This window comes from Microvirga antarctica (assembly GCF_017921815.1).
In the GTDB taxonomy this organism is placed as follows: domain Bacteria; phylum Pseudomonadota; class Alphaproteobacteria; order Rhizobiales; family Beijerinckiaceae; genus Microvirga; species Microvirga antarctica.
In genome coordinates, this window is the sequence record NZ_JAGEMM010000006.1 from 113651 (window position 1) to 169832 (window position 56182).

Here is a 56182-nt window from a genome sequence, read left to right on the forward strand (position 1 = left end):
ACGGTCATCGAGCTGTCCGTGATGAAGGCCGAGAAAGATGGCAAGACCACGGTCACCTGGACGCCGAATTTCCGCATCGTCGACAGCGCGACCGTGAAGGCTGATCCCGAGATCGAGGCGGTGATCAAGGGTTACGAGGACAAGCTGTCGAAGGAACTCGACATCGAAATCGGCATGACCGAGACGCCGCTCGACAGCCGGAGAGCGACGGTCCGCGGCGGCGAGGCTGCCATCGGCAACCTCGTGGCCGACGCCTTGCGGGCATCCGTCGGCGCCGATGTGGCGATCACGAACGGGGGCGGCCTGCGCGCCGACAAGCAATATCAGGCCGGCCAAAAACTGACGCGCCGCGACATTCTGGCCGAGATGCCGTTCGGCAATACCACCGTTCTGATGGAGCTCCCCGGCGACAAGCTGAAGGCCGCTCTCGAAAACGGCGTCAGTCAGGTGCGTGAAATGGGCGGCCGCTTCCCGCAGGTCTCTGGCCTGGTTGTGGAGGTCGACCTCAAGGAGCCGGTCGGCAGCCGAGTGAAGTCGGTGACGGTCAATGGCGCACCCCTCGACCCGGCCAAGACCTACAAGCTTGCCACCAATGACTTCATGGCGCGCGGCGGTGACGGCTACCGCGCCTTCATCGACGGCAAGCAGCTCGTCGATGTCGCAGCAAGCCAGCTCATGGCCACGCAGGTCATCGACTACGTGTCGAAGGCCGGCAAGATCGCCCCCAAGGTCGAGGGACGGGTCGTCCTGCGCTGAAGCATCTATCGAGACGCGAACCGTGCGCCGGGCGCCCGAAAAGCGCGCCGGCGTATGAGCACAGGCTCGAAAAGGCCTTTGTGAAACGGCGCGAGCGCCGTATCCATGACCTCTGCCGCGCCGGCGCATTCCCGTCTTCTGTGAAACCAAAGCGATTCGATCTTTGAAGGACTCTTCGTCGCCGAAAAAATCCGGCTTCTTCCGTGAGGCGCGACGTCGCGCCATGACGCGCGGCCGGATCGCATTCGCGATGGGCCTGTTCGGCGTCACCTTCATCGTCGCGACCTTCGGCTACATCGCCCTGGAACAGCGCAGTCGCCTGATGCAGCGCAATGACGAGGAAATCGTCAGCAACGCCTATTTCATGGCCGATCACGCAGCGCGGTTGTTCGAGGTGACAGACCTGACACTTCGTCAGGCGACGGCCTTCATCGAGGGCCAGAGTTGGGCGGCCATCGAGCCGTCGCGGGCGTATTGGGAGCAGCTCAATGCCATCAAGTCGGCGCTTCCCTATGTCGACGACATCTGGCTCAACGATTCCACCGGCAAGCTGCGCCTGACCTCCGCGTTGTTTCCGACGCCGGACTCGAGCGTTGCTGACCGCGATGCTTTTCGCGAGCAGGCGGCGTCCGACAAGGGCCTCTATGTGGGCGAGCCGATCATTGGCCGGATCACCAGCGCGCCCACTTTTCTCGTGAGCCGCCGCCTCGAATCGCCGACCGGCCAGTTCCGTGGAATCGTCTCGGTCACCATGGCCCTCTCGTACTTCAATGATTACTGGGGCAACCTGCGCCTGCCGAAGCGAAGCCGCATCGCCCTGATGCGAGCAAGCGACGGCAAGATCATCGCGCAGTATCCGTCGCCAACGGACGGCGTGAGCTTAGTCGCGAGCGACGGGGCAGCTTTTCGCGCGGCCGTGGCCACCAACGGACGGGTTGGATCGTTCGCCTACGATGCCGCCGACGATCCGCGACTGGCCGCCTATCACCAGGTGGGCGACATGCCGCTCTATGTCGGCATCAGCGTCCCGCAGGATACCTACTGGACCGCCTGGATCACCCAGACGCGTCTGTACGGCGCGTTCGCGCTGATCGCGTTCCTGGCGCTGGCCGCCTTGACAGCGCTCGCCGGGCGACAGTTTCGGGAACAGGCTGCCGATGCGGCGCTCCTGTCCGAGGAGGTCGCGCTGCGCACCGGCGAGTTGCAGGCCGAGACGGCCGCCCTGGAGGTTCTCAACCGCACCGGCACGACGCTCGCCAGCGAACTCGAGATCGACCACATCATGCACAACGTCATCGACGCCGGCGTCGAGCTGACAGACGCGGAGGCGGGTGCGTTCTACGATCGCTATCCCGCAGGCGGAGTGTCCGGGCGCGAGGGCGCCTTCAAGCTCTGCGCTGTCGCGGGCGCGGGCGAGCAGGTCTTCGCGAATGCCCCGACGCTGCAGGATGCGCAGGCCCTGTCCCCCACATTGGCGTTGGGCAAAATCGTGCGAGCCGACGACATCATGGCGGATGGCGGAGACGATCGCGAATCCCTCTTCCGCGCCATCTCCAGCGGTCCGATCGTCATGCGCAGCGCCATGGCGGTGCCGGTGGTCTCGCGAACGGGCGACATCAACGGCGTCCTCATGTTTGCCCATCGCAACACCCAGGTTTTCACCGAGCGCAGCGAGCGGTTGATGCAGGGGCTGGCTGCGCAGGCCGCGATCGCGATTGAGAATGGCCGACTCTATCAGGCGGCCCAATATGAGATCGAAGAACGCAAGCAGTCGCAGGCGCAGCAATCGCTCCTGATCCGCGAGCTTCACCATCGGGTCAAGAACACCCTGGCAACCGTCCAGGCCGTCGTGGGCGCAACCGCGCGGTCGACCACGAACATCGACGATTTCTACCAGGCCTTTGTGGCGCGCATCATCTCGCTGGCCAATACCCACTCGCTCCTGACCGAGGCTGTCTGGCAGACCGCATCCCTGCGCGAGATTCTCGAGAAGGAACTCACACCCTATTACGATCCCGCAGGCGAGCGAATCCGGATCGACGGGCCCCTCGTGGAACTGCCGTCCGAGGCCGCCGTCCCCATCGGCATGGCGATCCACGAGCTCACAACCAACGCCACGAAATACGGGGCGCTGTCCGTCGAGGGCGGCCGGGTCGCCGTCTCGTGGAGTTCGGAGCCCGAGGGTGACGGCATCCGCCTGAACCTCATCTGGACCGAGCGAAACGGCCCGGTCGTTTCGCCCCCCACCCGGCAGGGTTTCGGGTCGAGGCTGCTCCACCGGGTGCTGACGACTCAACTCAGCGCCGCCGTCGACATGGATTTCGATCCGGAAGGGCTGCGCGTGTCCCTCGACATGGTGCTGAAGCAGGGCGCTTTCCTGAACCCGGTCGCCTGAAAGCGGCGCACCAGCGCGCCGCGACACGGCATCCCTTTGCTCCGCGCCCGCGATCCCCTATCTAGTCGCGCATCAAGCGCGGCTTTTGACCGCGAGCGCGCCGAGGGGCCACCGGGATGAACGAGATCGTCAAGCTGAGCGAGATGCGCCAGGGCTTCTGTCCGGTGGATCACCCGACCGTCAAAATGGGCCGGGTCGGTGTGCTGCTGGTCAATCTCGGGACGCCGGAGGGCACCGATTACTGGTCGATGCGGCGCTATCTGAAGGAGTTTCTGTCCGACAAGCGGGTGATCGAAACCTCCCGCCTGCTGTGGTGGCCGATCCTCAACCTCATCATCCTGACCAAGCGGCCGGGTCCCAAGGGGCGCGACTATGCGTCGATCTGGAACAACGAGCGCGATGAGGGACCCCTCAAGACCATCACCCGGGCGCAGGCCGAGGATCTGGCTGTCCACCTCAAGGCGGTGGCAGGCGACAAGGTCACGGTGGATTGGGCGATGCGCTACGGCAAGCCAGAAATGCGCGAACGCATCCATGCCCTGCTCGAACAGGGCTGCGACCGTATCCTGCTGGTGCCGCTCTATCCGCAATATGCCGCCGCCACCTCTGCGACTGTGTGCGATCAGGCGTTCCGCGCCCTGATGGATATGCGCTGGCAGCCGGCCATCCGCGTGTCGCCGCCCTATCACGACGATCCGGTCTATATCGACGCGCTGGTGACCTCCATGAAGCGTGACCTTGCCAAGTTGCCCTTCGAGCCGGAGGTCGTTCTGGTGTCGTTCCACGGGGTGCCGAAGGAGTATCTGCTCAAGGGCGACCCCTATCATTGCCAGTGCGTCAAGACCTGGCGCCTGATGCGCGAGGCCTTCGGCCTGCCGCCGGACAAATTCCGGATGAGCTTCCAGTCCCGGTTCGGCGGTGACGAGTGGCTGCAGCCCTACACCGACAAGACCGTCGAGGCGCTTGCCGAAAGCGGCATCAAGCGCATGGCCATCGTGGCGCCCGGCTTCTCGGCCGATTGCCTTGAAACGCTGGAAGAACTCGACGTGGAGAACCGCGAGATCTTCATGCATCACGGCGGCGAGCAATTCGCCTACCTGCCCTGCCTCAACGACAGCGAGGAGGGCATGCGTGTGATCCGGCACATCGCCGAGCGCGAATTGCAGGGCTGGATCTAGGGGACGTTTCCGGCCGTCCCGCGTTGCTCTAGTGTCGGAACCTCCGGCGACCAGGAGGCCGCATGCCGACGTTGATGGGTTTCGATATTTTCGTGATCGCGTTCGTGGTGGTGATCATTCTCACCATCGCCATGGGCGTCAGAACCGTGCCACAGGGCTTTGCCTATACGGTGGAGCGTTTCGGGCGCTATTCCCGCACGCTCGGCCCCGGACTCGGGCTCATCGTTCCTTACGTGGAAAAGATCGGCAAGCGCGTCAACGTGATGGAGCAGGTGCTCGACGTGCCGAGCCAGGAGGCGTTCACCAAGGACAATGCCGGCGTCACCATCGATGCGGCGGCGTTCTACCAGATCCTCGACGCGTCGCGCGCCTCCTACGAGGTCTCCGATCTCAACCAGGCGCTCCTGGTGCTCACCATGACCAACATCCGCACCGTTGTCGGGTCCATGGATCTCGACCAGCTGCTGTCCCATCGCGACGAGATCAACGAGCGGCTGCTGCGGGTTCTCGACGCGGCAGCCTCCCCGTGGGGCGCCAAGGTCACGCGCGTCGAGATCAAGGACATCCTGCCGCCGGCGGACCTCGCGGGCGCCATGGCGCGCCAGATGAAGGCCGAGCGGGAGAAACGTGCCGCCGTGCTCGAGGCGGAAGGCTTGCGGCAGGCCGCGATTCTGCGCGCCGAGGGTGACAAGCAATCGCAGATCCTCTCGGCGGAAGGCCGCAAGGAAGCCGCGTTCCGGGATGCGGAGGCGCGCGAGCGGCAGGCCGAGGCGGAGGCGCGGGCGACCGCTTTGGTGAGCGAGGCCATCACCAGCGGCGACCTGTCGGCCGCGAACTTCCTCGTGGCGGAAAAATACATCGATGCCCTGCGGGCCATGGCGACCGCGCCCAATCAGAAGGTCATCATCGTGCCGATCGAGGCGGCGAGCCTCGCCGGTTCTCTGGGCGGCATTGCCGAATTGACCAAGGCCGTGTTCGGCGAGGGCGGCGCCAGCTCTCGCCCCGCCCGCACGGTGCCGCCGATTGCGGGCGACAAGGGCCGTCCATGATCGCCGCGGCGGTTGTCAGCCTCGGACCCTGGGCGTGGGTGATCCTGGGAATCGTCCTGATCGGCGTCGAGGTCATGGCCCCCGGGGTGTTCTTCATCTGGCTGGGCCTCGCCGCCATCGCCACCGGCCTGCTGGCGGCGGCCATCGGCCTGTCGTGGCAGATCGCGGCCCTGACCTTCGCGGTTTTGGCCTTACTGGCGGTCATCCTCGGTCGGTGGCTGATGCGCGCGAGCGCTCCGCACGACACGCAGGCCGCCACCCTCAACCGGCGCGGCGAGGGGCTGGTCGGCCGCGAATTTGTCCTGGAGACGCCGATCGAGGGAGGATCCGGACGGATCAGGGTCGATGACAGCTCCTGGCGCGTCACCGGTCGCGACCGGTCGGCCGGGCAGCGGGTCCGCGTGGTGCGAGTCGAGGGGACGACGCTGGTGGTGGACGACGTCTGAGGGCCGGCCTCTAGGCGGCGCCGACGCGCAGCAGGTCGAGATAGTGGACGAGGCCGACGGGCCTGTCGTTCTCGACCACGATCAGGGCTGTGATCTTCGAGGTTTCCTGAATTTCGAGCGCGGACGCCAACAGGTCGTCCGGCGCGATGGTGCGCGGGGTCCGGGTCATGATCGCCTCGACCTGCAGGGTGCCGAGATCGGGCCGCAGGTTGCGGCGCAGGTCGCCGTCGGTGACGATTCCGGCGAGTGTCCCGTCGCCATGGACCACGATCACCGATCCAAAACCCTTGCGGCCGATTTCCTCGATGGCGTCGCTCATCAGCGCCTCGATGGCCACAACCGGGAGGCGGTCGCCCCGGTGCATGACGTCGCGCACGAGCTTCAGGCGGGCGCCGAGCTTGCCGCCCGGGTGGAAGACGCGGAAATGCTCGGCGGTGAAGCCGCGCATCTCCAGCAGCGCCACGGCCAGCGCGTCGCCAAGCGCGAGCTGCATGGTCGTGGAGGTGGTGGGCGCCAGCCCATTGGGGCAGGCCTCCTCGGCACGGGGGAGGGCGAGGCAGACGGTGGCCGCGTGACCGAGCGTTGAGGAGGCCTTCGACGTCATGGCGATCAACGGCACCCGAAACCGCTTGGAATAGCCGATGAGATCGGCAAGTTCGCTCGTCTCGCCAGACCACGAGAGGGCGATGATCACATCCTGCGGCTGGATCATGCCGAGATCGCCGTGACTGGCCTCAGCGGGGTGGACATAGTGCGCCGGCGTCCCGGTGGACGCGAGGGTTGCGGCGATCTTGCGCGCCACATGCCCGGACTTTCCCATGCCGCTGACGATCACCCGGCCGGACGCCCCGGCGATGATCCCGACCGCCGCGGTAAAATGCGGTCCCAGCCCGTCGCCGATGGCGTCCATCAGAGCGCTCAGCCCGTCCCGCTCGGTGGCAAGCGTGCGCAATGCCGAAGCCACGGCCTGGTCGGAGGACGACGGAAGGGGTTCTGATTGTGCCATGGCGGCCCCTGTACCACGGACCGGCCGGTCGGCGGAACCCTCTTGGCAGGACAGGCTAGGCCTGCTTCAGGAAAGCCTCGAGTTCCTTCCGGAAAGCCGGGCCGAGATCCTCGCGCTCCAGTGCGTAGGCGACATTCGCCATCAGGAAGCCGATCTTCGAGCCGGTGTCGTAGGTGCGACCGTCATATTTCATGCCGAAGAACGGCTGGTCCTTCATCAGGCGGATCATCGAATCGGTGAGCTGGATCTCATTGCCGGCGCCACGGGCCTGGTTCGACAGCAGGTCGAAAACCTGCGGCTGCAGGATGTAGCGACCGGAAATGATGTAGTTCGACGGAGCGGTGCCCTGCGGCGGCTTTTCGACCATGCCGGTGATTTCGAACGTCTGGCCGAATTCCTTCCCGACCGACACGATGCCGTATTGGTGGGTCTGGTCGGCCGGCACTTCCTCGACGGCGATGATGTTGCCGCCGTGGTTGTCATAGGCCGCGATCATCTGCTCCATGGAGCCCCGGCTCAGCATGTCGGGCAGGATCACGGCGAACGGCTCGTCGCCGACGAGTTCGCGGGCGCACCACACCGCGTGGCCGAGGCCCAGGGGTTCCTGCTGGCGGGTAAAGCTCGTTTCGCCGGCTCTCGGCTGATCCTTGGCCAAGGCCTCGAGTTCCTTGGTCTTGCCGCGCTCGGCCAGGGTCCGGTTCAACTCGTAGGCGACATCGAAATGGTCTTCGATCACCGCCTTGTTGCGGCCGGTGACGAAGATGAACTGCTCGATCCCGGCAGCCCGCGCCTCGTCCACCACATGCTGCACGACGGGCCGGTCCACCACGCACATCATTTCCTTCGGCACGGCCTTCGTGGCCGGCAGGAATCGTGTGCCGAGACCGGCGACGGGGAGGACGGCTTTGCGGATACGCTTCATTGATCGGGCCATGCTGGAAGAGATTGACGGAAGGACACGGAAGGATGGCAGGGGCAGGCTGTCAAGTTTCTGACAGTCGGAAAGATCCCACACCCTACAGTTTTGAGGGCGTGACGGCCAACTTTGGCGGGCCGAAGCTTAATCTTGCCTGAAGCCTTGGGCCGGCGGGTCTGGTACAGCGTTCCCAAAACCGAGGAGACGCACGATGCCCGTCCTGGTCACCGGCGGCGCCGGCTATATCGGCAGCCACATCGTTCTGGAACTCACCGATTCCGGCGAAAGCGTCGTGGTGCTCGACGATCTGTCGACCGGCTATCCCCAGACCTTTCCGTCCGGGGCGGTGACCTTCGTGCGCGGCGATGTGGGGGATGCGGCCCTGCTCGACAGCCTGTTCGCCCGGCATGGGATCGACGGCATCATCCACTGTGCCGCCAAGGCGGTGGTGCCGGAATCGCTTGTCGACCCACTGGCCTATTATCTCACCAACACGGCCAAGACCCGAACGCTCGTGGCCGCGGCACTGGCAGCCGGCGTCGAAAACCTCGTGTTCTCGTCCACCGCCGCGGTCTACGGCCATGGGGACGGGGACCTCCTGGCGGAGGATCTGCCGGTATTTCCGATCAATCCTTACGGGCGTTCGAAAGTCGCGACCGAGTGGATGCTGGAGGACGTCAGCCGCGCCCACGGGCTGCACATCGCCATCCTGCGCTACTTCAACGTGGCGGGGGCGGACCCGCTGGGACGCGCCGGCCAGTCGTCCCCGCAGGCGACCCATCTCATCAAGGCGGCGGTCCAGGCGGTTCTGGGCCTGCGGCCGGGCCTCGACCTCTACGGCACCGATTACGAAACGCCGGATGGCACCTGCATCCGCGACTATGTCCAGGTGACGGATGTGGCGCGCGCCCATCGCGTTGCGCTCGACCACCTGCGGGGCGGTGGGGACAATCTGACGATCAATTGCGGCTACGGCCACGGCACCTCCGTCCGCGAGGTCATTGCGGTCGTCAAGCAGGTATCGGGCGTCGATTTCCCTGTTCGGATTCGCGAGCGGCGTGGGGGCGACCCGGCCCGTCTCGTCGCCAGGGTCGACCGGCTTCGGACCCTCGGCTGGACGCCAGACCACGACGATCTCGCCGGCATGGTGTCGCAGGCCTTGGCATGGGAGCGGATTCTGGAAGAGCGGAAGGTCGCATAGGCCGGCGCTTTCAACAGATGTTAACCTCCCTGATGTCGCTATGGCGGGACACAGAAGCCTGCCGCGAGGGGAACGACATTCATGAGCCAGCTGATTCGATGGGCCTGCCGGTTCTGCGGGATCGCCTTTCTCGCCCTGAGCCTGTCAGCCGGCGCCGCCGTTCCGTCCGCGCGGGCGCAGGATGCGGATTTCCAGCAATTCGTCCAGGGCCTGTGGCCGGCCGCGAAAGCCCGGGGCGTGTCGCGGGCCACCTTCGACGACGCCTTCCGGGGCGTGACGCCGGACGCCAGGATCATCGCGCTCACGCGCAAGCAGTCCGAATTCGTCCGGCCGATCTGGGACTATATCAACGGCGCCATCTCGGCCGACCGGCTCGAGCGCGGCCGCAAGATGGCCAGCGAATGGTCGCAGACCCTGGCCGCCGTCGAGCGCACCTATGGGGTGCCCAAGGAAGTCGTCCTCGGCGTCTGGGGCATGGAGACCAATTTCGGCAGCTTCACCGGGTCGATCTATGTGGTGAGGGCGCTCTCGACCCTGGCGTTTACGGGTTACCGGGGCGAGTTCTTCAAGGACGAGTTGCTGACCGCCCTGCAGATCCTTCAGGACGATCACATCGACCGCAACAAGATGCTGGGGTCCTGGGCCGGTGCCATGGGCCAGACCCAGTTCATGCCGTCGAGCTTCATGAAATTCGCCGTCGACGGCAACCGGGATGGTGTTCGCGACATCTGGGGCTCGGTTCCGGACGCGCTCGCCTCGACCGCGAATTATCTCCGCAAGAATGGCTGGAAGCCCGGGCTGCCGTGGGGCTTCGAGGTCAAGCTGCCGCAGGGCTTCGACTACCGGCATGTGCGCCAGGGGCTCTCCGCATGGGCCGCAATGGGCGTCAGGCGTATCGACGGCAAGGCGATTCCGCGCGCAGGCGACGCCTCGCTCTTCCTGCCCGGCGGGGCGCGTGGCCCCGCGTTCCTGGTCACGGACAATTACGACGCCATCAAAAGCTACAACGCGTCTGACGCTTATGCCATGGGCGTCGCCCATCTGGGCGATCGCCTGTCCGGTGGCCCGGCGATCGCTGGCGCCTGGCCGCGCGACGAGCCTGCTCTCAGCAAGGAGCAGCGCGAGGAGCTTCAGAAGCGCCTCGCGGTCCTCGGCCTCTATAGCGGCGACGCCGACGGCAAACTGGGGTCCAAGACCCGCGATGCTTTGCGGAACTTCCAGATGCGGCGGGGTTTGATTCCCGATGGCTACGCGGATGTGGCGGCCCTGCGGGAATTGCGCGCAGCCCGCTGACGGAGGCCCGTTTCGGTCGTATAACACCCGCGGAAGGAACAGGCGCCGATGCGGTTGATGTCGATCTTGCGGATAGGGCTTCTGGTGTGCCCGCTTCTCCTGAGCGGCGCCCCCGTGGCGCAGGCACAATACGGCTACGCGCCGCCGCCGCCCTATCCGCAGCAGCAGCCGCAGCGACGCAGCACACGCGGCTATCCGCCCGGCTACTATCCGGGAATGCTCGTCCAGCCGGCTCCGCAGCCGGGGTTCAGTCTCCGGCGGCTGTTCGGCGTTCAGGACCAGCCGCAGGCGCTGGTGCCGGCTCGTCCGGTGGTTCGCCCGCGCCGCCCGCCGCCTCAGCGCGCGACCATCGTCCGGCAGGAAAAGCCGAAGGCCGATCCGACCACGCAGGTGCTTGTCTTCGGCGACGCGATGGCGGAATTTGCCGGCCAAGGTCTGGCCGATCTCTTCGCCGAAACCGAGGACGTGGCGGTCATTCGCCGCGCGAAGGAGGATGCAGGCCTCGTTGCCATGGACAGTGGCGAGTGGGGCAAGGCGATCGACAGCGCGCTGGGCTCTTCCAAAAAGACAAACGTCGCGGTTGTCATGCTCGGCACGCAGGACCGCCAGACTTTGAAGCGCGACAATGACAGCCTCGAGGCCTTCTCGGACCCCTGGCGCATCGCCTATCGGGGCCGTGTGGATGCGGTCATGCGCGCGTTTCGCGAGCGCAACCTCCCGGTCGTCTGGATCGGCCTGCCGCCGGCCAAAAATCCAAAAGTGTCCGAGGATTATCTCAGCCTCAACGAGATCTACCGGGAAAGCGTCGAGCGCAACGGCGGGACTTATGTGGATGTCTGGGCGGGATTTGCCGACGATGAGAACCGCTATGCCGTCACCGGCCCCGATGTGGACGGGCAACCCGCCAAACTGCGAACCAATGACGGCGCATTCTTCACCAAGGCCGGCTCGCGCAAGATTGCGCATTTCGCCGATACCGATATCAAGCGCCTGATCGAAACGGGACAACCGGCGCCCGCCGTCGTGTCCGTGCCGCCCGCCGATGCGGCGCCGGGTGAGCCCGGCTCGCTGGAGGCGGCCTTGCCCGTGTTGCCCGATGAAGTGGCGCCGGTTTCGCTGCCGACCAAGCCGTTGATCGGACCTGTTCTGCCGCTCAACCAGGCGGTGGTGACGCCTGGTGGCTCGCTGGTGGCAAGTCCGCCCAAGCTGTCCGGCGATCAGGCCTATGCGGTGCGTCGCGCGCTGCGTGATGGGATCGCGCCGGTGGCGCGGCCGGGACGGGCGGATGATTTCCGCTGGCCGCCATCGGAATGATCCCAGGCTAGCGCGGCAGGTCCGTCTCACCCATCAGGAACTTGTCGATGGCATGGGCCGCCTGGCGTCCTTCGCGAATGGCCCAGACCACGAGGGACTGGCCCCGCCGCATGTCGCCGGCGACGAAAATCTTGTCGCCCGACGCCCGGTAATCCACGTCGTTGGCCATCACGTTGCCGCGACGATCGAGCGCCACGTCCGATTCCTCGACGAGTTTCGTGCGCGACGTGCCGGCAAAGCCGATCGCCAGAAAGACGAGGTCGGCCTTGAGGATGAATTCGCTGCCGGGGATGGGCTGGCGCGTCTCGTCGACGCGGGCGCACTTGACCCCCGTCACACGGCCCTTCTTGCCCTCGATGCCGAGTGTTGCGGCCTGAAACTCGCGGTCGGCGCCTTCGGCCTGGCTCGAGGAGGTGCGCATCTTGGTCGGCCAGTAAGGCCAGACCGTGAGCTTGTCCTCGCGCTCAGGCGGACGCGGGCGAATGTCGAGCTGGGTGACAGACAGCGCGCCCTGGCGAAACGAGGTGCCGACACAATCGGACGCGGTGTCGCCGCCGCCGATCACCACCACGTGCTTGCCAGACGCGAGGATCGGAACCTCCGCGACAGTTTCGTGATTCACCCGCTTGTTCGATTGCGTGAGGAACGGCATGGCGAAATGCACGCCTGCGAGATCCTGGCCCGGCAGCTTGGGATCGCGCGGATCTTCTGCACCGGCCGCAAAGAGGACCGAGTCGAATTCGTTGTGGAGCGACGCGACGGTCTTGGTGACCCCCACCTCGACATTGCAATGGAACACGACGCCTTCGGCCTCCATCTGCTTCACGCGACGGTCGATGTGATGCTTCTCCATCTTGAAGTCGGGAATGCCGTAACGCAGCAACCCGCCGGGCTTTCCCTCCCGCTCGAAGACATGCACCTCGTGCCCGGCGCGGCCGAGCTGCTGGGCCGCCGCGAGACCTGCGGGACCCGAGCCGATGATCGCGATGCGCTTGCCGGTGGTGATCGACGAGGGCTCGGGCTTGATCCAGCCCATGTCCCACGCCTTGTCGGCAATGGCCTGCTCGATGGTCTTGATGGCGACGGGCTGGTTCTCGAGGTTGAGCGTGCAGGCTTCCTCACACGGGGCAGGGCAGATGCGGCCGGTGAATTCGGGAAAGTTGTTCGTCGAGTGCAGGTTGCGCGCCGCATCCTCCCAGTCGTTCTGGAACACGAGATCGTTCCAGTCCGGAATCTGGTTGTGCACCGGGCAGCCGGTCGGCCCGTGACAGAACGGGATGCCGCAATCCATGCAGCGCGCCGCCTGCTTCTTCAGGTCGCTCTCGTCGAGCGGCAGGGTGAATTCGCGGAAGTGACGAATGCGCTCGCCGGCGAGCTGATACTTCTGCTCCTGCCGGTCGTATTCGAGAAAGCCTGTGACCTTGCCCATGGATCCTGCCCCTTTAGCCCTTATTCCGCCGCCTGCTGATGACGCAGCCGATCCATTTCTTGAAGTGCCTTGCGATACTCGACCGGCATCACCTTCACGAACTTCGTCCGATAGGTCGCCCAATCCTCGAGGATCTGCTTGGCGCGGTCGGAACCCGTATAGGTGGCATGGTTGGTGATGAGCTGCATGAGCCGCTCCTCGTCCGAGCCCGACATGTTGGCCAGAATGTCGATGCGGCCCTTGGTTTCCAGATCGCCGCCATGATGATGGATGCGGCGCATCAGCTCTTCTTCCTCTTCCACCGGCTCGAGATCGACCATGGAGAGGTTGCAGCGCTTGGCGAAATCGCCGTCCTCATCCAGCACGTAGGCGATGCCGCCCGACATGCCCGCCGCGAAGTTGCGGCCGGTCTGGCCGAGCACGACCACGAGACCGCCGGTCATGTATTCGCAGCCGTGATCGCCCGTGCCCTCGACCACCGCGATGGCGCCCGAATTGCGCACAGCGAAGCGTTCGCCCGCAATGCCGCGGAAATAGGCCTCGCCCGCAATGGCGCCGTACATGACCGTGTTGCCGACGACGATGGAATGCTCCGCCACCGCCTGTGAGCGGTTGGACGGGCTGATGATCAGCTTTCCGCCCGACAGCCCCTTGCCCACATAGTCGTTCGCCTCGCCCTCGAGAGATAGCGTGACGCCGGCCGCAAGCCACGCGCCGAAGCTCTGGCCGGCCGTGCCGGTGAGGTTCACCGTGATGGTGTCGTCCGGCAGCCCCTCATGGCCATAGCGCTTGGCGACCTCGCCTGAGAGCATCGCGCCGACGGTGCGATCAGCGTTGCGCACGCTCGCCTCGATCACGACCGGTTCGCCGGTTTCCAGCGCGTGGGCGGCCTTTGCGATCAACTGACGATCGAGCACATTCGCGATCGGGTGAACCTGATGCTCGCTATGGCGGATCGCCACGTGAGGCGCTGCCTCCGCACGGTGGAAGATGCGCGAGAAGTCGAGACCTTTCGCCTTCCAGTGATGGATCGCCTCGTTCTTGTCGAGCAGGTCCGATTGTCCGATCATCTCGTCGAGCGTCGCAAAGCCCATGGATGCCATGAGTTCGCGCACTTCCTCGGCGACGAAGAAGAAGTAGTTGACGATGTGCTCCGGCAGGCCCTTGAAGCGCTTGCGCAGCACCGGGTCCTGGGTGGCGACGCCGACCGGGCAGGTGTTGAGATGGCATTTGCGCATCATGATGCAGCCGGCAGCGATCAGCGGCGCGGTCGAGAAGCCGAACTCGTCCGCCCCGAGCAAGGCTGCAATCACCACGTCACGACCGGTGCGCAGGCCGCCATCGGCCTGAATGGCCACGCGTCCGCGCAGGCGGTTCAGCACGAGGGTCTGCTGGGTCTCCGCGAGGCCGAGTTCCCACGGCGAGCCCGCATGTTTCAGGGACGTGAGCGGCGAGGCGCCAGTGCCGCCCTCGAAACCCGAAATCGTGATGTGATCGGCCCGCGCTTTTGCAACGCCTGCCGCCACCGTGCCGACGCCCACTTCCGAGACGAGCTTCACCGAGACGGCTGCTTCCGGATTGACGTTCTTCAGATCGAAGATGAGCTGTGCCAGGTCCTCGATGGAATAGATGTCGTGGTGCGGCGGCGGCGAGATGAGGCCGACGCCCGGTGTCGAATGGCGCACGCGGGCGATCTTGGCATCGACCTTGTGGCCCGGCAGCTGGCCGCCCTCGCCAGGCTTTGCCCCTTGCGCGACCTTGATCTGCATCATGTCCGCATTGACGAGGTATTCGGTGGTCACGCCGAAGCGGCCGGACGCCACCTGCTTGATGGCCGAGCGCTTGGAGCGGCCATCGCTCAAGGGACGGAAGCGGTCGGGCTCCTCGCCACCCTCGCCGGTGTTGGATTTGCCGCCGATGGAGTTCATCGCCAGCGCCAGCGTCTCGTGCGCTTCCCGCGAGATCGAACCGAACGACATCGCCCCGGTGGCGAAGCGCTTGACGATGTCCTTGGCGGGCTCGACCGCCTCGAGTGACAGGGGCGCGCGGCCGGAATCCTCCGCCAGCTTGATCCGGAACATGCCGCGGATGGTCTTGAGGTGGTTCTCCTGCTCGTTCACCAGCCGGGCAAATTCCCGGTAATGATCCTGCGCATTGAGGCGCACGGCGTGCTGGAGCGTCGCCACCGTATCGGGGTTCCAGGCATGCTCCTCGCCGCGCAGGCGATAGGCGTATTCGCCGCCCACATCGAGGGAATGGCGATAGATCGGCGCATCGCCGAACGCATCGCGGTGACGCTGCACGTTCTCGATGGCGACCTCTTCCATGCCGATGCCCTCGATCATCGTCGCGGTGCCGAAGAAGTCGCGGTTGACGAAGTCCGAGCGCAGGCCGACGGCATCGAAGATCTGCGCGCCGCAATAGGATTGGTAGGTGGAGATGCCCATCTTCGACATCACCTTGAGCAGACCCTTGTCGATCGCCTTGATGTAGCGCGACACGATCTCGCCCTCATCGACCTCGCTCGGCATCTCGTCCTTCATGGCGAGCAGGGACTCGAACGCCAGATAGGGGTTGATGGCCTCGGCGCCGTAGCCGGCAAGGCACGCGAAATGATGGATCTCGCGCGGCTCGCCCGATTCCACCACGAGGCCCACCGAGGTGCGCAGGCCCTTGCGGATCAGGTAATTGTGCACCGCTGCCGTCGCGAGAAGCGCCGGGATCGGAATGCGATCCGGGCCCACCATGCGGTCCGACAGGATGATGATGTTGTAGCCGCCGCGCACGGCCGCCTCGGCGCGGTCGCACAGGCGGTCGAGCGCGCCGTCGAGCGCCGCAGCACCCAGTTCCGACGGGTAGGTGATGTCGAGGGTCTTGGTGTCGAAGCGGTCCTCGAAATGGCCGATGCAGCGGATCTTTTCCAGGTCTTGGTTGGTCAGGATCGGCTGGCGCACCTCAAGCCGCTTGCGGCGCGACGTGCCTTCGAGATCGAGGATGTTGGGACGCGGTCCGATGAACGACACGAGGCTCATGACGAGCTCTTCGCGTATCGGGTCGATCGGCGGGTTGGTGACCTGCGCGAAGTTCTGCTTGAAATAGGTGTAGAGCAGCTTCGACTTGTCGGACAGGGCCGAGATCGGCGTGTCCGACCCCATCGATCCGACAGCCTCCTGGCCGGTCACCGCCATGGGCTGCATGAGGATCTTCAGGTCTTCCTGCGTGTAGCCGAAGGCCTGCTGCCGATCGAGCAGGGACACGTCGGTGCGCGATTCGCGCGCCTGCACCGGCTTGAGGTCTTCCAGCACGATCTGCGTGCGCGCCAGCCACTCCTTGTAGGGATTGGCGTTCGACAATTGCTGCTTGATCTCGTCGTCCGAGACGATGCGTCCCTCTTCGAGGTCGATGAGCAGCATCTTGCCAGGCTGCAGGCGCCACTTCTCGACGATCGACTCCTCGGGAATCGGCAGCACGCCCATCTCGGAGGCGAGCACCACGAGGCCGTCATCGGTCACGAGATAGCGCGCCGGCCTCAGGCCGTTGCGATCCAGCGTCGCGCCGATCTGCTTGCCGTCGGTAAAGCACACGGCGGCCGGGCCGTCCCACGGCTCCATCAAGGCGGCATGGTACTCGTAGAACGCGCGCCGATCCTCCTGCATCGATGGGTTGCCGGCCCACGCTTCCGGGATGAGCATCATCATCGCGTGGGTCAGCGAGTAGCCGCCGCGCACGAGGAATTCGAGCGCGTTGTCGAAACACGCGGTGTCGGACTGGCCCTCGTAGGAAACCGGCCAGATCTTCGAGATGTCGTTCGCGAAGAGATCCGAATCCACCGAGGCCTGCCGGGCCGCCATCCAGTTTACGTTGCCGCGCAGGGTGTTGATCTCGCCGTTATGGGCGACCATGCGGTAGGGGTGGGCGAGCTGCCAGGTGGGGAAAGTGTTGGTGGCGAAGCGCTGGTGGACGAGCGCCAGGGCGCTCTCGAACCGCGGGTCCTGCAGATCGAGATAGTATCTGCCGAGTTGGTGGACCAGCACCATGCCCTTGTAGACGATGGTGCGGGAGGACAGGCAGACCGGGTAATAACCCGACGTGCGCTGGTCCTTCATATCGTAGACAGCGTTGGAAATGACCTTGCGGGCGAGGAAGAGCTTGCGCTCGAAGGCATCCTCATCGTCGGTGGCCTTGCCCTTGCCGACGAAGATCTGTCGGTGCAGCGGCTCGCTCGCCTTGATGCTGTCGCCGAGATCGCTCGGGTCGACCGGCACGTCGCGCCAGCCGAGGAACTGCAGGCCCTCATCGGCGATCGCCTTGGTGACGATCTCCTCGACGAGCGCCACGCCTTCGGGATCGCGCGGCATGAAGAGATGGCCGACCCCGTATTCGCCCGCATCCGGCAGCCAGATGCCGAGCTTGGCGCATTCGGCGGCGAAGAATGTGTGCGGGATCTGCACCAGAATGCCGCAGCCGTCGCCGCTCTTCGGATCGGCCCCGACCGCGCCGCGATGGTCCATATTCTCAAGGATGGCGAGACCCTGCTCGACGATAGTGTGCGACTTCAGGTTCTTCATGTGGGCAATGAAGCCGACACCGCAGGAATCCTTCTCCTGCGCCGGATCGTAGAGACCCTGTTTTTGCGGGAAGCCCGGATCGCGGCCATAGGCCGTCGGATTGGCCTTGTCCGCATTCCGCGAGGGGGCTGCGCCGTCCAGGGTCATCATCGCGATCTCGGTCATTCCAGGTCCTCGGGTCATTCCAGGTCCTCGCATCCGCCCAGGACACGCCAGGCGTGTCGTCAGGCGGCCGTCGGGTCCGGCGGGTGATCGGATCGCTCCGGTCCCGCCGCTTCGTCGCAGGGTGAGGGTCGGGTCCTGTCAGGTGGCGCCCGCTCCTCGCGGGCTCACCGGGCTGATGTCAGCCGAGATTCGCCCGTTCCGCCCACGTTTTGCGGGCGGCGTTCGTGGTGTCTCGTTTCGTTCGCGTGTGGCGAAGCATCAACAAAATCCCAAAGGACGAAAAGCGCAAGCGCTCTAGATGGGACAGTATCGCTGTCCTAATCCCCGGCAAATTGGCAGACTTCCCCGAAGGGCACAAGAGGGTTTAGAAATGTTTTAGACAAAAATTTCGCCTGTGGCTTCCGGATTGCAACAAAGGCATGATTTTGCGAGTCCCGGCGAAACAGTCCACCAATAGGTCAATGTCCTTGACATGACGCCGCCGGTCGGCAGGCTGCCGCGCCGAAGGAGACGATTCATGAATTTCGCCAGCGACAACATCGTGGGCGCCAGCAACGCCGTCATGCAGGCTCTGGTGCGGGCCAATGCGGGCGCGATGCCGGCCTATGGACAGGACGCGCTGACCGCTGCGGTCAAACGCCGCTTTGCCGAGATCTTCGAGCATGACGTCGCGGTCTTCCTCGTGGCCACCGGCACGGCCGCCAATGCGCTGGCGCTGGCCTCGGCGGTGCCGCCGTGGGGGTTGTGCCTGTGCCACGAGGAAGCCCACGTCATCGACGACGAATGCGGCGCCCCGGAATTCTTCATGCACGGCGCCAAGCTCAAGGGCCTTCCCGGCGCCGGCGGCAAGCTCACGGCGGAGAGCGTCTCGGCCTGCCTCGACAGCCTGCCGTCCGCCGTCAAGCAGATGCCCCCGAAAGCCCTGTCCATCTCGCAGGTCACGGAATGCGGGATGATCTACACGCCCGCGGAAATCGGCGCACTCGGCAAGCTCTGCCACGACCGCAGCCTGTTCCTTCACATGGACGGCGCGCGTTTTGCCAACGCGCTCGTGTCGCTCGGCTGCACGCCGGCGGAGATGACCTGGAAGCAGGGGGTCGACATCCTGTCGTTCGGCGCCACCAAGAACGGCTGCCTGATGGCCGAGGCCGTCGTGGTGTTCAACCCGCTTCTCGCGGAGGCCTTGGATTACCGCACCAAACGCGCCGGACAGGTGATCTCCAAAGGCCGCCTGATCGCGGCGCAATTGGAGGGATATTTCGCCGAGGATCATTGGCTGGCCAACGCGGCGCATGCCAACCGCATGGCACGGCTTCTGGCGGATGGTCTCGTCGCGGTGCCGGGAACGCGGCTGGCATGGCCGACCGAAGCCAATGAGGTGTTTCCGATCGTGCCGAAGGCCGTGCATCGGGCCTTGCAGGCAGCAGGCGCGCATTACCACAGCTGGACGCAGGTGAGCCTGCCGGCCGGCCAGAATGTCGGTCCGGACGAGGAGTTGATCCGGCTGGTGGTCTCGTTCGCCACGGCCGAGGACGAGATCCAGAACCTGCTCTCGGTCGCCCGCGCGGCTCAGGCCCGTCTCGCCGCCGAATAACAAAAAGGCGTCCCGGTTTGACCGGGACGCCTCCTGTCGATGGAAACGAACAGCCGTTAGGCGGCTTTCTGGGTCTCGATAGCGGTGGCGGATGCGCCGGTCGCGATCGGAATCCGCTTCGGCTTCTTGGCCTCGGGGATCTCCCGCACGAGGTCGAGATGGAGCAGGCCGTTCTCGAGGCTGGCACCCGTCACCTGGACGCCATCGGCGATCTGGAAGCGCCGCTCGAAGCTGCGCGCGGCGATCCCCTGGTGGAGAATCTCGGCCTTGCGGGCTTCCAGCACTTTCTTGTCGCCGCGGACCGTCAGGGTGTTTTCCTTCACCTCGATGGCGAGGTCCTGGTCGGTGAAGCCGGCAACCGCGACGGTAATGCGATAGGCATTCTCACCGGTGCGTTCGATGTTGTAGGGCGGATAGGTCGGTGCCGCATCGACGCCCGCCGACTGGTCGAGGAGCGCGAAAAGGCGGTCGAACCCGACCGTGTTGCGGTAAAGGGGAGCAAGATCAAACTGTCGCATGGCATATCCTCCATTAGAAGCAACATGCAGAAAACGGGCCACCACCATGGGCTGGACCGCGGGATGTGCCGCCTTCTGGCCGGCACGGGAATGATCTGGGAATGGCCCCGACGGGTGTCAAGAGGCGGATAGGCAAACCGCCGAATCCTCCTATAAAGGCCAAGGTTTCCCCACGAGGATGCGCCTGCCGTGTTGCAGCTACTGGCTACTCAAGACAACCCGGTCCCCGGCCATCCCCATCTGGTGCCGGTGACGACCACCGATGGCGTGGCCCTGCGGGCCGCCTACTGGATGCCGCAGGGCGATACGGTGAAAGGCACCGTTTGCGTTCTTCAGGGGCGGGCGGAGTTCATCGAGAAATATTACGAGGTGATCGGCGAGTTGCTGGAGCGCGGCTTTGCCGTCGCGGCCTTCGACTGGCGCGGACAGGGTCTGTCCGGCCGCCAGGTCAAGAATGCCCGTAAAGGGCATGTGCGACGTTTCTCGGACTTCCGCCGCGATATCGAGGCGATCCGCGACCAGGTCTTGATGCCGTTCCTGCCGGAGCCGCATTTCGCGCTGGCCCATTCCATGGGTGGGGCGATTGCGCTGAGCGCGGCGCATGAGAGCTGGCTGCCCTTCCGAAGGCTGGTGACGACCACGCCCATGATCGCGATCTCCATGATCAAGTACCCGTCGGTCGCCGCCGGCATCGTGCGCGCTCTCAGCAGTCTCGGTCTCGGCAAATCCTTCGTGCCCGGCGGCGGCGCCACATCCATTTCCACCAAGCCGTTCAAGGGCAATCGACTGACGAGCGATCCGGTGCGGTATGCCCGCAACGCGCACGCTGCGCAGGCCATCGGAGACGGGGCGATCGGCGCGCCGACCATCTCCTGGCTCAACGCGGCCTTCCGCTTCATGAAGCGATTCTCCGATCCGCGCTACGCGCCGAAAATCCGGCTTCCAACGCTGATCATCGCGGCGGCCGAAGATCCTGTCTGCGCGACGCCGATGACCGAACGCTTCGCCGCACGGCTGAAGGCCGGGCACGCCATCGTCATTCCCGGCGCCCGGCATGAAATCATGATGGAGCGAGACGCCATCCGCGAACAGTTCTGGGCCGCTTTCGACGCCTTCATTCCCGGAACGCCTGATGAAGCCTATCAGGGCGTTCCGCTGGCTGCCGGACGGGTGCTAGCGACTGAGCAGTTCGACGGCGGCGGCGTGGACGCGACGGTCGCCGGCGGCAACGATGCGGCCACCCTGCGCGGCTGACCCGCCGTCCCAGGTCGTCACGATGCCACCAGCGCCCTCGATGATCGGGATCAGGGCGACGATGTCGTAGGGTTTCAGGCCGGATTCGACCACCAGATCGATATGGCCGGCCGCCAGCATGCAATAGGCGTAGCAATCGCAGCCGTAGCGGGCGAGTTTCGCCACGCTCTCGACCCGGTCATAGGCTCGCAACTCGTCGCCGGCGAACAGCTTGGGGCTGGTCGTGGAGATGATCGCATCGTTGAGGGAGGCGCAGCGGCGGGTCATCATCCTGCGGGCGCCGCCGGGGCCCTCATAGGTCGCCTCGCCGCCATCGCCCCAGAACCGTTCGCCCGTGAAGGGCTGGTGCATCATCCCGAAGGCTGGTCGCCCGCCACGGTTGAGGCCGATCAGCGTGCCCCAGGTGGGAAGCCCCGCCACGAAGGCGCGGGTGCCGTCGATGGGATCGAGCACCCAGACGTATTCGGCGTCCTCGCGCTCGCTCCCGAATTCCTCGCCCACGATGCCATGGGTGGGAAACGCATTCTTGATCATCTGCCGCATGGTCGCTTCGGCCGCCCGGTCGGCTTCGGTCACCGGATCGAAGTCGCCCCCGCGGGACTTGTCGTCCATGGCGATGGCGGTGCGAAAGAACGGCAGAATGGCCTGACCGGAGACGGTCGCCAGCTCATTGACGAATTGCGTGAAGTCGATGAGGGCCATGACGGTCTGAAATCCTCTGTATGATGGGCTGTGCGGGCTTGGCGCACCGCCGGCCTTCCGCTTTTATCAAGCGCTTCCTGCGGGGCAAGTGACCCGTGGCACGTCACGGGACAACAAAAACACATGAGCAACGCCAACCCGCCGGCCTCTCGACGCCGGGAAACCGCTATTTTTCTAATTGCGGCGCTTGTCGCCATGTATGCGATCAGCCAGTTCCTGCGCAATTCTGTCGGCGTCATCGCCCAGGATCTCGCCAGTGAGCTGACCCTCTCGGCGACGCAGATCGCGCTGTTGTCGAGCGCTTTCTTCTTTTCCTTCGCGGCGGCGCAGATCCCGGTGGGAATCGCCATCGATCGCTACGGACCGAAGCGGACCATGCTGGCGACCAGCGCTCTTGCGGTGTCGGGGACCCTGCTGTTCTCCCTCGCCCCCTCGCCGGGAAGCCTCATCGCCGCGCGTGCCCTGATGGGGCTCGGCTGTTCGACCTTTCTCATGGCCCCCCTCGTCATCTATGCGCGGCGGTTCCCGCCCGAGCGTTTCGCCGCGCTGGCGAGCATTCAGTTCGGCTTCGCGAATATCGGCACCCTGGCGGCCACCGCCCCCCTGGCCTTGTCGGCCAACGCGGTGGGCTGGCGCGAGACGTTTTTCGGGGTGTTCGTGCTCACCGTCATCCTCACCGCGATCATGATCGTCGTGGTGCCGCGCGACGGACGGGCGGATACGCCCCGGGAGAGCTGGTCCGACACCTTTGGCGGCGTAGCCGCGGCCCTGAAGGTGCGCTCGTTCTGGCCGGTCTTCTTCGTTCACCTGACCACGTATTCGTGCTTTGCCACCATGATCGGCCTGTGGGGCGGCCCGTTCCTCACCGATGTGCACGGGGCGGATCTCAATGCCCGCGGCAATATCCTGCTGGTGGGCGCGACAGCCCAGATGATCGGGCTGTTCGCCTGGGGCGCCATGGATCCGATCTGGGGGAGCTATAAGCGCGCGGTCATGGCCGGCGCGCTCACAACCGCGTTGCTTCTCATCATTCTCGCGGTGTTCCCGTTCGATCGAAGCGCAGCCACCGTCTGGTTCGGGCTGTTCGGTTTCGCGGTCGCCTTTACGCCGATCCTGACCGCCCACGGCAAATCGCTGTTTCCGCCCCAACTCACCGGCCGGGGCATCACATTGATGAATATCGGGTCGATCGGGGGCGCATTTCTCTCCCAGAGCGTGACCGGCGTGCTGATGGATGCGGTGGGTCGGTCACCAGGGGGCGTCTACCTGCCGGAAGGGTATCGACTCGTCTTCGCGGCACTCGCCTTCTGGCTGCTCCTGAGCCTCGCCTTCTACACGCGGGCCGTCGATCCCCACCCGAGCAGGCATGCATCGCGCGCATAGGCGCGTTCGAAAAAATGATGTTGCGTTTTGTGCACTGCACCTTACATTGTGCATTGCGATATGGCGATTGGCGTCGCCGTATCGTTGCCCTTCTTGGGCGTTTCCTCCCTAAACTTCGGGCCGCTCGCAAGGGCGGCCTTTTTTCTTGTCCGCAGCTTCCGCGGGCTATTCCGCCGCGATCCGTCTTGGCGCCATCTCGCCGCCGAGGTCGTCGAGCACGTCCTGAAACGCCTGTTTGAGATCGGCCGCCAGGACATCGAAGGACGGTTTGCGGGCGAGGGTCTTCTCCTCCATGTAGAGGGACCGGTTGATCTCGATCTGCAGGGCATGGCGGCCCAAGGCAGGCTCTCCGTAATGCTCGGTGATGAATCCGCCCGCATAGGGCTTGTTGCGGATCACCGTATAGCCCCGCGCCCGCAGGGCCGCCTCCACCAATTCTGTGAGAATGGGCGCGCAGCTCGTGCCGTAGCGGTCGCCGAGCACCATGTCGGCCTTGGCTCCGTCGTCGCGGTTGACGCTGCTCGACGGCATGGAATGCCCGTCGATAAGGATCACCTCGCCGAACAGCTGCGCGGTCCGCCTCACCAGTTGCCGCAGCATGCGGTGATAAGGCTTGTAGAGCCATTCGATCCGCTGGAGCGCCTCGTCGACCGGTATCCGGTGGGCATAGATCTCCTGCCCGTCGGCGACGATGCGCGGGATGGTTCCCAGGCCGCCCGCGACCCGCATGGAGCGGGTATTGGCGTAGGTCGGGATGCGGCCATCGAACATCCGTGAATCGAGCTCGTAGGGCTCCCGGTTGAGGTCGAGATAGGCGCGCGGAAACCGCGCCGTCATCATCGGCGCGCCGAGCGCGACCGCCGGGGTGAACAGCGCATCCACATAGGCGTCCTCGGATCGCCGCAGCGCGAGAGCGTCGAGTCGTGATTCGGCAAGGAACGAGGCCGGATAGACGGCCCCCGCATGCGGCACGTTGAACACGAGGGGGAGGGTCTGCGCCGGCGGCTCGACGACCAGGAAGGGAGGGTCGAACTCGTCGATGAGGGGTGGACGCATCCGGGGCACTGGCCTGTCTGACGTTAGAGAAACGTTGCGTTACGCCAGTTTAGGCCAGCGCTCTGATCTGTCCACGGCTGATGATCATGAATCACTGCGGTTTTTCACGGGTTATTTACCCAAGCGCGTCATGAAGGGACGCACATTCGCGACGATTCGGGGCTGACGGCTGATGAAGATCCTTCTTGCCGAAGACGACAACGACATGCGGCGCTTCCTCGTGAAGGCGCTGCAGAACGCCGGCTACGACGTAGCCTCGTTCGATAACGGTCTTTCGGCCTATAACCGGTTGCGGGAGGAGCCGTTCGAGCTCCTGCTCACCGACATCGTCATGCCGGAAATGGATGGCATCGAGCTTGCCCGCCGGGCGACCGAGCTCGATCCGGAGATCAAGGTGATGTTCATCACCGGATTTGCGGCCGTGGCCCTCAATCCGGACTCGCAAGCGCCGCGGGACGCAAAAGTGCTCTCGAAGCCGTTCCACCTGCGCGACCTCGTCGATCAAGTCGATAAAATGATGGCCGCCTGAAAAAGGTGGCCCCTCACGGCTTGCGCACCCGCGCGCTTGCCGGTATATCGCGCTCCACACCTGAAACGGGGCGCGAAAAACGCCGTTTCTCGGGCGCGTAGCTCAGCGGGAGAGCACTACGTTGACATCGTAGGGGTCACAGGTTCAATCCCTGTCGCGCCCACCATTTGCTTATTGTCGGCCTTCCCGAGGGCTGCAGGAGACCGGACATGAAGATCCGCAACTCGTTGAAGTCGCTCCGCGGCCGGCATCGTGACAACCAGCTGGTTCGTCGCAAGGGCCGCGTTTACATCATCAACAAGACGCAGAAGCGCTACAAGGCCCGCCAGGGCTGAGCGAGCGACGCTGCGGCGACACCGCACGTTTTTATGAATTGACGGCGCATCCCGGGATCCCCAATGATCCCGGGATGCGCGTTTTTGTGTCGTTCCTGCTCATAAGCCTGACCGTAGCAGGCCCCGCCCTGTCGGCCCCCGATGCTCGCCGGCCCGATGCGGGCCGGACGGAATCCCGACCGCCTGCCAACCGCAATCCGTCCCGGACGGTCACCCTCGACAGCCTCTTCGAGCGCCTGGCCAAGGCCGAGAACGAGCGGGAAGCGCAGGGGATCTCCAATCTGATCGAGCGCCGCTGGTCCCGATCCGGGTCCGACACGGCCGACCTGCTTCTCAGCCGGGCCTCGGAAGCGGTGGAGAAGAAGGATCTCGACCTCGCCGTGGAGCTGCTCGACCGGGTTGTGACCCTCCAGCCCCGATGGGCGTCTGCTTGGTACACCCGTGCGACGGTGTTTTATCAGCTCGACGATCCCGTGGCGGCGCTGGCGGATCTCCACCGGGCGCTCACGCTGGAGCCGCGCCACTACGCCGCCTGGGCGGGCCTGGGTCAGATCTTTCTTGCTTCCGACGACAAGGCCCGTGCCCTCGACGCCTTCCGTCGCGCCCTGCGGATCAATCCGCAGATCTCCAATCTGAAGCCGGTGGCCGACAAGCTCGGGGTCGAAATCGACGGGCAGGATCTCTAAGCCGGCCCATGAAATTCCTTTTGATTCCGCTCGCCCTCGTTGCGACGCTGCTCTTGGGCGGCGCGGTCTTCAGCTTTGTCTATGGCCGGATCGTGGAATCACGCTATCCGCCCACCGGCCGCTTTCTGACTGTCGAGGGCCGCAGGCTCCATTACGTGGATCGCATGCCGTCCGGGCGCGCCCCGGAGGCCACCATCGTGCTCCTGCACGGCGCGTCCTCCAACCTCGTGGAATCGATGGTTGGGCTGGGCGAGTCCCTGACGGACCGCTACCGCGTGATCGCCTTCGACCGCCCGGGCCATGGCTGGAGCGAACGCGGTCCGGGGATCGCCGCCGCCGAGCCGTCGGACCAGGCGCGGATCATCGCCCAGGGGCTGCGCCAGCTCGGCGTATCCCACGCGTTGATCGTCGGCCATTCGTGGTCCGGGGCCGTCGTGCCGAATCTCGCCCTCGATCATCCGGACGTGACCGGGGCCATCTTCCTGATGTCGGGCGTGAGCTATCCGTGGCCCGGGGGCGAGATCGCCTGGTATCATCGCCTCGCCGCGTCCCCGCTTGGACGCCTCGTCACCGCGACCATCGCCACGCCGCTCGCCCTGCTGATCGTAAGGCCCGCGGTCGCCCAGAGCTTCGCCCCCCAGACGATGCCGGTTGATTTCATCGAGCGGGCCCATATCCCGCTCCTGTTCAGGTCCGACACCATCCTGTCAAACGGCCGCGACGTGGCCATCCTCTATGATGCGGTCGCCCGGCAGGCGCCGCGCTACCCGCAGATCCGCGTCCCGTCGAGCGTCCTCGGGGGCGATGCCGACGGGGTCGTGTGGACCGATCTGCACAGCCGGTCTTTCGCCCGGGATGTGCCCGGCGCGGAGCTGTCGATTCTGCCCGGAGTCGGTCACATGCCGCAATATGCGCGGGCCGAGCTGATCCGGCAGAAGATCGATGCGCTGGCGGGCCGCATGTCGGCCTTAGCCGCTGCCGAATGACCGTCAGGCCTTGGCGGCGTGTTCCGGGCTGATGAACGCGATCCGCACCATGTTGGTGGCGCCCGGCGTCCCGAAAGGCACACCGGCCACGATGATGATGCGGTCGTTGATCTGCGAATAACCTTCGCGGACCGCGAATTTGCAGGCGCGGAACGCCATGTCGTCCACGTCGCTGGCATCTTTCGTGCGAATCGGATGCACGCCCCAGACCAGGGACAGGCGGCGCGCGGTGTTGTCGTTGGGCGTGAGCGCCAGCACCGTCGAGTTGGGGCGTTCGCGGGCAATGCGGAACGCGGTGGACCCTGACGACGTCCAGGCCGCGATGGTCTTGAGCTGCAGCGTATCGGCGATCTGATGCGCGCCGGCGGCGATCGCGTCGGAGCCGGTGGCCTCCGGCGGGGTCGATTGCGAGCGCATGATCGTCCAATAGGCCTGGTCCTGCTCGACCTCTTCGGCGATCCGGCTCATGGTTGCGACCGCTTCCACCGGATACTGGCCGGATGCGCTTTCGGCTGAGAGCATGACCGCATCGGCGCCGTCATAGACGGCCGTGGCGACGTCCGACACCTCGGCGCGGGTCGGCACGGGCGCGACGATCATCGATTCCAGCATCTGGGTGGCGACGACGACCGGCTTGCCGAGCTTGCGTGCGGTGCGCACGATCAGCTTCTGGATGCCCGGCACCTTTTCGAGCGGCATCTCCACGCCAAGATCGCCGCGGGCGACCATCACGGCATCGGAAATTTCCATGATCTCGTCGAGGCGGGTGATCGCCTGCGGCTTTTCGAGTTTCGACATGACGAGGGCGCGCCCCTGCACCACCTTCTTGACCTCGGCCACATCCTCGGGTCGCTGGACAAACGACAGGGCGATCCAGTCCACGCCCGCATCGAGCGCGGCCTCAAGATCGGAGCGGTCCTTTTCGGTCATCGCCGCGACCGGGATCACCGTATCGGGCAGGCTCACGCCCTTGCGGTTGGAGATGCGGCCGGCAACCTCCACCTCCGTCAGCGCCGAGCCCGGCATGACGCTCTTGACCCGCAGGCGCAGCTTGCCGTCGTCGATGAGGATCGTGTGACCCGGCTCCAGCGAAGACAGGATCTCCGGATGGGGAAGATGGACGCGCTTGGCCGTGCCAAGGGTCTTGTCGTCGTCGAGGATGAATGTCTGGCCCTTGACGAGCGTCGCCCCGTCATTCTCGAACATGTCGACGCGCAGCTTGGGACCCTGCAGGTCGGCCAGGATCGCGATCGGGCGCTTGAACTTGGCTTCCACGGCGCGGATCATCGCCACGCGCTCGCGCAGTTTCTCGCGCGGCAGATGGCTCATGTTGAGGCGGAACACATCCGCGCCCGCTTCGAACAGCTTCTCGACCATCTCGGGGTTCTCGGAAGCCGGCCCCAAGGTAGCCAGAATTTTTGTCCGCCGTCCGCGTCTCATCTTATTGCCCCCCTGGGCGGTTCGTTTCTGTGAGCTGGATCGTCCAGCTTTTCTGTTCGCCGGTATCGACCTCGAAAAAGCCGCTGCGGTCGAAGCCCCGGGCGAGGCAATCTTCCGTCCCGCGAACGGTGAATTCCCGTTCGCGCGTGCACATGAAAGACCGGCCGCTCCATTCCCCGCCGCGGTCGTAGTCGATCGCGTAGACATAGTAGAACCGGCCCGACAACTGGCCCTTCAGCAGCGTTTCACAGCCGCGGGAATTGAGGTTCCACCAGCCTTCCGTGACCCAGCTCTGACCGTCGCGGTAGCCGAGCGCGATGCCGACCCGGCTCGAGGTCATATTGCACAGACGCAGGTCCGCGTGGGCCGGCGTGGCGGCAAACACGCTCCCGGTGGCGAGACAGGCCGCGAGCCCGACCATCAGGCGGGGGCTCGTTCGAAGGCCTCGCCGCCTTACGGGAGCCGAAGAGAAATATGCGGCCATCATCACTATCGGGTCAGGTCGATTCTTGATCAGGAATGGGGACAATGCGTCGGCAAGTATGTCGAATCGTTGTCGACCAGAAGCGAAGCCGCTTCAAGGGCCAAGGCGCAAATGAGCCCGCGCGCGCGACGGAAAAGTGACGGCCGTCGCGCTGAATCACCGGCGAACCCTCTGTTTAGAGGGGGGAAATCGGCTCAAACGCCGCCGGGCCGTGGCTTCGGCCGGGCAACCCAGATGCCGATGAGAATCGCCGCGCCTCCGAGGCCCTGGAGGGGTGTCAGTGCCTCGTTCAGGAGCAGCCATCCGAACAGGGCGGCGGCGATGGCCTCGAGAAAGATCACGAGCGACGAGAACACCGCCGGCAGCCGCCCGAGAGCAACCGCCAGCAGACCCTGACCGGCCGCCTGGCTGATGAACGCCATGGCGGTGAGCGCGGCGATCCCCTGCCATGTGTGCGGCACGACCCGGCTGTCGAACAGAACGGCGATCGCCAGCATCACCGCGGAGGTGACAACGCCTGCCTCGAAGGTCACGCGCGCCGCCCCGGCGCTCTCGCGGGCGCGGCCGACGGCGAGAAAATAGAGGCCGAAGAAGAAAGCGGTGGCAATCCCGTAGAGATCGCCGCGCAGGCGGGCGGGATCGACCTGCAGGCTTTGCCCGATCAAGGATCCACCGCCCAGCAGACAGAGCAGAAGGCCGATGAGCGTGCCTCGCGCAATCCGCTGCTTCATGACCAGCCAGACGATCAGGATGACGAACAGGGGCGCGAGAGTCGCAAAGAAGGTGGCGTTCGCCACCGTCGTGTTGAGGATCGACAGGTGCCAGAAGAAAAGATCGCCCGAAAAGGCAAGGCCGGACAGCACTGTCGCCAGGGTGAAGGACTGGCGCGGCGCCCCCGCCGGCGAGCGGCTCTCCTCGATCCGCATCCACGCATAGACAACCGGCAGCGACAGCGCGACACGCCAGAACGCGCTTGCGAACGGCCCAACATCGGCCGACGCGAAGCGGACGAAAACCGGCGAGATTCCCATGGCGACGGCACCGGCGCACAGAGCCGCGAAGGCCGGCGCAAGGCGCGTGGGCAGGCGATCGGTTGTCGGCGTGGCGGACATGCAGGACCTGCGAGAGGCGATGGACGGGCGGCCGCCTGCCGGCTTCGCCCGGCCGCGTTGTCTCCTGTCCTAGGGCAGGTTAAGGGTCTTCCACAACCCCTGCCAATGACCCCATTCCGGCGCCTCATGACCAACTCCCGCACAGCGCACGGCGTCCAACAGGCCTCTGGATCAGCGCTCCCGCCATGGCCCGTGGAGCATATCCCGGGCAGCCTCGCATCCGGTGTGCTGATCCTGTGCGACCACGCCTCCAACACCGTCCCGCCGGATCTCGACGATCTTGGTCTCCCGCGAACGCAGTTCGAACGGCACATCGCCTATGACATCGGGGCGGCGGCGGTCACGCGCGCCCTCGCGCGGGACCTTGGTGCGCCGGCGATCCTCACGCGCTTCTCCCGGCTGGTGATCGATCCCAATCGCGGCCGGGACGATCCAACGCTCGTCATGCAGGTGTCCGACGGCGCGGTGGTGCCCGGCAACAGAGGATTGAGCAACGAGGCGATCAAGGGCCGCATTGCCCGGTTTTATGATCCCTACGATGCAGCCATCACCTTATCGGTCCGGAACGCGATGGCGGCCGGGCATCCGCCTGTGATCGTGACGATCCACAGTTTTACCCCGGTCTGGCGCGGGTGGGTCCGGCCGTGGCACGCGGGCATCCTCTGGGATGCCGATCCGCGTTTTGCCAAACCGCTGCTGGCGGGCCTTGCGGCGGAGGAAGGCCTCGTCGTGGGCGATAACGAGCCTTATGATGGGGCGCTCGCCGGAGATACGATCGACCGGCATGCCACGCGCCTGGGCCTGGCAAACGCGCTGATCGAGATCCGCCAGGACCTGATTGGAAAAGCGGCCGGCGCTGAGGCATGGGCCGCCCGATTCGCGCGGCTGCTGGCCCCGCTCGCCCTGCGCGCGGACCTGCGGCGGCCGACGATCCATCCGACCCGCACACGCGACCGTCTGCGGCGGCATTGAGGATAGCGGGGATAAGTACCATGGACGATATCACACGGACCGAACTCGAGGCCGCGGCGTTCCGGCGCTTGCTGGCGCATCTGGCCGAGCGCCCGGATGTGCAGAACATCGACGTGATGAATCTGGCGGGGTTCTGTCGCAACTGTCTGGCGAACTGGATGAAAGAGGCGGCGGACGCGCGCGGGGTTCCGCTCTCCAAGGACGACAGCCGGACCCTTGTGTACGGCATGCCGTACGAGGTCTGGAAGGAGCGCCATCAGGCGGAGGCGTCCGGCGCGCAACTTAAGGGCTTTGAGGAATCGAAGCCGAGGCATTAAACCTGCGGCCAATCATTTTTCGATTCCGGCCGAAGCGCCATCACTCAAGGGCTATTTTTATGGACGACGCAGCATTTCAAACCGAATCGGTTGCCGGCGATCAGTTGAAGGCCTTCATCGAGCGTCTCGAGCGCCTCGAGGAGGAAAAGGCCGGGATCGCGGGCGACATCAAGGATGTGTATGCCGAAGCCAAGGGCAATGGGTTCGACACCAAGGTCATCCGCAAGATCATCTCCATCCGCAAGCGCGATTACGCCGAGCGCCAGGAGGAGGAGGCGATCCTGGAACTCTACATGCAGGCCCTCGGCATGATCGGCTGAAGCCCACTCTCATTTTACCGACGGACAAGGCGGGGCAATGGCCCCGCCTTTTTCATGGGGCGGCGGGCTAGCGCAGGACCGGGAGAGGCTTCACGGCCGGTCCGGTGAACCGGTTGGTGGCAAGGTCGCCCATCGGCTTGGCCGAAAACCCCATATCGAGGCTCGGGCCCGCGGTCATCAGGGCGCGCGCCGTGGCGGGCGCGACCTTCTCCTTGGAAGTCGAAGGCGCCTTTGCGACAGTCGCAACCGGTGCTGTCCTCGCTGGCTCCTCCCGCGCGGGCAGGCGGCCGGCGGTGGTCGAACCCGTGACCGGCATGTCGATCGGTGCGGCGGACGCCACGGTCAGGCTTCCGGGGCGGCGCGGGGGCAGGGGATGATCTGGCGTCTCGAGGCTCGCCACGACGCCTGTCAGGCCGCGCAGGTCGGGCGCACTTGCGGCCGGGATTGGATTGGACAAGGCGAGGGCGCCCGGACGAACCGGCGGCATCGGCGCATAGGCGACCACCGGGCTCGACGTGACGGAGATATCGTCAGGACGTCGCGGTGGCATCGGGGCAAACGCCACATCCTTCGAGCCCTGTCCGGCAGGCCCTTCCTGCCATGACAGGGACGGGCCGCTGGACGTCTCGACGGTCTGCGGGAGACCGGCAATCCGGGTCGGCGGGAGCGGTGGCGGCGATACGATCTCCTCGCGCAGGGCGGGGGCGACGGCTGCCACCACGGCAGGGGCCGGGGGCGGCTCGACACGGGCCTGCGGAATGGCTGCCACACGGGTCGCCTGGCGCGAGGCCGGAGGTGATTCGGCCTGTTGCAGGGCGGCGTAGACGGTGCCGTTCGAATCGCTTGCGTAGTATTCCTGCGGCGGCGCGTTGCGGCGGCCGGCGACGAGATTGCGTGCCGGACGGGACGCGGTCCGGATCTCCTCCGCATCCTCATCCTCGTCATTGGTGCCAAACAACGTCGCCCAGAAGCTCTTGCGGCGGGTGGGAACCATCTCGCTCGCATCCGCCACGGCCGAATAGCCCGCAACCGTTCCGCCCTTGGCGAGCACCTCCGCACGCGCCTCCTCGTAGCGGGAGAACGGCGTGCCATCCGCGGGCACGTGCACGGTCTTGCCGTCCGGGAAGATGCGGGCGAGCTGATCGCGCGACATGCGGGGCCAGGCCCGCACGCTGCCGACGTCGAGATGGACGAACGGCGTATAGGCGTTGGGATAATAGCCGACGCCGCCATTTTGCAGCCGCATGCCGATGGCGCGCAGACGATCTGTCGAGACATCCGGCAGGTAGAAGTCGAGGGCCTTGCCGAGCATGTGCTGGCTGTTCTTGGCGACCGCGCTGGAGCGTCGGCGCAACATGGAGTTGGTGTTGGGCGACCGATAGGCCGAGTTCACATGGACGGGCGCGCCGGAGCCAACCTCGCGATAGACTTCCCAAACGGTATCGAACAACCGGGGATCCATGCGGGTCTTCTCTTCGCGCCGCCAGTCGCGCAGGAACCAGTTCAGCTCCTCGAGCGCCCGCGGATCATACTGACCGTTGCGCCGAAAGGTGACCGTCAGGGTCTCCTTCGTGTTGTTGTGATAGAAGCTCAAGGTCCGCGTATCGCCATTGGCCACGGCGTCCTGAGTCCCGCGCATGCCGCCAATGAAAACGCCCATGAAGGCGGCGACACAAACGGCGGTGCGGCGCACGATGTTCGACGCGACCGCGGAGCGGTCCGAACGCATTACTTTCACTGTGATACTCGTCTTTGCGTGCCGCTGCAGACGCGACAACCCTTATAGTGAAAGGATATTTGCCGAAGACGGTTACTTCCCGGTTAAGTAGAAAGCACAAAAAACGGATTTCTGCGCGCCTCAGTTTTTGCCTACGACGCAAGGCCCAGCGCAGCCCGGACCTTGCGGTCGAAACCGTAGAGATCGTCGAAGGATTTCAGCGCGCCGTGCTCGTCGACCGACAGGGTGAAATAGGTCAGGTGAACGGGGAGCGGGCGGCGCAGATGGACATAGCGCTCGCCTTTCCCGACAAGCCCGCGCAGCTTCGCCTCGGACCATTTGTCGTCCTGGCCGAGAATCTCCTCCGCGAGCTGGAAAGGCTGCTCGACGCGCACGCATCCGTGGCTGAACGCCCGCTTGCCGGCGGCGAACAAGGTGCGATTGGGCGTGTCGTGCAGATAGACCGCGTGGTCGTTGGGAAACATGAACTTGATGAGGCCCAGGGCATTGCGCTCGCCGGGAGGCTGCTGCACCGAGATGCGGTTGCCGTTGCGGATCACCTTGTATCCCTTGCGGGCCGCATAATTGGGATCGTTGGCAAGCGCCGGCAGAAACTCCTTCTTGAGGATCGAGGGCGGCAGCGTCCAGGACGGATTGACCACCAGATACTTCATGTCCTCGGAGAAGATCGGCGTCTGCGATTGCTCCTTGCCGACGATGACGCGCGTTTCGTGCACGGTCTCGCCGTTCTCCACCAGCCGCAGGCGATATTCGGGCACGTTCACCATGATGTGGCGCGCGCCGAGATCGGCCGGCAGCCAGCGCCAGCGCTCCATGTTCGAGATGACCTCGCTCTCCATCACCGCGCGCGGCTGACTCGAGAGCGCCGCGACCGTCTGGGCGTTGAGGACGCCGTTCGTCGGCAGTCCCTTGGTCTTCTGAAACGCCGCGACGGCGGTGGCGACGCGTTCATCGTACAAGGTCTGGTCGCTGTCGGTCTGCGGCAGGTTGAAATGCGCCCGGATCAGGGGCACGCGCGGATCCTGCATGCCAACCCGCAGGATCGGGCCGCGGGGCAGGCGCACGGTCGGCTGCGAGGGGCGATCCGCCCGCAGACGCGCGAGTTCGCTGCGAAGCGCCCGATAGGCGGGATGGGGCGGATTGTAGCTCGCAAGGGCCGCGTCGGCATCCGGCGCGGAGGCGAGACGGGACAGCACCTCGTCGGGTTTGGGAAGATCGAGCTTGGCGGTGATCAGGGGCGAGATGCGTGAAAGTTCGATCCGTCCGCCACGGGCATCGCGGGCGTAGCGAATGACCGAGGCGGTCAGGCGAAGATCCGCGTGCGCCCACTGGGCAGGCGTAGCCTCCTTCGACAGCCCGGGATCGGGAAGGGCGTAATCGAGGCTCACGAGACCGTCTTCATCGGCTGCCTTGAGGCGCGCCACCACGGCCTTCGCGGCCGGACTCCAGGCGCCGTCTCGCACCCAGATCAGCGGCTCCGCGCTGGCCGCGTAGACGGCCGAGAGCGCATCGCGATCGGTTTTGGACAGGCGCAATTCGCGCAAGGCCACATCGTCCTTCAACCGGTCCTCGACGGCGACCCGCAGCCAGTCGCGCCGGATGGCGGCGAGCGCTGATTCGGTGTCGGGCAGGGGAATGTCGAGAACCGGAGCAGGGGCCACGAGGTCGGCCGCGTGGATCGTTACCGGCGCGGGCTCCGGCAAGGTCACATCCTGCGCGACGTCCTGAGAATTTGGCTCCGCCACGGAGGCAAGCGGCACATCGTGAAACGAGGGCTCGGCCGTGTCCGTGAGGATGGGGGGAGACGGAGACAGACCCGGCTGGGTTTCATCCGCCAGGGCCATGAGGGAGAAGAGGGAGACCGATCCAGCCAACCCGAGCAAGGGAAGGGTTTTGCGAAGGCTGCGAATCATTGTCATTCCTCAATCTGGCCCGATCGCCGCCAAGCTTAACCCGCAAACCCGAAGCATGGCTGCGTGATCTCGTCCCAATTCCTTCAATTTCAGGTAAAGAACGGAGAGGGGAGAGGGGGTTCAGTCCAGGCAGGCGGCATGGTCTGCCGAAACGGTGAACCAAACCTTAACCGAATTCGCGCCGCCGCCGTCAATCCCCTGACGAGGTCGGGTTGATCCGGCAGCCCTGGCGGCCAATATGGAGGGAGCACCTTTCTACCTCCTCACGCCGCCGATTCTTTGAAAGTCATCCCTTTGTCTCACGCGCCCTCCAAAGCCTCGCAACCGGTCGATCTCGGCGCCCTGCCGGAATGGAATCTGGCCGACCTCTATCCCGCCATGGACAGCGAGGCCTTCAAGGCCGATCTCGCCAAGGCTGAGGCGGAGTGCAAGGCCTTCGCCGACACCCATCGGGGCAAGCTTGACGGATTGCTGCGCGGCAAGGCTGCGTCGCAGAGCCTCTTTGCCGTGCTCCAGCGCTACGAGATCATCGAGGATCTGCTTGGTCGGCTCATGTCCTATGCTGGCTTGATCTATGCCGGCGACACCACGGATCCGACGCGGGCGAAATTCTACGGCGACGTCCAGGAACGGCTGACCGCGGCGTCGAGCGAACTCCTGTTCTTCGGTCTGGAGATGAACCGGCTCGATGACGGTCTCATGGATTCCGTCATGAGTCAGGCGCCGCTCTCTCACTATCGGCCGTGGATCGAGGATCTGCGCAAGGACAAGCCCTATCAGCTCGACGACCGGATCGAGCAGCTGTTCCACGAGAAATCGGTCACCGGACGCGGCGCCTGGAACCGCCTTTTCGACGAGACCATCGCGTCCTTGAAATTCGATGTCAGGGGCGAGGAACTCGCCATCGAGCCGACGCTCAACAAACTCCAGGACACTGACGAGAGTGTGCGCAAAGACGCGTCCGATGCGCTTGCCAAGACGCTCAAGGCCAATCTGCGGACCTTCACGCTCATCACCAACACCCTCGCCAAGGACAAGGAAATTTCCGATCGCTGGCGGGGGTTCGAGGATGTGGCGGATTCGCGCCACCTTGCCAACCGGGTCGAGCGCGAGGTCGTGGAAGCGCTGGTGAGCGCAGTGCAGGAGGCCTATCCGCGGCTTTCCCATCGCTATTACAAGCTCAAGGCGAAATGGTTCGGCAAGGATGTGCTGGCGCATTGGGATCGCAATGCGCCGCTGCCCAAAGTCGACCAGCCCATCATTGCGTGGGACACGGCGAAGGACACGGTCCTGTCGGCCTATGCGGATTTCTCGCCGCGCATGGCCGACATCGCCCGCCGCTTCTTCGATGAGCGCTGGATCGACGCGCCGACGCGCCCCGGCAAGGCGCCGGGCGCCTTCGCGCATCCCACCGTGCCCTCGGCGCACCCGTATGTGCTGCTCAACTACCAGGGCAAGCCGCGTGATGTGATGACGCTCGCCCACGAGCTCGGCCACGGGGTGCATCAGGTTCTGGCCGCGCCCAACGGGGCCCTGATGGCGCCCACGCCGCTGACGCTTGCCGAGACCGCCAGCGTCTTCGGCGAAATGCTGACCTTCCGCCGCCTGCTCGATCGCACCACCGATCCGGTCCAGCGCAAGGCCATGCTGGCCGCGAAGGTCGAGGACATGATCAACACGGTGGTGCGCCAGATCGCCTTCTACGCCTTCGAGCGCAAGGTGCATCTCGAGCGCCGCAACGGCGAATTGACGGCCGACAAGCTGTGCGAATTGTGGATGTCCGTCCAGGACGAGAGCCTCGGCCCGTCGATCCGCCTCGGTCCGGGCTACGAATCGTTCTGGACCTACATTCCGCACTTCATCCACTCGCCGTTCTACGTCTACGCCTACGCATTCGGCGATTGCCTCGTGAACTCGCTCTACGGCGTTTATGCGCGCTCGAACGAGGGCTTCGTCGACAAGTATTTCGCCCTGCTCTCGGCCGGCGGAACCAGGCACTATTCCGAACTGCTCAAGCCCTTCGGCCTTGATGCGAGCGACTCGGCCTTCTGGCAGATCGGATTGTCGATGATCGAAGGCCTGATCGGCGAGCTCGAAGCGATGGAGGAGACCCCGTAAGGGGCAAAGATCATGGCAGGACCAGACCGGGAAGCGAACCGATTCTCCGCCCGCGCGGCGCGCTATGCGCGTGTCGGCGCCAATATGGGCGGGGTGGCGGCGCGGATGGCCGGCGCCCGGCTGTTCAATCGCGACGGGCAGGATGCGTCGAACGCCGCGAACCTCGCCCAGGCGCTCGGCGGGCTGAAAGGCCCGATCATGAAGGTGGCGCAGCTTCTGGCCACCATTCCCGATCTCGTGCCCCCCGAATACGCGGCCGAATTGCAGAAACTGCAGAGTGAGGCGCCGCCCATGGGCGCGGCCTTCGTCAAGCGGCGGATGCAGGCGGAACTGGGGCCTGAGTGGCGTCAGCGATTCGGATCGTTCGACCTCAACCCGGCCGCTGCCGCTTCCCTCGGGCAGGTCCACAAGGCGACCACGACGGACGGGGTCGCGCTTGCCTGCAAGCTTCAATATCCCGACATGCAATCCGCCGTAGAGGCCGATCTGCAGCAACTCGAGTTGCTGTTCTCCCTGCATCGCCGGATGGACCCTGCCATCGACACCCGGGAAATCGCCAAGGAAATCGGCGAACGGGTGCGCGAGGAACTCGATTACGGCCGCGAGGCCAAGCACGCGGCGCTCTACGCGAGCGCCCTTTCGGATGTGCCGGAGGTGCGCGTCCCGCGCATCCATCTCGATCTGTCCACCCAGCGCCTGCTGTCGCTGCAATGGCTCGAGGGCGACAAGATCCTCTCCTTCGCCGAGGCGGATGTGGCAATCCGCAACCGGCTCGCCATCGCCATGTTCAAGGCCTGGTGGCATCCGTTCAGCCATGCGGCGGTGATCCACGGCGATCCGCATCTCGGCAACTACACCGTCTTCTCGGAAGGCGGCGAGCCGCAGGGCATCAACCTCCTGGATTACGGGTGCGTGCGCATCTTTCATCCCCGCTTCGTCGGCGGCGTCGTCGATCTCTATCGCGGCCTGCAGACGAATGACCGCGACCGCATCGTGCACGCCTACGAGACCTGGGGGTTCAAGAACCTGTCGGGCGAGTTGATCGACATCCTCAACATCTGGGCGCGCTTCATCTATGCGCCGCTGCTCGACGACCGCGTCCGGACCGTTGCGGATGGGGTCAAGCCGGGCGAATACGGCCGCCGGGAGGCCTTCCAGGTGCATAAAGCGCTCAAGGAGAAGGGGCCCGTCACCGTGCCGCGCGAGTTCGTCTTCATGGATCGGGCGGCCATCGGTCTGGGGGCGGTGTTTCTGCACCTCAAGGCGGATCTCAATTATCACGCGCTGTTCGAGGCCGAGATCGAGCGGTTCTCGCTCGAGGCCCTGACGCAGGCGCAGGAAGCGGCGCTGACCCGGGCCGGGCTGCCCTTTCCGACGTAATCAGGTTGCGTCAGCCTGGCTCTCGCCGTAAATGGCTAGGGCGGGCAGGGGCAGTCGATGAAATTCGCGTTCGTTCACCAGAATTTTCCCGGACAATTCGGGCGGCTGGCCGCCGCGCTGGCGCGCGAGGGGCATGAGGTCGTGGGCCTCGGAACCCTGGCAAAGTGCACCGTGCCCGGCGTGCGATATTTCTCCTACGTGCCCGTCGCCGGCCCCGACGACGAGCCCTTCGACCACCGCTTCTCCCCGGTCATTCCGCGCCTCCGGCGCGCCTATGGGGCGGCCCACGCCGCCACCCGGCTGGCCGAGCAGGGCTTCCAGCCCGATGTGGTGATGGTCAATACCGGCTGGGGCGAAAATCTCTTTCTCAAGGATGTCTGGCCCAAAGCGCGGCACGTGGCGTATTTCGAGTATTTCTACGCCTCGACGGGCCAGGATCTCGATTTCGATCCGGAATACCCCATCGACAACGCCGAGACGATCTGGCGGCTGCGCGCCAAGAACGCCATGCAGCTCGGCGCCTTCGATGCGGCCGATCTCGCCGTCGCCCCCACCACCTACCAGCGAGACACGTTTCCCGCCTATCTGCGCGATCGCATCGCGGTCATCCATGACGGGATCGATGCCCAGCGCCTGAAACCGAGCACGGCCGTGTCGATCCGGATGGGCAAGGACGGGCCGCGCCTGAGCCGGGATATCCCGGTCGTTACCTATGTGAGCCGCAATATCGAGCCGATGCGGGGATCGCACATCATGCTGCGCAGCCTGCCCGACATGCTGGATCTTGATCCGCGATTGCAGGTCGTCATCGTCGGCGGCAGGGGCAAGAGCTATTCGGGCAACGCGCCGGGCGGGAAGACATGGTTCGATGTGTTCCGGGAGAAAATCGACCGGCCGGTCGATTGGTCCCGCGTCCATATGGTCGGCAATCTGCCCTATGACCAGTTCGTCAAGGTGCTCCAGATTTCGGCGGCCCACGTCTATCTGACCTATCCGTTCGTGCTGTCCTGGTCGCTCATCGAATCGATGGCGCTGGAATGCCGGATCGTGGCCTCCGACACAGCCCCGGTCCGGGAGGTGATCCGCGATGGCGAGAACGGGCGGCTGTTTCCATTCTTCGACCATCGCGCCCTGGTCGAACGGGTTGGTCAAACGCTTGACAATCCACAGGAATCCGCCGCGATGGCCGCCCGTGCGCGGGCCATGGCTCTGGCGAGCTATGATTTCGAGACCGTGTGCCTGCCGCAATGGCGGGACTTTCTGGGCATCCCGGCAGCCCCGGCGCGCTGACAATCTTTGCCGGAAAAGCCATCGATCAGATTGCGGCCCTTTCCAGCATGGGTTAAACGCACCACGAACACGTCATGCTGAACGGGGCATCGATCATGGCCGATACCAAACATGCGCCCTTTGCCGGCTATAGCCCGGACATGGATGCGCGCTCGCACGAAGCGACCTATGGCGGCTTCATCCGCTTCGTGGAGATCACGACCGTCGTCGTCATCTGCCTCGTCCTGACTCTGGCAGTCGGCGGGATCAAGCACGCCTGGCTCACCTCCATCTTCGGCGTGATCCTGGCGCTCGCGTCCGGCGCGGTCGGCGCGATGTCGCCGTCGGTCGGCGTCAAGGCGCCGGCGACCGTCGCAATCCTGCTGCTGCTCGCGCTGATCTTCTACTAAATCCGACGGGAGCCGGGCCTCCTGCCCGGCCTGCACAATGACGATGGGCGCCGAAGGGTGGCCCGGCACGGGGGTGTTGAATGCGGGTCGCCGTTCTCTCGGAAACCGACAAGGTGGAAACGCGCGTCGCGGCCACCCCTGAAACCGTCAAGAAGTACAAGGCTCTGGGCGCCGACGTGGTGGTCCAGACCGGTGCCGGCGACGCCGCAGGGTTCCCTGATTCCGATTATGAGGCGGCAGGCGCCATCATCGCGGCCCACGCGGCCGACACGGTGGCGGATGCGGACGTTGTGCTGAAAGTCCGCCGTCCGGCCCCGGGCGAGCTGGTGGGCTACAAGGCCGGTGCGATCGTGATCGGCATCATGGACCCCTACGGTCAGGATGAGGCTCTCAAGGCCCTCGCGGACGCTCATGTGTCCGCCTTCTCCATGGAATTGATGCCGCGCATCACCCGGGCCCAGGTGATGGACGTCCTGTCCTCGCAGGCCAACCTTGCCGGCTACCGGGCTGTGATCGACGCCACCGGCGAATATGGCCGTGCGATGCCGATGATGATGACCGCCGCAGGCACGGTGCCGGCCGCCCGCGTCTTCGTCATGGGCGCCGGCGTTGCCGGTCTGCAGGCGATTGCGACGGCCAGGCGCCTGGGTGCGGTCGTCACCGCCACGGACGTCCGCCCCGCCGCCAAGGAGCAGGTCGAAAGCCTCGGCGGCAAGTTCGTTGCGGTCGAGGACGACGAGTTCAAGCAGGCCGAGACGTCCGGCGGCTACGCCAAGGAGATGTCGGCCGATTACCAGGCAAAGCAGGCAGCCCTGGTGGCGGCCCACATCGCCAAGCAGGACATCGTCATCACGACGGCGCTCATTCCCGGCCGCCCGGCGCCCAAGCTCGTCAGCCGCGCGATGGTCGAATCCATGAAGCCCGGCTCGGTCGTCATCGATCTCGCGGTGGAGCGCGGCGGCAACTGCGAGATGTCGGAGCCCGGCCGCGTGGTCGAGCACCAGGGCGTCAAGATCGTCGGCCATCTCAACGTGCCGGGCCGTCTCGCCGCCACCGCCTCGAGCCTCTACGCACGCAACCTCTATGCCTTCGTCGAGACCTTGGTCGACAAGGACACCAAAAACCTTGCGGTGAAGTGGGACGACGAGCTCGTCAAGGCCACCTGCCTCACCCGCGACGGGGCCATCGTTCACACCGCCTTTCAGCCGACAGCTTAATTCAGGGGGACGTCATGGCGATACTCACGCCCGAACAGGCCGTCGAGCAGTCTCGCGCCGCCGCGGAAGCGGCCCAGCGTGCCGCCGATTCCGCCCACGCGATCGCCGAGCAGGTCGCCCTGGCGGCCTCGGTGGCCACCCACGGTGCCATCGACCCGACGGTGTTCCGGTTGGCCATCTTCGTGCTGGCGATCTTCGTCGGCTATTACGTGGTCTGGCAGGTCACCCCGGCGCTCCACACCCCGCTGATGTCGGTCACCAACGCGATCTCGTCGGTGATCGTGGTGGGGGCGCTGCTCGCGGTCGGCGTCAACGCGGCCCCGGGGCTGGGCGACGGTCCGATCTGGGCCCGGTCGCTTGGCTTCATCGGCATCATCCTGGCGTCGATCAACATCTTTGGCGGCTTCCTGGTGACCCAGCGCATGCTTGCCATGTACCGCAAGAAGGGTTGAGGCGATGTCGGCAAACCTTGCCTCAATTCTCTATCTGGTCTCCGGCGTCCTCTTCATCCTGGCCTTGCGCGGCCTGTCGCATCCCACCACCTCGCGGCAGGGCAACCTCTACGGCATGGTCGGCATGGGGATCGCGATCCTCACCACCGTCATGGTCCAGCCGCCTTCGGGCTGGGGCGGATGGACCCTGGCGATCGCGGGTCTGGCCATCGGTGGCACGATCGGCGCGGTCGTGGCCAAGCGCGTGCCGATGACGGCGATGCCGCAGCTTGTAGCCGCCTTCCACTCCCTGGTCGGCCTCGCGGCCGTGCTGGTGGCCGCGGGCGCTCTCTATGCGCCGCAGGCCTTCGGCATCGGCGGAGTCGGCACCATTCACGGCGCCTCGCTGTTCGAGATGGCGCTGGGGGCTGCCATCGGGGCGATCACCTTCACGGGCTCGATCATCGCGTTCCTGAAGCTCGACGGACGCATGTCCGGCAAGCCGATCATGCTGCCGCAGCGTCACTTGCTGAACATCTTCCTGGCGGCCCTCATGGTGCTGCTGCTGGTGCTGTTCATCACCACGGAGAGCCACGCGGTCTTCTGGTTCATCGTCCTCGTGGCCTTTGTGCTCGGCGTGACGCTGATCGTGCCCATTGGCGGCGCGGACATGCCGGTGGTCGTCTCGATGCTGAACTCCTATTCGGGCTGGGCCGCGGCCGGCATCGGCTTCACCCTTGGCAACCTGGCGCTGATCATCACCGGCGCGCTGGTGGGCTCGTCGGGCGCGATCCTGTCCTACATCATGTGCAAGGGCATGAACCGCAGCTTCATCTCGGTGATTCTCGGCGGCTTCGGCGGCGAGACCTCGGGCGGGGCGGCCGGCGCGGTGGAAACACGGCCGGTCAAGCAGGGCTCGGCGGATGATGCGGCCTTCATCATGAAGAACGCCGAGAAGGTCATCATCGTGCCCGGCTACGGCATGGCGGTGGCGCAGGCCCAGCATGCGCTTCGCGAAATGGCCGATGTGCTCAAGGCGCACGGGGTGGACGTGAAATACGCCATCCACCCGGTGGCAGGCCGCATGCCCGGCCACATGAACGTCCTGCTGGCCGAGGCCAACGTGCCCTATGACGAGGTTTTCGAGCTGGAAGACATCAACAGCGAGTTCGCCCAGGCCGACGTGGCCTTCGTGATCGGCGCCAATGACGTCACCAACCCGTCGGCCAAGACCGATCCGTCCTCGCCGATCTTCGGCATGCCGATTCTCGATGTCGAGAAGGCCAAGACCGTGCTGTTCATCAAGCGTGGCATGGGCTCGGGCTATGCGGGCGTCGAGAACGAGCTGTTCTTCAGGGACAACACGATGATGCTTTTCGGCGACGCCAAGAAGATGGTCGACCAGATCCTGAAAAATCTCGACTGAGGCTCTGGCGGCCTGCCGTCTGCTCCTTGAAAATGGCCGGCTCACGCTGGCCTTTTTTATGGGAGATGCCGATGACCATCACGGTGCGGACGGCCCTTCCGAGAGACCGGGATGTGGTGATCGAGCTGATCCACCAGCTCAATATCTTCGAGGCCGACCTGACGGGGGACCGCCTGCGCGATTATGGCGCCGCCACCCGTTACCATGCGGAACTCCTGCAGCGTCTGGCCACCTGGAACGGCCGGATCATCCTCGCCGATGACGACGGCGTGGTGGTGGGCGCCATGGGGTTCGCCGTCCAGGAGGATGCCGCCTACATGGTGCCGGATGCGCGTCGCTACGGGGTCGTCACCGACCTCGTTGTCGATCGTCACCGGCGGGGCGCCGGCATTGGACGCCTCTTGCTTCAGGAAGCCGAGCGGCTGACCCGGGAAGCCGGCGTCAAGCGTCTGACCATCGGGGTCCTGTCGGCCAACGCGAGCGCCGCGCGGACCTATCGGGCGTTCGGGTTCGATCCCTACATGACGGTGATGGTCAAGGCCGTGTAAGCGGAGAAACGGCCGGGCCCACACAAGGGGACGTCGGCAATCTGTCCGACGCCAGACCGTGCCTACAGGCTGGAATTGCCCTGCCGGGCGACCGTGTTGCCGCTGTCGATGGTCAGCGCGCGCTGGAAGCTTTCCTTGGCCATCTGGCGGTTGCCCATGCGCTCATAGGCGACGCCGCGCCAGGCCCAGGAATCGGCATCCCGGTTGTTGAGGTTCAGCGCCGCGTTGAAGTCCTCGATGGCCTTCTCGTATTGCTGAGTCGCCACCAGGCTCTGACCGCGGGCCGCGTAGGGGGCGGCCACGAAGGCGTTCCGGTCGATGGTCGAATCGAAGTCAAGGATGGCCTGCGCGTGCATGCCCTGCTTCTGGTAGAGCAGCCCGCGCGCATGGAGCGATTCGGCGGATTCGGGGACAAGCCGGATGGCGATGGTGAGGTCGCTTAGCGCCTCCTGGAACTGCCCTTGCGCCCGCAGCAGGTTGCCGCGCCCGATATAGGCCGGCCCATAATTGGGATCCGCCTGGATGGCGCGGGTGAAATCGGCGAGCGCCTGCTCGTTCCGGTTGGTCTGCCGATAGGCGAGCGCGCGGTTCGTATAAGCCGGCGCGTAATTCGGGTCGATCTGGACCGATTTGTTGAAGTCCGAGATGGCGTCGCTGTACTTGCCCACGCGGGCATAGGCCGCCCCACGGGTGTTGTAGGCGCCAGGATCACTGGGATTGCGCTGGATCACGTCGGAGAGCGACGAGATGTTCACGTTGCTCGTGCCCTGGGTATCTTCCTCGACCACCGCGATGCGACGGACGGAACCGCCGGTCGTGGAATCGCAGCCGGCCAGAGCGACGGCCAGAAGAGTGAGGGACAGCGGGGCGAAACGGCGAATCGATGAGGCGAACACCATCATCTCCAACACGACAAGGGGAAGGGATACTCTGCCGGATAAAGGTTAACAGGCGAAAAACACGTCATTTTTGCGTCACCCGTGGCCTGTCAGGCGACCAGCGCCCGGTCGAGCCCCGAGAAACGCAAACAGCGCCCCGCTTTCGCAGACGGGCGCCGATTTACGTACCATCAATCGATCGGTCAGAGCCGCTCGCGCAGCTTAGCGCGGTCCGCCGGGACCACCCGGACGAGCCGTCACAGGACGCGGCTTCGTGGGCAGAAGGCCTTCGCGCTGCATCCGCTTGCGGATGAGCTTGCGGGCGCGACGAACGGCTTCGGCCTTTTCGCGAGCCTTCTTCTCGGAGGGCTTCTCGTAATGGCCGCGGAGCTTCATCTCGCGGAAGATGCCTTCACGCTGCATCTTCTTCTTGAGCGCGCGGAGCGCTTGATCGACGTTGTTATCCCGGACAAGAACCTGCACGCGAATTCCTCGTAATGTGCCGTTTCGATTGTGGCAAAAAATAATTGAGGCGCGTCTTGCGCACCTCTCTCTGGCCGGCGTGACTACCAGACGAAGCCCGAACTGTCCAGACTTCATCGGAAAACAAATGCGCCCCCGGCCGGTTCAACCGCTCAGAATACCGGAGGTTTCACGTCGTTTCGGGAAAAACCCGGGTCACATGGCCCATCTTGCGGCCAGGGCGCGCCTCAGCCTTGCCGTAGAGGTGCAACTGGGCGCCGGGTTCGGCCAGAATGCGCTCCCAGGACCCGGCCTCTTCGCCGATCAGGTTCCGCATCTCGACGCGTCCGAGGCGCCGGGGCGAGCCCAGCGGCCAGCCGCAGACAGCTCGCACATGCTGTTCGAATTGCGATGTCGCTGCCCCGCCCAGTGTCCAGTGTCCCGAATTGTGGACCCGGGGCGCGATCTCGTTGACGACCAGATTGCCGCCTTCGACAAGGAAAAGTTCGACCGCCAGAACGCCCACATAATCAAGCGCATCGGCCATCGCCCGGGCGATGGCCAGCGCCCGGCCCTCCGTGGCCTCCGACACGCCGGCCGGCACCTGGGTGAGGTCGAGGATATGGTCCCGATGGGTATTGGCGCACAGGTCGTAGGCCGCAAACTCCCCTGTCGGGGTGCGCGCGGCCACCACCGAGACTTCCCGCTCGAAGGGCACGAACCCCTCCAGGATGCAGGGTGCGCCTGCGACCGCCTGGAATGAAGCCGACAGGTCCGTCTCGCGACCGATCATGACCTGGCCCTTGCCGTCATAGCCGAGCCGCCGGGTCTTGAGCACCGCGGGCCTGCCGATCCGCTCGACCGCCTCGGACAGCTCCGCTTCGCTGGCGACCGCCGCAAACGGCGCTGTCGGGATCCCGAGCCTAGCAATGAAAGTCTTCTCCGCGAGGCGATCCTGGGAGACCGCCAGAGCCCGGGCGTTGGGGGAAAGCGGCTTCAGCGAGGCCAGCAGCGAGGCGGTTGCGCTCGGCACATTCTCGAATTCATAGGTCACCACCTCCACCGATGCGGCGAACCGGGCAAGCGCGGCCTCGTCCTCATAGGCGGAGATCGTGTGCGCGGCGCTGACGTCGAAGGCCGGGCTGTTCGGCTCGGGTGCGAAAATGTGGGTGCGCAGGCCAAGCTGGGCTGCCGCCATCGCCATCATGCGGGCGAGCTGACCGCCGCCAAGGATGCCGAGCGTGTTGCCGGGGACGATCATGCGCTCACGCGTCCTCTACCGGTCGCATTCCCACACTGTCCGTCTGGCGCTGCCGGAAGGCGTCGAGGCGCAGGGCGATGCCCGAATCGTGCAGCGCCAGAACGGCGGCTGCCAGCAGGGCCGCGTTGATCGCGCCGGCGCGGCCGATCGCCAGCGTCCCGACCGGGATGCCGGCGGGCATCTGGACGATCGACAGCAGACTGTCCTGACCCGACAGCGATTTCGATTCCACCGGCACGCCGAAAACCGGCAGCGGCGTCATGGCGGCGGTCATGCCGGGCAGGTGGGCCGCGCCGCCCGCGCCGGCGATCACGACCTGAAAGCCCGCGGCCTTGGCGCCCTTGGCGAAGTCCACGAGACGGTCGGGCGTCCGATGGGCGGAGACGATCCGCGCGTCGTAGGCGACTTCAAGGATGTCGAGCGTCTCGGCAGCGTGCCGCATGGTCGCCCAGTCGGACTGGCTGCCCATGATGATGGCAACAGGTGTACCTGCCATGAGATGGCTCCGGCTTGAGGCCTCTGAAGGTGACGCAATAGCGAAGGCCGGTGAGCCAATCAAGGTCGCGCATGCAGGAAGACCGCTTCAGATGATGGAAGTCGGCATCTGGCAGAGAATCAGGCGCTGATATCGGGGGTGAGCTGGTCCTCGATCCGAATAATCTGATCCTTCAGGGCAAGCTTGCGCTTCTTCAGCCGCTGCACCTGGAGCTGGTCGCCGGTGATGATCTGTTCCAGCGCATCGATGGCCGTGTCGAGATCGCGGTGCTCCTGCTTCAGGCGGGCGAGATCCGCTTCCAGTTCAGTCACATCCATCATCGACACGGTCCAGATTGCCCATCGCCTCCGGCAACCGGGCGCGCTCCCAAAAGTATGCTCCCGGGGACCGTATTCGGCAAGGCCGACAGCGCTCTTCGAGAGCAAGAGTGACGTAACGGAATGCGAGTTGGGTTTCGCATTGCAGCATCGTTTGCCTTCGACTCGCCATCATCTGTATGTCACATTCGACGGACCGAGGATCGAACAGGAGGTTACAGACATGCCACTGCAGAACCATCTCACCGAACTCGAGCGCAAACACAAGGCGCTGGAGCGAGAGCTGCAAAGTGCTGTTCACCACCCGTCCATGGACGATGCAAGACTGGCCGAACTCAAACGCAAGAAGCTTCTGTTGAAGGACGAAATCAGCCGGCTCAAGAACGGCCACGTGTCCGTTCACTGATCGCCCATTTCCCATCCTAGGCCCGCAGGCCAGCCATCCCGTTTCCATCGAGCGACAGGCACGGTGCCGCATGGCATTGGGCCTGTTTGCGAAGGGTTCAGCTCAACCCGACAACACCATCGAAGATCAGCTTGCCCCCGACGAGGATCAGCAGGCCATAGATGATCGTGTAGAACCGCTGCCCTGACAGCCGCCGCACGAGCCACACACCCGCCAAGGTCGCGGCAATGGCGAGGGGGAAGAGAACAGCCGCGGTGGACAGGTTCTCGCGGGTGAATTGCCCCAGCGCCATGTAGGGCGGCACCTTGATCCAGTTGATCAGGGTGAAGACGATGGCGCCGGTGCCGACGAAGATGGCCTGCGGCAGCCGCTGCGGCATCACATAGATCTGGAACGGCGGGCCGCCCGCGTGGGCGATCATGCTGGTGAAGCCGCACATCGCGCCCCAGAAGACGCCGCGCGGAATATCAGCGCGAGCCGGTGCGATGACGGCCTGCCGGCGCTCCACGATCAGCCGGCGCGCGCCGAAGGCGACCGAGATCACGCCCACCGAGACCCCGACCAAAGCGTCCGAGACCCACGCGGCCAGCAGATAGGCCAGCACGACGCCCAGCAACGCGCCGGGCATGAGGATCAGCACGTTGCGCCGGTCCCAGGTGTGACGATACGCCCACACGCTCACCACATCCTGCACGATCAGGATGGGCAGCGTGATGGCTGCAGCCTGGACGGGCGAGACGGTCAGCGCCATCAGGGGCAGCGACAGAAGGCTCAAGCCTGATAATCCGCCCTTCGAGAGGCCGAGCAGGATCACGGCCGGAACGGCGGCGCAGTAGAACAGCGGATCGGTAATCATCGCGAGGCTCGCCGAAAGTCGCCGCTGACCACGGCCTTTTCGCCTGCTACCACGGCAGGGCTGCCAAGTCGCGTCGAAGGAAGGCCAAGCGCAACGATCCGGCCACTCGCATTGCGACACCGACAGAGAGGGAACGCCATGACACAGACCCCGAGCCGCTATCATGAGGTCTACGCCCGCTGGCGCAGCGATCCGCAGGGTTTCTGGCGGGAGGCCGCTCGGGAGATCGACTGGAGCCGCCCGGCCGATGCGGTCTTCGATCCGGACCAGGGCATTTTCGGCCGCTGGTTTACCGGCGCCACCTGCAACGCCTGCTACAATGCCATCGACCGCCATGTGGAAAGCGGCCGGGGCGGGCAGGCGGCCCTGATCTATGACAGCCCGGTCACCGGCAGCAAACGGACCTACACCTACGCCGCGTTGCTGGACGAGATCGCCACCCTGGCGGCGGTGCTGCAGGATCTCGGCGTCGGCAAGGGCGACCGCGTCATCCTCTACATGCCGATGATCCCCGAAGCGGTGATCGGGATGCTCGCCTGCGCCCGCATCGGGGCCGTCCACTCCGTCGTGTTCGGCGGCTTTGCCGCGACCGAACTGGCGATCCGCCTCGAGGACGCCACCCCGAAGGTGGTGCTCTCGGCCTCCTGCGGCATCGAGACGACCCGCGTGATCCCGTACAAGCCCCTGCTCGAGGAGGCGATCGCGCTGAGCCGCCACAAGCCGTCGGCCTGCCTTATCGTCCAGCGTCCCGAACGCGCCGCCGACCTTGTTGCCGGCCGCGACCACGATTGGCGGGAGACGACCGCACGGGCGCGCGCTGCCGGCAAGCGGGCGGCCTGTGTGCCGGTCGCCGCCACCGACCCGCTCTACATCCTCTACACCTCCGGCACCACGGGGCGGCCCAAGGGCGTGGTGCGCGATACCGGCGGCTATCTGGTGGCCCTGAAATGGTCGATGAGCAATCTCTACGGGGTGGCGCCCGGCGAGGTGTTCTGGTGCGCGTCCGATGTCGGTTGGGTCGTCGGCCATTCCTACATCGTCTACGGGCCTCTCCTTCATGGCTGCACGACAATTCTCTACGAGGGAAAACCGGTGGGCACGCCGGACGCCGGCGCCTTCTGGCGCGTGGTGGCCGAGCACAAGGCGGTGGTGCTCTTCACCGCCCCCACGGCGTTCCGGGCCATCAAGAAAGAGGATCCCGACGCGACCCACGTGAAGGATTACGATCTTGCCGACTTCCGGGCCCTGTTCCTGGCGGGCGAGCGGGCGGACCCGGATACGGTGCAATGGGCCGAGCGCATCCTGGGCGTGCCGATCGTGGACCATTGGTGGCAGACCGAAACCGGCTGGCCGATCGCCGGCAATCCGCTGGGCCTTGGCGCGCTGCCGATCAAATACGGCTCGCCGACCGTGCCGATGCCGGGATACGACGTGCAGGTCCTGGACGAGGGCGGTCGCCCGTTGCCACCGGACACGATGGGGTCGATCGCCATCAAGCTTCCCCTTCCGCCGGGCTGCCTGCCGACGCTCTGGCATGCGGATGACCGGTTTCGCGAGGCCTACCTCACCACCTATCCGGGGTTCTACAACACCTCGGATGCGGGCTTCATCGACGGGGACGGTTATCTCTACATCATGGGCCGGACCGACGACATCATCAACGTGGCGGGCCACCGGCTGTCCACGGGCGGGATGGAGGAGGTGCTGGCCTCCCATGCGGCCATCGCCGAATGCGCCGTCATCGGCGTCAAGGATTCCCTGAAGGGCGAAATTCCGTGCGGCTTCGTCGTGCTGAAATCCGGAATCGGCCGCGCGCCGACCGAGATCGAGGCGGAACTGGTGCAGCTTGTCCGGGACAAGATCGGCCCTGTCGCGGCGTTCAAGCTCGCCATCACGGTCGGCCGCCTGCCCAAGACCCGGTCCGGCAAGATCCTGCGCGGCACCATGAAGAAGATTGCCGACGGCGACAGCTGGGCCATGCCCGCCACCATCGACGATCCGGCGGTTCTCGACGAGATCGGCGCGGCGCTCAAGGGGCGCGGTCTCGCCGGCTGATCGGCCTGTGGCGCATCCATGAAAAAGGCCCGGATCGCTCCGGGCCTTTTGTCTGATGACGGGGTTGCGGCCTAATCGTCGTCTTCGTCGTCAGCGCGCTTGAGCTGCTTGAGCTTGGCGAAGACGGAATTGACGTCGATGGCGTCTTCCTGGACCGGCTTGGGCCGGCTCATATCGGCGAAGGGCTCGTCGCGCGGGGCCGGGGCGGGCGCGGTCGAGACCTCGGCCGGCATGAGCGTACCGCCGGTCTCGGCGACCTCGACCTGCGGCCGATCCTTGGCGGCCCGCTGGACCTCGAAATCGAGATCGATCTGTGACGACAGGCCCAGCGTCACGGGATCCATCGGGGCGAGGCTCGGCGAATTCCAGTGGGTGCGCTCGCGGACCTGCTGGATCGTGGTCTTGGTGGTGCCGACAAGGCGCATGATCTGTGCGTCCTTCAGCTCCGGATGGTTGCGCACGAGCCACAGGATGGCATTGGGGCGGTCGTGGCGGCGGGAGACCGGGGTGTAGCGCGGGCCCTTCTTGATCCGCTTGGGCTCAGGCAGCTTCACGCGCGATTCAGCCATCCGCAGGTGATGGGCGCTGTCGGCCTGCGCCAGCTCGATCTCCTCGCGGGTGAGCTGTCCCGAGGTGATCGGGTCGAGCCCCTTGATGCCGGCCGCGACTTCGCCGTCGGCGATGCCTTTGACTTCGAGGGGGTGCAGCTTGCAGAAATCGGCGATCTGTTCGAACGACAAGGACGTGTTCTCAACGAGCCACACGGCTGTCGCCTTGGGCATCAGCGGTCCTGGGGACATGGGCTTTTCTCCTCAAAGCCGGGTGCCGATTCGTCGGCGCCGCACGGCAAAACTCTCTCGCGCTCCGACCCGGTCGGACCGGAGCATCTCGTCTCACGATGTGAGGGAAACAGGGTGATTATACGGATCGCGACCCGATGTTGCAATTCGAGATCGCAGCTTGGCCGCCCGGAATCCCGTCCGGGCGGCCGATTGAGGGCATTCACAGCCCTTCGAATGGGCAGCGCCGGCCGCCCGAATCCTCACATCGCGAGCACGATCTTGCCGATATGCGCACCGCCATCCATGCGCGCATGCGCCTTGGCCACCTCCTCGAGAGGGAACACCGAGTCGATCAACGGCTTGACGCGACCGGCGGCCAGAAGCGGGAGCACTTTCCCGGAAAGGTCCCGGGCGATCATCGCCTTCTCGGCCACCGAGCGCGCACGCAGGGTGGAGCCCGTATGGGTCAGGCGCTTCAGCAACATCCGCCCAAAATCCATCTCAACCTTGCTGCCCTGCAGGAAGGCGATCTGAACAATCCGGCCCTCGAGCGCCGCCGCCTCGTAATTGCGCGCGATGTAGGGTCCGCCGACCATGTCGAGGATCAGGTTGGCGCCGCGTCCGCCGGTAAAGGTCTTGACGGCCGCGACGAAATCCTCGCTGCGATAGTCGATCGCCAGATCTGCCCCGAGGTCCTGACAGGCCGCGCATTTCTGCGCACTTCCCGCCGTGGCGATCACGGTGGCGCCGAACGCCTTGGCGAGCTGGATCGCCGTGGTGCCGATGCCGGAGGTGCCGCCGTGGACCAGAAAGGTTTCCCCGGCCTGGAGGCGGCCCCGCTGGAACACATTCGTCCAGACGGTGAAATACGTCTCCGGGATCGCGCCCGCTTCCACCATCGACAGGCCCTGCGGGATCGCCAGCGCATTGGTTTCGTGGACGACCGCATAATCCGCATACCCCCCGCCCGGAACCAGGGCCATGACCCTCTCCCCGAGAGCGAAGGCCGTCACGGCAGAGCCCAGCGCCACCACGGTGCCGGCCAGTTCGAGACCCAGAATGTCGGGTGCGCCAGGCGGCGGCGGATAGCTGCCCTGCCGTTGCACCACATCCGGCCGATTGATGCCGGCCGCCTCGATTTTAACGAGGATTTCGCCCTCGGCCGGCGTCGGAACCGGGCGCTGAACCAGTTTCAGCACCTCAGGACCGCCTTTGCCGTCGGCGATGATCGCCCGCATCGTGTCAGAGATTGCCGCCATTCTGTCCTCCTTCGGTCAAGCCCGCTGCCTACAGGCGATGTTGGCAAGCGGCGTAGCACGCCGTAACCTCTCACGGAATTCTTTGGAAGGAGAACGATATGGCTTTCGATCCCTTTGCCGAGGACCCGGTGCAGCCTGAGGGCGGGCATGCCATCGGGCAAGACCTGTCCCTTCACTCGATCGACGAGATCGACGACCTCATCGGCGTGCTGGAGCGGGAGATCGAGCGCTTGAAAGAGGCCAAGTCCGGCAAGCAGCGTTCGCTGGCTGCCGCCAGCGCCTTCTTCAATCTCGGCTCGGCGTGAGGTCCTGCCCGGGCGGCTGAGGGGCGTGTTAACGTCTTGTTAGGCCTTCGGGTGTGTAATGCGCCTGTCCAGACTCTCTCCCTGGACAGCGAGTGGCTCCTGTTCACTCTGTTTGACGCCTCCCTGTTATCACTGGGAGCCGCTGCAAGGCGGCTCTCCTTTTGTGAGGGGCGCTGCGGCTTAACCTTAAGCAAGAGTTAGCAAAGCATCCGGCGGCAACCCGCTCTATAATGCTCTCCTGACATGACAGATCCTGCGCGCGCTCGGCGCCAGAGATTCAGGAGAGCGTGGGTGAGAGATCCGGACGTGATCACCTTGCGGACCGGACCGGTTCGGTTCGGCCACAGCTTCGTGCATTCGGAGGCGTTCACCGCGCTGTTCCAGGAGGGCATGGAGCTGGTCGAGGAAACGGCCGCTTATCTCGACGGCCCCGGCCGCGAGGAATCCCGCCCGCTGCCCCGCGCTGTCACCATCGCCTATGCGAGCGAAAGCATGCGCCTGACCACGCGCCTCATGCAGATCGCGTCCTGGCTGCTGGTCCAACGGGCCGTGGCCGAGGGCGAGATGACGGAAGCCCAGGGCCAGGCCGAAAAGTCCCGGGTTCGGCTTGCATCCCACGAGACGACCGCGACCATTGCGGAATTCGAGGCGCTGCCCTCCCGGCTGCGCCATCTGATCGGCCTCACCGCGCGGCTTCACGCCCGGATCCTGCATCTCGAACAGATCATGGCCGAGCCGGAGGAGGCGCCCCCGGCTGCCCTTGCAAACCCTGTCGCCACCCAGCACGGACTTCTGGAGCGGGCGTTCGGGGCGAGGGATCGTGCGGCGTTCACCCCAGAGCCGGCCGCGCCGCGCTGACGTCCCCGGGCAGTCCAAACGAAAAAAGCCCCGCTCGGGCGGGGCTTTTCGACACTGGGTCCAGATTAACTCTTGAACGCCAGATTACTTCTTGAACGCCATGTTGCCGAACTTGGAGTTGAAGCGCGACAGGCGGCCACCGCGGTCGAGCAATTGCTGCGTGCCGCCGGTCCAGGCCGGGTGCGTGCTCGGGTCGATGTCGAGGTTGATGCTGTCACCCTCTTTGCCGTAGGTCGACCGGGTGGTGAACTCGGTGCCGTTGGTCATGACGACCTTGATGAAATGGTAGTCCGGATGTTCGGTTGTGTTGCGCGCCATTGCCATGTCCTCGTGCGGTTGTCCGAAGGGCCAACCTGCAGCCTGAAAGTCGAGCCTGTCTTGAAAGGTTGCCGGCCTATACCGTACTTGGAACCCTGAAACAAGGCTCGCACCGCTGAAACGCCTCTTGTGAAACCGCCCGTCACCCGTCACACCGGACAGGGGCGCTCCCAAACCTTCGTCGCCCCGACGCAAAGCGTTCGGTGCGGCGTTTTCATCGCTTGCCGAAGTCCGACGCGAAGGCCGATACAGACCCCATGGCAGACCTCCCGACCGGAACCCGCCGCCAAAAGGCAGCCCTCAGCGCGCTGCGGCCGCTGGTGCCCTACGCGATTGCCTACAAGGGACGGATTGCGGCCGCGCTGGTGGCGCTGATTGTTGCATCCGCGGCGACACTGGTCATGCCCATCGCCCTGCGAAGGGTCGTGGATTTCGGCTTTTCGGCTGACGACCGCACACTCATCAACGCCTATTTCGGCATGCTGCTCGTCGTGGTGGGCGTGCTGGCGGCCGCCAGCGCGGCGCGGTTCTACCTGGTCATCACGTTGGGGGAGCGGGTCGTGGCGGACCTCCGCGCGGCGGTGTTCGGCCACCTGACGTCCCTCGACCCCGCCTTCTTCGACCAGACCAAGAGCGGGGAGATCATCTCACGGCTGACAGCCGACACGACCCAGGTGAAGGCGGCGTTCGGCGTCAGTATCTCGATTGCGCTGCGGAATGGGTTTCTGTTTCTGGGCGCGGTCGCTTTGATGATCGTCACGAGCCCGAAACTCTCGGCCCTCGTCATTCTGGCCATTCCGGCCATCGTCCTGCCGCTGGTGTTTTCCGGCCGCGCCGTGCAGCGCCGGTCCCGGGCGGCCCAGGATCGTCTCGCCGACGCATCCGCCTATGCGGCCGAGGCCATCGGGGCCGTGCGCACCATGCAGGCCTTCGGCATGGAGGCGGCCACCCGGTCGCGGTTCGCGGCGGCCGCCGAGGATGCCTTCGAGGCAGCCCGCCTGTCGACGACCATGCGGTCGCTGCTCACCGGCATCGGCATCTTCATGGTCTCGGCCAGCGTGGTAGGGGTGCTGTGGTACGGCGCGCAGGATGTGATGAGCGGCACCATGACGGCCGGGCAATTGTCGCAATTCGTGCTCTATGCGGTGTTTGCCGCAAGCTCGCTCGGCCAGTTGTCGGAGGTCTACGGAGAACTGGCGCAGGCCGCGGGTGCGGCCGAACGGCTCGGCGAGATCCTCGAGGCGACGCCTGCCATCAGCCCGCCCGCCGATCCCATCGCCTTGCCGGAGCCATCGCCCGGAACGGTCACCTTCTCGGACGTGTGGTTTGCCTACCCGACGAGGCTCGAGCAGCCGTCGCTCAAGGGCTTCAGCGTGACGCTGTCCGCGGGCGAGCGCGTCGCCCTGGTGGGTCCGTCCGGCGCCGGCAAGAGCACTGTGCTGCAGTTGCTGCTGCGCTTCTACGACCCGCAAAGCGGCGAGATCCGCGTCGACGGGGTGCCCATCAGCCGGGCCGATCCGATCGCGTTGCGGGCCCGGATGGCGCTGGTGCCGCAGGAACCGACGGTCTTCGGCGCGAGCGTTCTCGACAACATTCGCTACGGATGCCCGGACGCCACGGAGGAGGCGGTTCGCCATGCCGCGACGCTGGCCGCCGCCGACGGCTTCATCCGGGCGATGCCGCAGGGCTACGAAACCCTCATCGGCGAGCGCGGCGTGACCCTCTCGGGCGGGCAACGGCAGCGACTGGCGATCGCCCGCGCGATCCTGAAGGACGCCCCGATCCTGCTGCTCGATGAAGCGACCTCGGCCCTCGACGCGGAAAGCGAACGCAAGGTTCAGACCGCCCTCGATCGGCTGATGGAGGGGCGCACCACTCTCGTGATTGCTCACCGGCTCGCCACCGTGCGATCCGCCGACCGGATCCTGGTGATGGATCACGGCCAGATCGTCGAGGAGGGAACCCATGAGGCCCTGCTGGCGGAGGGGGGACTCTATGCCCGCCTCGCTCGCCTGCAGTTCACCGATCCGGACGACCGCCACGTGCAGGCCGCCGAATAGACCTTACCCGAACCG

General features: G+C 65.4%; 51 protein-coding genes, 1 tRNA gene and 1 pseudogene (1 of these 53 only partly in view). 32 read left to right on the forward strand and 21 right to left on the reverse strand.

Translation table 11 applies throughout. The features are described 5' to 3' along the window. From J4G32_RS17090 to J4G32_RS17110, 5 genes are all read left to right on the forward strand, one after another. Positions 1 to 756: the 3' portion of a bifunctional metallophosphatase/5'-nucleotidase gene (locus J4G32_RS17090; protein WP_210496726.1), read on the forward strand. 753 nt of this gene lie to the left of the window's left edge; the window shows 756 of its 1509 coding nt (coding positions 754–1509); its start codon lies off the left edge, out of view; its stop codon occupies positions 754 to 756. 163 nt (positions 757 to 919) lie between these two features. After that, positions 920 to 3151, forward strand: coding sequence for an HWE histidine kinase domain-containing protein (locus tag J4G32_RS17095; RefSeq protein WP_210496727.1), 2232 nt, complete (start codon positions 920 to 922; stop codon positions 3149 to 3151). Positions 3152 to 3267: 116 nt separating this feature from the next. Next, positions 3268 to 4329 carry a ferrochelatase gene (gene hemH / locus J4G32_RS17100; protein WP_210496728.1) on the forward strand — a complete coding sequence of 354 codons (1062 nt, stop codon included), beginning with the start codon at positions 3268 to 3270 and terminating at the stop codon, positions 4327 to 4329. A gap of 62 nt (positions 4330 to 4391) precedes the next feature. Next, a complete protein-coding gene (locus J4G32_RS17105) occupies positions 4392 to 5378 on the forward strand; it encodes an SPFH domain-containing protein (RefSeq protein WP_210496729.1) in 987 nt (328 codons plus the stop codon). Then, complete coding sequence (locus J4G32_RS17110) at positions 5375 to 5824, forward strand: NfeD family protein (protein WP_210496730.1); 450 nt, start codon at positions 5375 to 5377, stop codon at positions 5822 to 5824. The genes J4G32_RS17105 and J4G32_RS17110 overlap by 4 nt, the downstream gene beginning before the upstream one ends. Before the next feature lie 10 nt (positions 5825 to 5834). Here the strand turns inward: J4G32_RS17110 and J4G32_RS17115 are convergent, their stop codons facing one another. Both J4G32_RS17115 and J4G32_RS17120 read right to left on the reverse strand, forming a co-directional pair. Next, the gene (locus J4G32_RS17115; protein WP_210496731.1) at positions 5835 to 6830 is read right to left on the reverse strand and encodes a KpsF/GutQ family sugar-phosphate isomerase; all 996 of its coding nucleotides are present in this window, start codon (positions 6828 to 6830) and stop codon (positions 5835 to 5837) included. A gap of 55 nt (positions 6831 to 6885) precedes the next feature. Beyond that, the gene (locus tag J4G32_RS17120) at positions 6886 to 7752 is read right to left on the reverse strand and encodes a UTP--glucose-1-phosphate uridylyltransferase (protein WP_210496732.1); all 867 of its coding nucleotides are present in this window, start codon (positions 7750 to 7752) and stop codon (positions 6886 to 6888) included. Positions 7753 to 7957: 205 nt separating this feature from the next. Between J4G32_RS17120 and galE the strand changes: the two genes are divergently transcribed. From galE to J4G32_RS17135, 3 genes are all read left to right on the forward strand, one after another. Continuing rightward, positions 7958 to 8947 (forward strand): UDP-glucose 4-epimerase GalE, encoded by a 990-nt coding sequence (gene galE, locus J4G32_RS17125; protein WP_210496733.1) that lies wholly within the window; start codon positions 7958 to 7960, stop codon positions 8945 to 8947. 81 nt (positions 8948 to 9028) lie between these two features. Beyond that, positions 9029 to 10240, forward strand: a complete 1212-nt coding sequence (locus J4G32_RS17130; RefSeq protein WP_210496734.1) for a lytic murein transglycosylase — start codon at positions 9029 to 9031, stop codon at positions 10238 to 10240. 48 nt (positions 10241 to 10288) lie between these two features. After that, positions 10289 to 11554, forward strand: coding sequence for an SGNH/GDSL hydrolase family protein (locus J4G32_RS17135; protein ID WP_210496735.1), 1266 nt, complete (start codon positions 10289 to 10291; stop codon positions 11552 to 11554). Positions 11555 to 11561: 7 nt separating this feature from the next. Here the strand turns inward: J4G32_RS17135 and J4G32_RS17140 are convergent, their stop codons facing one another. Further along, positions 11562 to 12983: a glutamate synthase subunit beta gene (locus J4G32_RS17140; protein WP_210496736.1), complete on the reverse strand. Its 1422-nt coding sequence runs from the start codon at positions 12981 to 12983 to the stop codon at positions 11562 to 11564. 20 nt (positions 12984 to 13003) lie between these two features. Next, complete coding sequence (gltB, locus tag J4G32_RS17145; protein ID WP_425515531.1) at positions 13004 to 17701, reverse strand: glutamate synthase large subunit; 4698 nt, start codon at positions 17699 to 17701, stop codon at positions 13004 to 13006. A gap of 532 nt (positions 17702 to 18233) precedes the next feature. Here gltB and J4G32_RS17150 point away from each other — a divergent pair. After that, positions 18234 to 19310, forward strand: coding sequence for a threonine aldolase family protein (locus tag J4G32_RS17150; RefSeq protein ID WP_210496737.1), 1077 nt, complete (start codon positions 18234 to 18236; stop codon positions 19308 to 19310). A gap of 56 nt (positions 19311 to 19366) precedes the next feature. Here J4G32_RS17150 and J4G32_RS17155 read toward each other — a convergent pair whose 3' ends face one another. Then, positions 19367 to 19828 carry an Hsp20 family protein gene (locus J4G32_RS17155; RefSeq protein ID WP_210496738.1) on the reverse strand — a complete coding sequence of 154 codons (462 nt, stop codon included), beginning with the start codon at positions 19826 to 19828 and terminating at the stop codon, positions 19367 to 19369. Between the two features lie 189 nt (positions 19829 to 20017). Between J4G32_RS17155 and J4G32_RS17160 the strand changes: the two genes are divergently transcribed. After that, positions 20018 to 21082, forward strand: a complete 1065-nt coding sequence (locus J4G32_RS17160) for an alpha/beta fold hydrolase (RefSeq protein ID WP_425515528.1) — start codon at positions 20018 to 20020, stop codon at positions 21080 to 21082. Here the strand turns inward: J4G32_RS17160 and hisN are convergent. Further along, positions 21002 to 21784: a histidinol-phosphatase gene (gene hisN / locus J4G32_RS17165; RefSeq protein ID WP_210496739.1), complete on the reverse strand. Its 783-nt coding sequence runs from the start codon at positions 21782 to 21784 to the stop codon at positions 21002 to 21004. The two genes, J4G32_RS17160 and hisN, sit on opposite strands and share 81 nt — an antisense overlap. Positions 21785 to 21907: 123 nt before the next feature. Here hisN and J4G32_RS17170 point away from each other — a divergent pair, with 123 nt between their 5' ends. Continuing rightward, entirely contained in the window at positions 21908 to 23167 is a 1260-nt protein-coding gene (locus J4G32_RS17170; RefSeq protein ID WP_210496740.1) for an MFS transporter, read from the forward strand. Between the two features lie 165 nt (positions 23168 to 23332). Here the strand turns inward: J4G32_RS17170 and J4G32_RS17175 are convergent, their stop codons facing one another. Beyond that, on the reverse strand, positions 23333 to 24223 hold the full coding sequence (locus J4G32_RS17175; RefSeq protein WP_210496741.1) for an N-formylglutamate amidohydrolase: 891 nt from the start codon (positions 24221 to 24223) through the stop codon (positions 23333 to 23335). 172 nt (positions 24224 to 24395) lie between these two features. On the opposite strand from J4G32_RS17175, the gene cpdR reads away from it, so the two are divergent. From cpdR to J4G32_RS17200, 5 genes are all read left to right on the forward strand, one after another. Then, positions 24396 to 24752 (forward strand): cell cycle two-component system response regulator CpdR, encoded by a 357-nt coding sequence (gene cpdR, locus J4G32_RS17180; protein ID WP_210496742.1) that lies wholly within the window; start codon positions 24396 to 24398, stop codon positions 24750 to 24752. Positions 24753 to 24843: 91 nt separating this feature from the next. Next, positions 24844 to 24918: transfer RNA gene (locus J4G32_RS17185), tRNA-Val, on the forward strand. 43 nt (positions 24919 to 24961) lie between these two features. Beyond that, positions 24962 to 25087: a type B 50S ribosomal protein L36 gene (gene ykgO, locus J4G32_RS17190; protein ID WP_150941987.1), complete on the forward strand. Its 126-nt coding sequence runs from the start codon at positions 24962 to 24964 to the stop codon at positions 25085 to 25087. Between the two features lie 74 nt (positions 25088 to 25161). Beyond that, complete coding sequence (locus J4G32_RS17195) at positions 25162 to 25773, forward strand: tetratricopeptide repeat protein (RefSeq protein WP_210496743.1); 612 nt, start codon at positions 25162 to 25164, stop codon at positions 25771 to 25773. An 8-nt stretch (positions 25774 to 25781) separates the two neighbouring features. Next, positions 25782 to 26759, forward strand: coding sequence for an alpha/beta fold hydrolase (locus J4G32_RS17200; RefSeq protein ID WP_210496744.1), 978 nt, complete (start codon positions 25782 to 25784; stop codon positions 26757 to 26759). A gap of 3 nt (positions 26760 to 26762) precedes the next feature. Here the strand turns inward: J4G32_RS17200 and pyk are convergent, their stop codons facing one another. From pyk to J4G32_RS17215, 3 genes and pseudogenes are all read right to left on the reverse strand, one after another. Next, complete coding sequence (gene pyk / locus J4G32_RS17205) at positions 26763 to 28199, reverse strand: pyruvate kinase (protein ID WP_210496745.1); 1437 nt, start codon at positions 28197 to 28199, stop codon at positions 26763 to 26765. A gap of 19 nt (positions 28200 to 28218) precedes the next feature. Next, a pseudogene (locus J4G32_RS17210) lies at positions 28219 to 28620 on the reverse strand (DUF1036 domain-containing protein); the annotation flags it as partial. 257 nt (positions 28621 to 28877) lie between these two features. Next, positions 28878 to 29795, reverse strand: coding sequence for a DMT family transporter (locus tag J4G32_RS17215; RefSeq protein WP_210496746.1), 918 nt, complete (start codon positions 29793 to 29795; stop codon positions 28878 to 28880). Between the two features lie 126 nt (positions 29796 to 29921). Between J4G32_RS17215 and J4G32_RS17220 the strand changes: the two genes are divergently transcribed. From J4G32_RS17220 to J4G32_RS17230, 3 genes are read left to right on the forward strand one after another with little or no spacing between them, the layout of a single operon-like run. Continuing rightward, positions 29922 to 30767: an N-formylglutamate amidohydrolase gene (locus J4G32_RS17220; protein WP_210496747.1), complete on the forward strand. Its 846-nt coding sequence runs from the start codon at positions 29922 to 29924 to the stop codon at positions 30765 to 30767. A gap of 20 nt (positions 30768 to 30787) precedes the next feature. Continuing rightward, entirely contained in the window at positions 30788 to 31084 is a 297-nt protein-coding gene (locus tag J4G32_RS17225) for a DUF1244 domain-containing protein (protein WP_210496748.1), read from the forward strand. A gap of 59 nt (positions 31085 to 31143) precedes the next feature. After that, positions 31144 to 31404: a DUF2312 domain-containing protein gene (locus J4G32_RS17230; protein ID WP_210496749.1), complete on the forward strand. Its 261-nt coding sequence runs from the start codon at positions 31144 to 31146 to the stop codon at positions 31402 to 31404. Between the two features lie 67 nt (positions 31405 to 31471). On the opposite strand, the gene J4G32_RS17235 is transcribed toward J4G32_RS17230, so the two are convergent. Both J4G32_RS17235 and J4G32_RS17240 read right to left on the reverse strand, forming a co-directional pair. Beyond that, positions 31472 to 33133, reverse strand: a complete 1662-nt coding sequence (locus tag J4G32_RS17235; protein ID WP_210496750.1) for a peptidoglycan L,D-endopeptidase MepK — start codon at positions 33131 to 33133, stop codon at positions 31472 to 31474. 140 nt (positions 33134 to 33273) lie between these two features. Next, positions 33274 to 35055, reverse strand: a complete 1782-nt coding sequence (locus tag J4G32_RS17240) for a L,D-transpeptidase family protein (RefSeq protein ID WP_246505199.1) — start codon at positions 35053 to 35055, stop codon at positions 33274 to 33276. A 294-nt stretch (positions 35056 to 35349) separates the two neighbouring features. Between J4G32_RS17240 and J4G32_RS17245 the strand changes: the two genes are divergently transcribed. The 8 genes from J4G32_RS17245 to J4G32_RS17280 all read left to right on the forward strand — a co-directional run bounded on the left by J4G32_RS17245 (position 35350) and on the right by J4G32_RS17280 (position 43854). Next, a complete protein-coding gene (locus J4G32_RS17245) occupies positions 35350 to 37173 on the forward strand; it encodes a M3 family oligoendopeptidase (protein ID WP_246505201.1) in 1824 nt (607 codons plus the stop codon). A gap of 12 nt (positions 37174 to 37185) precedes the next feature. Beyond that, complete coding sequence (locus J4G32_RS17250; protein ID WP_210496752.1) at positions 37186 to 38553, forward strand: ABC1 kinase family protein; 1368 nt, start codon at positions 37186 to 37188, stop codon at positions 38551 to 38553. Between the two features lie 57 nt (positions 38554 to 38610). Then, a complete protein-coding gene (locus J4G32_RS17255) occupies positions 38611 to 39843 on the forward strand; it encodes a glycosyltransferase (protein WP_210496753.1) in 1233 nt (410 codons plus the stop codon). A gap of 95 nt (positions 39844 to 39938) precedes the next feature. Beyond that, a complete protein-coding gene (locus J4G32_RS17260; protein ID WP_210496754.1) occupies positions 39939 to 40232 on the forward strand; it encodes an aa3-type cytochrome c oxidase subunit IV in 294 nt (97 codons plus the stop codon). 80 nt (positions 40233 to 40312) lie between these two features. Then, on the forward strand, positions 40313 to 41449 hold the full coding sequence (locus tag J4G32_RS17265; protein WP_210496755.1) for a Re/Si-specific NAD(P)(+) transhydrogenase subunit alpha: 1137 nt from the start codon (positions 40313 to 40315) through the stop codon (positions 41447 to 41449). 14 nt (positions 41450 to 41463) lie between these two features. Continuing rightward, positions 41464 to 41901 (forward strand): proton-translocating transhydrogenase family protein, encoded by a 438-nt coding sequence (locus tag J4G32_RS17270; RefSeq protein WP_210496756.1) that lies wholly within the window; start codon positions 41464 to 41466, stop codon positions 41899 to 41901. A gap of 4 nt (positions 41902 to 41905) precedes the next feature. Continuing rightward, positions 41906 to 43306 carry an NAD(P)(+) transhydrogenase (Re/Si-specific) subunit beta gene (locus J4G32_RS17275; protein ID WP_210496757.1) on the forward strand — a complete coding sequence of 467 codons (1401 nt, stop codon included), beginning with the start codon at positions 41906 to 41908 and terminating at the stop codon, positions 43304 to 43306. A gap of 71 nt (positions 43307 to 43377) precedes the next feature. Next, the gene (locus J4G32_RS17280) at positions 43378 to 43854 is read left to right on the forward strand and encodes a GNAT family N-acetyltransferase (protein ID WP_210496758.1); all 477 of its coding nucleotides are present in this window, start codon (positions 43378 to 43380) and stop codon (positions 43852 to 43854) included. Between the two features lie 62 nt (positions 43855 to 43916). On the opposite strand, the gene J4G32_RS17285 is transcribed toward J4G32_RS17280, so the two are convergent. The 5 genes from J4G32_RS17285 to J4G32_RS17305 all read right to left on the reverse strand — a co-directional run bounded on the left by J4G32_RS17285 (position 43917) and on the right by J4G32_RS17305 (position 47271). Further along, positions 43917 to 44753, reverse strand: a complete 837-nt coding sequence (locus J4G32_RS17285; protein WP_210496931.1) for a tetratricopeptide repeat protein — start codon at positions 44751 to 44753, stop codon at positions 43917 to 43919. Positions 44754 to 44954: 201 nt separating this feature from the next. Beyond that, positions 44955 to 45215 (reverse strand): 30S ribosomal protein S21, encoded by a 261-nt coding sequence (gene rpsU / locus J4G32_RS17290; RefSeq protein ID WP_210496759.1) that lies wholly within the window; start codon positions 45213 to 45215, stop codon positions 44955 to 44957. Positions 45216 to 45384: 169 nt separating this feature from the next. Then, positions 45385 to 46455 (reverse strand): 5-(carboxyamino)imidazole ribonucleotide synthase, encoded by a 1071-nt coding sequence (locus J4G32_RS17295; protein ID WP_210496760.1) that lies wholly within the window; start codon positions 46453 to 46455, stop codon positions 45385 to 45387. A 4-nt stretch (positions 46456 to 46459) separates the two neighbouring features. Further along, positions 46460 to 46951: a 5-(carboxyamino)imidazole ribonucleotide mutase gene (purE, locus tag J4G32_RS17300; RefSeq protein WP_210496761.1), complete on the reverse strand. Its 492-nt coding sequence runs from the start codon at positions 46949 to 46951 to the stop codon at positions 46460 to 46462. A 119-nt stretch (positions 46952 to 47070) separates the two neighbouring features. Further along, positions 47071 to 47271: a YdcH family protein gene (locus J4G32_RS17305; protein ID WP_210496762.1), complete on the reverse strand. Its 201-nt coding sequence runs from the start codon at positions 47269 to 47271 to the stop codon at positions 47071 to 47073. A gap of 220 nt (positions 47272 to 47491) precedes the next feature. Here J4G32_RS17305 and J4G32_RS17310 point away from each other — a divergent pair, with 220 nt between their 5' ends. Then, positions 47492 to 47674, forward strand: a complete 183-nt coding sequence (locus tag J4G32_RS17310; protein WP_210496763.1) for a YdcH family protein — start codon at positions 47492 to 47494, stop codon at positions 47672 to 47674. 97 nt (positions 47675 to 47771) lie between these two features. On the opposite strand, the gene J4G32_RS17315 is transcribed toward J4G32_RS17310, so the two are convergent. Next, complete coding sequence (locus J4G32_RS17315; RefSeq protein WP_210496764.1) at positions 47772 to 48530, reverse strand: sulfite exporter TauE/SafE family protein; 759 nt, start codon at positions 48528 to 48530, stop codon at positions 47772 to 47774. Positions 48531 to 48668: 138 nt separating this feature from the next. On the opposite strand from J4G32_RS17315, the gene J4G32_RS17320 reads away from it, so the two are divergent. Continuing rightward, the gene (locus tag J4G32_RS17320) at positions 48669 to 50585 is read left to right on the forward strand and encodes a propionyl-CoA synthetase (RefSeq protein ID WP_210496765.1); all 1917 of its coding nucleotides are present in this window, start codon (positions 48669 to 48671) and stop codon (positions 50583 to 50585) included. 71 nt (positions 50586 to 50656) lie between these two features. Here the strand turns inward: J4G32_RS17320 and J4G32_RS17325 are convergent, their stop codons facing one another. Together J4G32_RS17325 and J4G32_RS17330 are read right to left on the reverse strand one after the other, a co-directional pair. Continuing rightward, complete coding sequence (locus J4G32_RS17325; RefSeq protein WP_210496766.1) at positions 50657 to 51385, reverse strand: DUF1013 domain-containing protein; 729 nt, start codon at positions 51383 to 51385, stop codon at positions 50657 to 50659. A 242-nt stretch (positions 51386 to 51627) separates the two neighbouring features. Continuing rightward, positions 51628 to 52626, reverse strand: coding sequence for an NAD(P)H-quinone oxidoreductase (locus J4G32_RS17330; protein WP_210496767.1), 999 nt, complete (start codon positions 52624 to 52626; stop codon positions 51628 to 51630). 98 nt (positions 52627 to 52724) lie between these two features. Between J4G32_RS17330 and J4G32_RS17335 the strand changes: the two genes are divergently transcribed. Then, complete coding sequence (locus J4G32_RS17335) at positions 52725 to 52931, forward strand: DUF1192 domain-containing protein (protein WP_210496768.1); 207 nt, start codon at positions 52725 to 52727, stop codon at positions 52929 to 52931. 291 nt (positions 52932 to 53222) lie between these two features. Then, positions 53223 to 53789 (forward strand): protease adaptor protein RcdA, encoded by a 567-nt coding sequence (rcdA, locus tag J4G32_RS17340; RefSeq protein ID WP_343232671.1) that lies wholly within the window; start codon positions 53223 to 53225, stop codon positions 53787 to 53789. Positions 53790 to 53873: 84 nt separating this feature from the next. Here rcdA and rpmE read toward each other — a convergent pair whose 3' ends face one another. Further along, positions 53874 to 54107, reverse strand: coding sequence for a 50S ribosomal protein L31 (gene rpmE, locus J4G32_RS17345; RefSeq protein ID WP_210496770.1), 234 nt, complete (start codon positions 54105 to 54107; stop codon positions 53874 to 53876). Positions 54108 to 54364: 257 nt separating this feature from the next. On the opposite strand from rpmE, the gene J4G32_RS17350 reads away from it, so the two are divergent. Beyond that, positions 54365 to 56167: an ABC transporter transmembrane domain-containing protein gene (locus tag J4G32_RS17350; protein ID WP_210496771.1), complete on the forward strand. Its 1803-nt coding sequence runs from the start codon at positions 54365 to 54367 to the stop codon at positions 56165 to 56167. Positions 56168 to 56182 lie beyond the last annotated feature (15 nt).

Excerpts from the sequence above, each read along its gene's own strand:
- J4G32_RS17280 (WP_210496758.1), top strand. The coding sequence starts at position 43,378 with ATGACCATCACGGTGCGGACGGCCCTTCCGAGAGACCGGGATGTGGTG.
- galE (WP_210496733.1), top strand. The coding sequence starts at position 7,958 with ATGCCCGTCCTGGTCACCGGCGGCGCCGGCTATATCGGCAGCCACATC.
- J4G32_RS17220 (WP_210496747.1), top strand. The coding sequence starts at position 29,922 with ATGACCAACTCCCGCACAGCGCACGGCGTCCAACAGGCCTCTGGATCA.
- J4G32_RS17320 (WP_210496765.1), top strand. The coding sequence starts at position 48,669 with ATGACACAGACCCCGAGCCGCTATCATGAGGTCTACGCCCGCTGGCGC.
- gltB (WP_425515531.1), bottom strand. The coding sequence starts at position 17,701 with ATGATGACCCTGGACGGCGCAGCCCCCTCGCGGAATGCGGACAAGGCC.
- J4G32_RS17135 (WP_210496735.1), top strand. The coding sequence starts at position 10,289 with ATGCGGTTGATGTCGATCTTGCGGATAGGGCTTCTGGTGTGCCCGCTT.
- J4G32_RS17305 (WP_210496762.1), bottom strand. The coding sequence starts at position 47,271 with ATGATGGATGTGACTGAACTGGAAGCGGATCTCGCCCGCCTGAAGCAG.
- J4G32_RS17200 (WP_210496744.1), top strand. The coding sequence starts at position 25,782 with ATGAAATTCCTTTTGATTCCGCTCGCCCTCGTTGCGACGCTGCTCTTG.
- J4G32_RS17110 (WP_210496730.1), top strand. The coding sequence starts at position 5,375 with ATGATCGCCGCGGCGGTTGTCAGCCTCGGACCCTGGGCGTGGGTGATC.
- J4G32_RS17215 (WP_210496746.1), bottom strand. The coding sequence starts at position 29,795 with ATGTCCGCCACGCCGACAACCGATCGCCTGCCCACGCGCCTTGCGCCG.
- J4G32_RS17315 (WP_210496764.1), bottom strand. The coding sequence starts at position 48,530 with ATGATTACCGATCCGCTGTTCTACTGCGCCGCCGTTCCGGCCGTGATC.
- J4G32_RS17285 (WP_210496931.1), bottom strand. The coding sequence starts at position 44,753 with ATGGTGTTCGCCTCATCGATTCGCCGTTTCGCCCCGCTGTCCCTCACT.
- J4G32_RS17350 (WP_210496771.1), top strand. The coding sequence starts at position 54,365 with ATGGCAGACCTCCCGACCGGAACCCGCCGCCAAAAGGCAGCCCTCAGC.
- J4G32_RS17250 (WP_210496752.1), top strand. The coding sequence starts at position 37,186 with ATGGCAGGACCAGACCGGGAAGCGAACCGATTCTCCGCCCGCGCGGCG.
- rpmE (WP_210496770.1), bottom strand. The coding sequence starts at position 54,107 with ATGGCGCGCAACACAACCGAACATCCGGACTACCATTTCATCAAGGTC.
- J4G32_RS17230 (WP_210496749.1), top strand. The coding sequence starts at position 31,144 with ATGGACGACGCAGCATTTCAAACCGAATCGGTTGCCGGCGATCAGTTG.
- J4G32_RS17265 (WP_210496755.1), top strand. The coding sequence starts at position 40,313 with ATGCGGGTCGCCGTTCTCTCGGAAACCGACAAGGTGGAAACGCGCGTC.
- J4G32_RS17140 (WP_210496736.1), bottom strand. The coding sequence starts at position 12,983 with ATGGGCAAGGTCACAGGCTTTCTCGAATACGACCGGCAGGAGCAGAAG.
- J4G32_RS17155 (WP_210496738.1), bottom strand. The coding sequence starts at position 19,828 with ATGCGACAGTTTGATCTTGCTCCCCTTTACCGCAACACGGTCGGGTTC.
- J4G32_RS17295 (WP_210496760.1), bottom strand. The coding sequence starts at position 46,455 with ATGATCGTCCCCGGCAACACGCTCGGCATCCTTGGCGGCGGTCAGCTC.
- J4G32_RS17275 (WP_210496757.1), top strand. The coding sequence starts at position 41,906 with ATGTCGGCAAACCTTGCCTCAATTCTCTATCTGGTCTCCGGCGTCCTC.
- hemH (WP_210496728.1), top strand. The coding sequence starts at position 3,268 with ATGAACGAGATCGTCAAGCTGAGCGAGATGCGCCAGGGCTTCTGTCCG.
- J4G32_RS17150 (WP_210496737.1), top strand. The coding sequence starts at position 18,234 with ATGAATTTCGCCAGCGACAACATCGTGGGCGCCAGCAACGCCGTCATG.
- J4G32_RS17310 (WP_210496763.1), top strand. The coding sequence starts at position 47,492 with ATGCCACTGCAGAACCATCTCACCGAACTCGAGCGCAAACACAAGGCG.
- hisN (WP_210496739.1), bottom strand. The coding sequence starts at position 21,784 with ATGGCCCTCATCGACTTCACGCAATTCGTCAATGAGCTGGCGACCGTC.
- J4G32_RS17195 (WP_210496743.1), top strand. The coding sequence starts at position 25,162 with ATGCGCGTTTTTGTGTCGTTCCTGCTCATAAGCCTGACCGTAGCAGGC.
- J4G32_RS17175 (WP_210496741.1), bottom strand. The coding sequence starts at position 24,223 with ATGCGTCCACCCCTCATCGACGAGTTCGACCCTCCCTTCCTGGTCGTC.
- J4G32_RS17325 (WP_210496766.1), bottom strand. The coding sequence starts at position 51,385 with ATGTCCCCAGGACCGCTGATGCCCAAGGCGACAGCCGTGTGGCTCGTT.
- J4G32_RS17260 (WP_210496754.1), top strand. The coding sequence starts at position 39,939 with ATGGCCGATACCAAACATGCGCCCTTTGCCGGCTATAGCCCGGACATG.
- J4G32_RS17235 (WP_210496750.1), bottom strand. The coding sequence starts at position 33,133 with ATGCGTTCGGACCGCTCCGCGGTCGCGTCGAACATCGTGCGCCGCACC.
- ykgO (WP_150941987.1), top strand. The coding sequence starts at position 24,962 with ATGAAGATCCGCAACTCGTTGAAGTCGCTCCGCGGCCGGCATCGTGAC.
- J4G32_RS17270 (WP_210496756.1), top strand. The coding sequence starts at position 41,464 with ATGGCGATACTCACGCCCGAACAGGCCGTCGAGCAGTCTCGCGCCGCC.
- J4G32_RS17240 (WP_246505199.1), bottom strand. The coding sequence starts at position 35,055 with ATGATTCGCAGCCTTCGCAAAACCCTTCCCTTGCTCGGGTTGGCTGGA.
- J4G32_RS17105 (WP_210496729.1), top strand. The coding sequence starts at position 4,392 with ATGCCGACGTTGATGGGTTTCGATATTTTCGTGATCGCGTTCGTGGTG.
- J4G32_RS17225 (WP_210496748.1), top strand. The coding sequence starts at position 30,788 with ATGGACGATATCACACGGACCGAACTCGAGGCCGCGGCGTTCCGGCGC.
- cpdR (WP_210496742.1), top strand. The coding sequence starts at position 24,396 with ATGAAGATCCTTCTTGCCGAAGACGACAACGACATGCGGCGCTTCCTC.
- J4G32_RS17255 (WP_210496753.1), top strand. The coding sequence starts at position 38,611 with ATGAAATTCGCGTTCGTTCACCAGAATTTTCCCGGACAATTCGGGCGG.
- J4G32_RS17130 (WP_210496734.1), top strand. The coding sequence starts at position 9,029 with ATGAGCCAGCTGATTCGATGGGCCTGCCGGTTCTGCGGGATCGCCTTT.
- J4G32_RS17115 (WP_210496731.1), bottom strand. The coding sequence starts at position 6,830 with ATGGCACAATCAGAACCCCTTCCGTCGTCCTCCGACCAGGCCGTGGCT.
- J4G32_RS17330 (WP_210496767.1), bottom strand. The coding sequence starts at position 52,626 with ATGGCGGCAATCTCTGACACGATGCGGGCGATCATCGCCGACGGCAAA.
- J4G32_RS17335 (WP_210496768.1), top strand. The coding sequence starts at position 52,725 with ATGGCTTTCGATCCCTTTGCCGAGGACCCGGTGCAGCCTGAGGGCGGG.
- purE (WP_210496761.1), bottom strand. The coding sequence starts at position 46,951 with ATGGCAGGTACACCTGTTGCCATCATCATGGGCAGCCAGTCCGACTGG.
- J4G32_RS17120 (WP_210496732.1), bottom strand. The coding sequence starts at position 7,752 with ATGAAGCGTATCCGCAAAGCCGTCCTCCCCGTCGCCGGTCTCGGCACA.
- J4G32_RS17170 (WP_210496740.1), top strand. The coding sequence starts at position 21,908 with ATGAGCAACGCCAACCCGCCGGCCTCTCGACGCCGGGAAACCGCTATT.
- pyk (WP_210496745.1), bottom strand. The coding sequence starts at position 28,199 with ATGAGACGCGGACGGCGGACAAAAATTCTGGCTACCTTGGGGCCGGCT.